The 46,365-nt window shown below is 37.7% G+C and carries 45 protein-coding genes and 5 pseudogenes; 43 read left to right on the top strand and 7 right to left on the bottom strand.

What is annotated here, in order from left to right; all coding sequences use genetic code 11:
- Positions 1-457: 457 nt before the first annotated feature.
- The 6 genes and pseudogenes from ACSU6B_RS25670 (at position 458) to ACSU6B_RS25645 (ending at position 3,226) form a co-directional block, all read left to right on the top strand.
- The gene (locus ACSU6B_RS25670) at positions 458-799 is read left to right on the top strand and encodes a PadR family transcriptional regulator (protein WP_410889169.1); all 342 of its coding nucleotides are present in this window, start codon (positions 458-460) and stop codon (positions 797-799) included.
- 1 nt (position 800) lies between these two features.
- Positions 801-1,142 carry a DUF1048 domain-containing protein gene (locus tag ACSU6B_RS25665; protein WP_394138921.1) on the top strand — a complete coding sequence of 114 codons (342 nt, stop codon included), beginning with the start codon at positions 801-803 and terminating at the stop codon, positions 1,140-1,142.
- A 52-nt stretch (positions 1,143-1,194) separates the two neighbouring features.
- Positions 1,195-1,334: pseudogene (locus tag ACSU6B_RS25660) on the top strand (DUF1048 domain-containing protein); the annotation flags it as partial.
- 145 nt (positions 1,335-1,479) lie between these two features.
- On the top strand, positions 1,480-2,241 hold the full coding sequence (locus ACSU6B_RS25655; RefSeq protein ID WP_410889168.1) for an ABC transporter ATP-binding protein: 762 nt from the start codon (positions 1,480-1,482) through the stop codon (positions 2,239-2,241).
- Positions 2,242-2,991, top strand: coding sequence for an ABC transporter permease (locus ACSU6B_RS25650; RefSeq protein ID WP_410889166.1), 750 nt, complete (start codon positions 2,242-2,244; stop codon positions 2,989-2,991).
- A 97-nt stretch (positions 2,992-3,088) separates the two neighbouring features.
- Entirely contained in the window at positions 3,089-3,226 is a 138-nt protein-coding gene (locus ACSU6B_RS25645) for a hypothetical protein (protein WP_410889165.1), read from the top strand.
- 543 nt (positions 3,227-3,769) lie between these two features.
- Here ACSU6B_RS25645 and ACSU6B_RS25640 read toward each other — a convergent pair.
- The 3 genes and pseudogenes from ACSU6B_RS25640 to ACSU6B_RS25630 all read right to left on the bottom strand — a co-directional run.
- Positions 3,770-4,180 (bottom strand): annotated as a pseudogene (locus ACSU6B_RS25640) (DUF3888 domain-containing protein); the annotation flags it as partial.
- A 483-nt stretch (positions 4,181-4,663) separates the two neighbouring features.
- Positions 4,664-6,116: pseudogene (locus ACSU6B_RS25635) on the bottom strand (IS1182 family transposase).
- Positions 6,117-6,305: 189 nt separating this feature from the next.
- Positions 6,306-7,448, bottom strand: coding sequence for a helix-turn-helix domain-containing protein (locus ACSU6B_RS25630; RefSeq protein WP_410889163.1), 1,143 nt, complete (start codon positions 7,446-7,448; stop codon positions 6,306-6,308).
- A gap of 182 nt (positions 7,449-7,630) precedes the next feature.
- Between ACSU6B_RS25630 and ACSU6B_RS25625 the strand changes: the two genes are divergently transcribed.
- From ACSU6B_RS25625 to ACSU6B_RS25610, 4 genes are all read left to right on the top strand, one after another.
- The gene (locus tag ACSU6B_RS25625; protein WP_410889161.1) at positions 7,631-8,572 is read left to right on the top strand and encodes a hypothetical protein; all 942 of its coding nucleotides are present in this window, start codon (positions 7,631-7,633) and stop codon (positions 8,570-8,572) included.
- A gap of 21 nt (positions 8,573-8,593) precedes the next feature.
- The gene (locus ACSU6B_RS25620; protein WP_410889160.1) at positions 8,594-9,136 is read left to right on the top strand and encodes a DUF6241 domain-containing protein; all 543 of its coding nucleotides are present in this window, start codon (positions 8,594-8,596) and stop codon (positions 9,134-9,136) included.
- An 894-nt stretch (positions 9,137-10,030) separates the two neighbouring features.
- Positions 10,031-10,300, top strand: coding sequence for a CD3324 family protein (locus ACSU6B_RS25615; RefSeq protein ID WP_214999404.1), 270 nt, complete (start codon positions 10,031-10,033; stop codon positions 10,298-10,300).
- A gap of 99 nt (positions 10,301-10,399) precedes the next feature.
- Positions 10,400-11,062, top strand: coding sequence for a FusB/FusC family EF-G-binding protein (locus ACSU6B_RS25610; protein WP_410889158.1), 663 nt, complete (start codon positions 10,400-10,402; stop codon positions 11,060-11,062).
- Positions 11,063-11,080: 18 nt separating this feature from the next.
- Here the strand turns inward: ACSU6B_RS25610 and ACSU6B_RS25605 are convergent, their stop codons facing one another.
- Positions 11,081-11,224 (bottom strand): hypothetical protein, encoded by a 144-nt coding sequence (locus ACSU6B_RS25605; RefSeq protein ID WP_410889156.1) that lies wholly within the window; start codon positions 11,222-11,224, stop codon positions 11,081-11,083.
- A 186-nt stretch (positions 11,225-11,410) separates the two neighbouring features.
- Here ACSU6B_RS25605 and ACSU6B_RS25600 point away from each other — a divergent pair, with 186 nt between their 5' ends.
- The 19 genes and pseudogenes from ACSU6B_RS25600 to ACSU6B_RS25510 all read left to right on the top strand — a co-directional run bounded on the left by ACSU6B_RS25600 (position 11,411) and on the right by ACSU6B_RS25510 (position 25,653).
- Positions 11,411-11,593 carry a hypothetical protein gene (locus ACSU6B_RS25600; protein ID WP_410889154.1) on the top strand — a complete coding sequence of 61 codons (183 nt, stop codon included), beginning with the start codon at positions 11,411-11,413 and terminating at the stop codon, positions 11,591-11,593.
- Between the two features lie 61 nt (positions 11,594-11,654).
- Positions 11,655-11,939, top strand: a complete 285-nt coding sequence (locus tag ACSU6B_RS25595) for a hypothetical protein (protein WP_410889152.1) — start codon at positions 11,655-11,657, stop codon at positions 11,937-11,939.
- A gap of 21 nt (positions 11,940-11,960) precedes the next feature.
- Positions 11,961-12,299, top strand: a complete 339-nt coding sequence (locus tag ACSU6B_RS25590) for a hypothetical protein (RefSeq protein ID WP_410889150.1) — start codon at positions 11,961-11,963, stop codon at positions 12,297-12,299.
- Positions 12,300-12,311: 12 nt separating this feature from the next.
- The gene (locus ACSU6B_RS25585) at positions 12,312-12,764 is read left to right on the top strand and encodes a DMT family transporter (RefSeq protein ID WP_410889148.1); all 453 of its coding nucleotides are present in this window, start codon (positions 12,312-12,314) and stop codon (positions 12,762-12,764) included.
- Between the two features lie 280 nt (positions 12,765-13,044).
- A complete protein-coding gene (locus ACSU6B_RS25580; protein WP_410889147.1) occupies positions 13,045-13,902 on the top strand; it encodes a DegV family protein in 858 nt (285 codons plus the stop codon).
- A gap of 1 nt (position 13,903) precedes the next feature.
- Positions 13,904-13,999: pseudogene (locus tag ACSU6B_RS25575) on the top strand (HAD-IB family hydrolase); the annotation flags it as partial.
- Between the two features lie 142 nt (positions 14,000-14,141).
- A complete protein-coding gene (gene nagZ, locus ACSU6B_RS25570) occupies positions 14,142-15,842 on the top strand; it encodes a beta-N-acetylhexosaminidase (protein WP_410889145.1) in 1,701 nt (566 codons plus the stop codon).
- 278 nt (positions 15,843-16,120) lie between these two features.
- Positions 16,121-16,390, top strand: coding sequence for a hypothetical protein (locus ACSU6B_RS25565; RefSeq protein WP_410889143.1), 270 nt, complete (start codon positions 16,121-16,123; stop codon positions 16,388-16,390).
- A 179-nt stretch (positions 16,391-16,569) separates the two neighbouring features.
- Positions 16,570-17,286 carry a GntR family transcriptional regulator gene (locus ACSU6B_RS25560; protein ID WP_410889142.1) on the top strand — a complete coding sequence of 239 codons (717 nt, stop codon included), beginning with the start codon at positions 16,570-16,572 and terminating at the stop codon, positions 17,284-17,286.
- A gap of 184 nt (positions 17,287-17,470) precedes the next feature.
- Entirely contained in the window at positions 17,471-18,559 is a 1,089-nt protein-coding gene (locus ACSU6B_RS25555; protein ID WP_410889140.1) for an ABC transporter substrate-binding protein, read from the top strand.
- A 15-nt stretch (positions 18,560-18,574) separates the two neighbouring features.
- A complete protein-coding gene (locus ACSU6B_RS25550) occupies positions 18,575-19,633 on the top strand; it encodes an ABC transporter ATP-binding protein (protein ID WP_410889171.1) in 1,059 nt (352 codons plus the stop codon).
- A 14-nt stretch (positions 19,634-19,647) separates the two neighbouring features.
- Positions 19,648-20,568: an ABC transporter permease gene (locus ACSU6B_RS25545; protein ID WP_410889139.1), complete on the top strand. Its 921-nt coding sequence runs from the start codon at positions 19,648-19,650 to the stop codon at positions 20,566-20,568.
- Complete coding sequence (locus ACSU6B_RS25540; protein WP_410889137.1) at positions 20,565-21,368, top strand: ABC transporter permease; 804 nt, start codon at positions 20,565-20,567, stop codon at positions 21,366-21,368. The genes ACSU6B_RS25545 and ACSU6B_RS25540 overlap by 4 nt, the downstream gene beginning before the upstream one ends.
- A 12-nt stretch (positions 21,369-21,380) precedes the next feature.
- Positions 21,381-21,704, top strand: a complete 324-nt coding sequence (locus ACSU6B_RS25535) for a (2Fe-2S)-binding protein (RefSeq protein WP_410889135.1) — start codon at positions 21,381-21,383, stop codon at positions 21,702-21,704.
- Positions 21,694-22,782 (top strand): NAD(P)/FAD-dependent oxidoreductase, encoded by a 1,089-nt coding sequence (locus ACSU6B_RS25530; protein WP_410889134.1) that lies wholly within the window; start codon positions 21,694-21,696, stop codon positions 22,780-22,782. Before ACSU6B_RS25535 ends, ACSU6B_RS25530 begins: the two co-directional genes overlap by 11 nt.
- Before the next feature lie 34 nt (positions 22,783-22,816).
- On the top strand, positions 22,817-23,146 hold the full coding sequence (locus ACSU6B_RS25525; RefSeq protein WP_410889133.1) for a (2Fe-2S)-binding protein: 330 nt from the start codon (positions 22,817-22,819) through the stop codon (positions 23,144-23,146).
- The gene (locus ACSU6B_RS25520; protein WP_410889131.1) at positions 23,147-24,232 is read left to right on the top strand and encodes an NAD(P)/FAD-dependent oxidoreductase; all 1,086 of its coding nucleotides are present in this window, start codon (positions 23,147-23,149) and stop codon (positions 24,230-24,232) included.
- A 69-nt stretch (positions 24,233-24,301) separates the two neighbouring features.
- Entirely contained in the window at positions 24,302-24,637 is a 336-nt protein-coding gene (locus tag ACSU6B_RS25515) for a DUF1904 family protein (RefSeq protein WP_410889129.1), read from the top strand.
- Between the two features lie 236 nt (positions 24,638-24,873).
- Positions 24,874-25,653: a fumarylacetoacetate hydrolase family protein gene (locus tag ACSU6B_RS25510; protein WP_410889127.1), complete on the top strand. Its 780-nt coding sequence runs from the start codon at positions 24,874-24,876 to the stop codon at positions 25,651-25,653.
- 116 nt (positions 25,654-25,769) lie between these two features.
- Here ACSU6B_RS25510 and ACSU6B_RS25505 read toward each other — a convergent pair whose 3' ends face one another.
- Positions 25,770-26,780 (bottom strand): DUF3231 family protein, encoded by a 1,011-nt coding sequence (locus ACSU6B_RS25505; protein ID WP_410889125.1) that lies wholly within the window; start codon positions 26,778-26,780, stop codon positions 25,770-25,772.
- A gap of 278 nt (positions 26,781-27,058) precedes the next feature.
- Here ACSU6B_RS25505 and gltB point away from each other — a divergent pair, with 278 nt between their 5' ends.
- From gltB to ACSU6B_RS25480, 5 genes are all read left to right on the top strand, one after another.
- The gene (gltB, locus tag ACSU6B_RS25500) at positions 27,059-31,648 is read left to right on the top strand and encodes a glutamate synthase large subunit (RefSeq protein ID WP_410889123.1); all 4,590 of its coding nucleotides are present in this window, start codon (positions 27,059-27,061) and stop codon (positions 31,646-31,648) included.
- Positions 31,649-31,651: 3 nt separating this feature from the next.
- Entirely contained in the window at positions 31,652-33,136 is a 1,485-nt protein-coding gene (locus ACSU6B_RS25495; RefSeq protein ID WP_410889122.1) for a glutamate synthase subunit beta, read from the top strand.
- Between the two features lie 753 nt (positions 33,137-33,889).
- Complete coding sequence (locus tag ACSU6B_RS25490) at positions 33,890-34,132, top strand: hypothetical protein (RefSeq protein ID WP_410889120.1); 243 nt, start codon at positions 33,890-33,892, stop codon at positions 34,130-34,132.
- A gap of 207 nt (positions 34,133-34,339) precedes the next feature.
- Positions 34,340-34,714, top strand: a complete 375-nt coding sequence (locus ACSU6B_RS25485) for a FixH family protein (RefSeq protein ID WP_410889119.1) — start codon at positions 34,340-34,342, stop codon at positions 34,712-34,714.
- 223 nt (positions 34,715-34,937) lie between these two features.
- A complete protein-coding gene (locus ACSU6B_RS25480) occupies positions 34,938-36,158 on the top strand; it encodes a Bcr/CflA family multidrug efflux MFS transporter (protein WP_410889118.1) in 1,221 nt (406 codons plus the stop codon).
- A 151-nt stretch (positions 36,159-36,309) separates the two neighbouring features.
- On the opposite strand, the gene ACSU6B_RS25475 is transcribed toward ACSU6B_RS25480, so the two are convergent.
- Entirely contained in the window at positions 36,310-36,483 is a 174-nt protein-coding gene (locus ACSU6B_RS25475) for a hypothetical protein (protein WP_214711564.1), read from the bottom strand.
- Positions 36,484-37,175: 692 nt separating this feature from the next.
- Between ACSU6B_RS25475 and ACSU6B_RS25470 the strand changes: the two genes are divergently transcribed.
- The 8 genes from ACSU6B_RS25470 to ACSU6B_RS25435 all read left to right on the top strand — a co-directional run bounded on the left by ACSU6B_RS25470 (position 37,176) and on the right by ACSU6B_RS25435 (position 43,853).
- Positions 37,176-37,532 carry a DUF7878 domain-containing protein gene (locus ACSU6B_RS25470; RefSeq protein ID WP_410889116.1) on the top strand — a complete coding sequence of 119 codons (357 nt, stop codon included), beginning with the start codon at positions 37,176-37,178 and terminating at the stop codon, positions 37,530-37,532.
- 31 nt (positions 37,533-37,563) lie between these two features.
- Entirely contained in the window at positions 37,564-38,394 is an 831-nt protein-coding gene (locus ACSU6B_RS25465) for an alpha/beta hydrolase (protein ID WP_410889114.1), read from the top strand.
- Between the two features lie 156 nt (positions 38,395-38,550).
- Positions 38,551-39,747 carry an ATP-grasp domain-containing protein gene (locus tag ACSU6B_RS25460; protein ID WP_410889112.1) on the top strand — a complete coding sequence of 399 codons (1,197 nt, stop codon included), beginning with the start codon at positions 38,551-38,553 and terminating at the stop codon, positions 39,745-39,747.
- Complete coding sequence (locus tag ACSU6B_RS25455) at positions 39,738-40,475, top strand: esterase family protein (protein ID WP_410889110.1); 738 nt, start codon at positions 39,738-39,740, stop codon at positions 40,473-40,475. Before ACSU6B_RS25460 ends, ACSU6B_RS25455 begins: the two co-directional genes overlap by 10 nt.
- Before the next feature lie 570 nt (positions 40,476-41,045).
- Complete coding sequence (locus tag ACSU6B_RS25450; protein ID WP_410889109.1) at positions 41,046-41,309, top strand: hypothetical protein; 264 nt, start codon at positions 41,046-41,048, stop codon at positions 41,307-41,309.
- 196 nt (positions 41,310-41,505) lie between these two features.
- The gene (locus tag ACSU6B_RS25445) at positions 41,506-42,702 is read left to right on the top strand and encodes an FAD-dependent monooxygenase (protein WP_410889107.1); all 1,197 of its coding nucleotides are present in this window, start codon (positions 41,506-41,508) and stop codon (positions 42,700-42,702) included.
- Between the two features lie 354 nt (positions 42,703-43,056).
- Complete coding sequence (locus ACSU6B_RS25440; protein ID WP_410889105.1) at positions 43,057-43,338, top strand: hypothetical protein; 282 nt, start codon at positions 43,057-43,059, stop codon at positions 43,336-43,338.
- Positions 43,339-43,502: 164 nt separating this feature from the next.
- Entirely contained in the window at positions 43,503-43,853 is a 351-nt protein-coding gene (locus ACSU6B_RS25435) for a VOC family protein (protein WP_410889104.1), read from the top strand.
- A gap of 249 nt (positions 43,854-44,102) precedes the next feature.
- On the opposite strand, the gene ACSU6B_RS25430 is transcribed toward ACSU6B_RS25435, so the two are convergent.
- A complete protein-coding gene (locus ACSU6B_RS25430; protein WP_410889103.1) occupies positions 44,103-44,789 on the bottom strand; it encodes a class I SAM-dependent methyltransferase in 687 nt (228 codons plus the stop codon).
- A 162-nt stretch (positions 44,790-44,951) separates the two neighbouring features.
- Between ACSU6B_RS25430 and ACSU6B_RS25425 the strand changes: the two are divergent.
- Positions 44,952-45,839 (top strand): annotated as a pseudogene (locus tag ACSU6B_RS25425) (LysR family transcriptional regulator).
- Positions 45,840-46,365: the final 526 nt, after the last annotated feature.

Here is a 46,365-nt window from a genome sequence, read left to right as displayed (position 1 = left end):
TACATTTCTTCACAAACTTATTGATAAGCCTATCCCTAAAATAACAAACGCATCAAATTAATTGACTCGATGCGTTTGTAACTGAATAGTCGTCTGCTTTTTTTGCGAAGTCGAGACCGTTTGTATTACTATTCATCATTTTGGTCACTTTAACATGTAAATCAGTCCACGAAAATGAGCGAGTTCTTGGTCATCAAACCCTTCACCAATTATTTTTAAATTATTTAGCTCTTCTTGAGAATAATCACGTGTCTGGCTAAAGTCTAAGCTGTCAAATTTGATAAAAACATCTTTGAAGTCGTAATTAGGGCTTTTTTGACGAAAAGTTTTATTGACAAGTGACGCTAATTAGTAATACTATATACCAGTAGTCAGTAATACTTAATATCAGTAACACAAAATACCCGTGTTACAGAGTACTGAAAAAATATAAGTAAAATATAAATGGAGGTAAAGAATGGAAAACATCACGGAAATGCTGAAAGGGGTGCTTGAAGGTTGTGTGCTTGAAATCATCAGCCGTGGCGAAACTTATGGCTATGAAATCACGCAACAGCTGCGAGAACTTGGCTTCACTGATGTGGTTGAAGGCACAGTTTATACGATTACCATGCGGCTTGAGAAAAACAATCTGGTGGACATCGAGAAAAAGCCATCCACTATGGGACCGCCGAGAAAATTTTACACACTCAACGCAGCAGGTCAAGTCCAGCGTGAGATTTTTTGGAAAAAATGGGATTTTATCTCAAGTAAAATTAACGAACTTAAGACTAAAATAAAATCAAAAGGAGAGAAGTAAAATGAATATTTTTGAAAAAATTATCGGAAGTCTGGATGACAAGCGGGAATGGAGGGAAATGGAGGCACGTGCGAAGGCACTTCCAAGTGAGTACCGCAATGCTTACAAAGCTATCCAAAAATATATGTGGACTGCTGGTGGTGGTCCCACCGACTGGAAGGACAGCAGCCGTATCTTTGTCGGCATTCTCGACCTCTTCGAGGAAGGAGCAGCGGAAGGCAAGAAAGTCACTGACCTTACGGGCGAGGACGTGGCTGCTTTCTGCGACGACTTGGTGAAGGATGAGCAAACTTGGAAGGACAAATATCGCAAGAAGTTGAATGATACGATTGGTCGTGGCTAACGGTGAATTCCAAGTGGAGTGTCACCTAGCATCGACATTAACCACGCAAACCGTCACTGGGGGCGACTTGGCTTCCTTTCCGAAGAACTAGTGGCTACCGCTAAAACCTATGTCGCCAAGTATCGTGAAGATTTGAATCAGCGTATCATGATGCGATGGAAAAAAGTAAATTCAATAGATAATTTCGACTGAATAGCTGGTTACGGAAATGTGTCACCTTCACTATTCAGTTATATTTTTAAACTGGTAGTAAGTAATACAGAATATCAGTCAGACAGATTAGTGAAGTATAGCCAATCTAGCGCATTGCTGCGCTTATTATAAGGAGGAAAAAAGTATGAGCAATGCAGCGATTTCTGTAAAAGGGTTAAAAAAATCCTTTAAAAATAAGGAAGTCTTAAAGGGGGTGGATTTTGAGGTGCGGCGTGGCGAAATTTTCGCCCTGCTGGGCTCAAATGGAGCGGGCAAGACGACGACGGTCAACATCCTCTCGACGCTGATGAAGCCCGATGGCGGCGAAGTCGGTATTTGCGGCTTTGACGTCCAGCGTCAACCGGATCATGTTCGCCAGAGCATCAGCCTGACAGGACAGTTCGCAGCTTTAGACGGTATGCTCACAGGAAGGGAAAACCTGATGATGATCGCCAAGTTGCGAGGAGTTTCCAATCCCGCTCAAGTCGCTGACAATCAGCTTGCAAGATTCAGCCTGACCGATGCGGCCAACCGCCGGGCGGATAAGTATTCCGGCGGGATGAAGCGCCGGCTTGACATCGCCATGAGCCTGATTGGGACGCCAGAAGTCATTTTTCTCGACGAACCGACGACAGGGCTTGACCCCGAAGCGCGGATTGAAGTCTGGGATACCGTCAAAGAGCTTGCCGGCGGAGGCACGACCATCTTGCTGACGACCCAGTATCTGGAGGAAGCCGAACAGCTGGCTGACCATATCGCCATCCTGCATGGCGGGAAAATCATCACAACCGGTACCCTTAAAGAACTCAAAGAGATGTTCCCGCCAACGAAAGTGGAGTATATCGAGAAGCAGCCAACATTGGAGGAAATTTTCCTCGCGATCATCGGCAAAAAGGAGGATATGTAAATGAAAAGCAAAACAGGGGTAATATTAGGACGATTAATGCGCAACATCATGCGCAGCCCGGATACGATTATTACGGTGGCGATTACACCGATTATGATGATGCTGCTGTTTGTCTACGTATTTGGCGGCGCCATAGAGACAGGTACGGACAACTACGTCAATTATTTATTGCCGGGAATCTTGCTGATGGCTATCGCTTCCGGCGTCGCTTACACTTCCTTGCGGCTGTTTAACGATGTAAAGAGCGGATTGATGGCGCGTTTCATTACCATGCCCATCAAGCGCTCATCGGTATTGTGGGCTCACGTGTTGACTTCGCTTGTTTCCAATGCGCTTACTGTCGTGGTAGTTATCCTCATCGCGCTCTTGATGGGCTTCCGTTCCAGTGCTGGTATCCTGGATTGGCTCGCAGTAGCTGGGATACTCGGGCTGTTTACGCTGGCGCTGACATGGCTGGCGGTCATTCCCGGATTGACAGCGGGGTCTATGGAAGGGGCGACAGCCTACTCGTATCCGCTGATTTTCCTGCCGTTTATCAGTTCGGCCTTTGTCCCTACCGAAACCATGCCTAAAATTGTCCGTGCGTTCGCTGAGAACCAGCCCGTGACTTCAATCGTGAATGCGATTCGAGCCCTCTTGTATGAAGGGTCTGTTGGCAACGATATCTGGATCGCGCTTGCCTGGTGCGTCGGTATCATGGTCATCGCTTACTTCATCGCCAGTAAAGCATTTAAACGACAGTTAGGGTAAGTACACCATTAAGGGATTAGCCCCTATCAATAGTCAGCCCCTACGATGAATGCATTTGCTACACATGGAAGGCTACTTAAATGCGGTGCAACCATCGATGAAATCATGGAAACCCTCAAAATATGGTGTGGTTGGAGGCGCATTGATCACTTATACAACTCGGGGTTGCCAGGATGCATTAGAAGAATTTACAGCGGGTAGTGCTCTTTCGCAGGAGGAGAAATTAAAAGAATAAAGCCCATAGATAAAATTGACAGTAAAGAGTAGATTCCGAAGCAAAATCGCTTTAGAAATCAACGTTATTAACTTAAGGAACTATGGATTACATTTCAGTTGGAATGTAATTCATAGTTTTTTCAATTGAAGGAAGAAATTTTAAGGTAACATGAAAAGAGAGAATTTTTCTCCCTTAAATCGGGTAATAAGTTGTTTTATTCCGTCTTATCCAATGAAATGATATCCTTGGCAAAAGGGTAGTTGGGAATGTAAATGAGTTATGAGAGAATATAAAAATCTCTGTTTCTAAATGAACAAACGGAACAGTATTTCTGAAATAAAAGTTAAGTATGTGAAGAAATGTATTAAAGTAACGGGTGCGATTGTTTAATAAGAACATTCGCTTTTCTTGTTCAGCAACGGGAGTTGAGTTGAAGAAGGAATAGACGAGTTTGCATCTTTTATTGGCAGTAACATTAACCTAAAAAGGTTTCTTAAGAACATATTTAAACAAATGTGGCAGCTTATTAAAATCAAACGATCCCTGTAAGTGCAAGTCAGGAGGAGGGTATTTATATGTCTTTAAGTGCGTGTGAGTTATTAACTTCACTTCAGGTCCATAAGAAATCCGATATGTCATTCGGTCCTTCCCTACTCGAACATGGTGTCCGCTATCGTCAGGCACGATTTCAAATGTAATCTCCAATATTAAGCCACGGAAGCCATTTACTCTTCTTGTTTCAATCACTTCAATTAACCATGGAGAGACTTGAGGTGAAAAATCCTTTAAAATCTTCGGATAATAATACTTATTCAAATCTTCTCTGATATAAGGAGTAAGCAAATTCATAAGCATATCCTGTAAACGAAGTTCTTCGGAATCTTGAGTTGGTTTATCTGCGGAAGCTGTTGTTGTTTGAAAAGAAGTAATAGTAAGAAAGGATAGTATAAAAGCGATTAGCATCTTTTTCATTCTTTTTAATACACCTCTTTTCAACTATTTAATTTATTATTACCTTTTTTGAATAGGGTATGTGCTTATTGAACGGGTACGTTACCTTAGAAACCAATCTGTTGCTTCGGCAGCCTTCTTTTGTTGTTCCATTAACGAGCAGGTTAGTTGAAGTGAAAGATGACTCCTTACGTTCCATTTGAACCAGATTCGTATTAAGAGAAAAAAAGACCTCTATACAGGAGGTCTCAGACTGTCGACAAATCCGAAAAACCTGGGTTTGCCGGCAGTCTTTTTTATGTCTTTATTAATTTGTTTGTTGATTTGCGCTCCAGGCGCTTCGCTTTCCGCGGGCGTAGCGGGGAGCCTCCTCGGCGCTTAAGCGGAGGCCACTGAAAAACTTGCGTTTTTTAAAATTTACAGGCTAGATTTGTATGAAAATAGGCAACTTCTGTTTAATTTAAACAAGAAGTTGCCTATTTCTTTGTCTATTCTTTACCCTTTTTAATTTAGAAGCGTGAGTATCCGCTTAAGGTTGACAACGAATATCGCTGTTGCCCCTTGGATTTGCATCCCAAATAGACCCGAGGATGAGGCCGTATCATACCCGTGTCTGTGTTTCAATTCACTATTTTTCGCTTCAATTTTATAGCGTGATTTGGCTAGTTCTTTAAATTCTTTAGTATTTTGAAATTCTTCTTGATCTGTATGTTCTGTTGATTTGACAGTCACAGAATATGTTTTACTTTTCGCTCCTTCTTTATAACATCCCTCACTTAAAGGACAAGCTTTACATTTTTCAATATCAAAATGGTACTTAATTCTAGGATTTTTATCTTGGCCTTTTCTTTCCTCATACTTTTTTCGGATGGCCATATGCCCTGCCTTACAGACATACATCCCTGCATCTTTATTAAATTCAAACTCTTCTTCTTTTGTCCGTCTACCATGTGTAATATGTGGATGTAATTTAGAAACAAGTGCAAGTTTATTTTCTTTAGTATAGACAATATTGTCTTTTTCAGAGTAAGCTGTGTCCCCAATGACGGTGTCAATTTCCATTCCTGTTTCTCGGCTTTTTTCAATTAAATCCCGCAGGTATTTTCCATCACTTTTTTCACCTGTTGTCACAACTGCCGCTGTAATAATTCGTTCATCATTCATAGCTAGATGTGTTTTAAATCCAAAGAAAGAAGAATCCGCTGATTTATGTCCGATACGCGCATCGGGATCAGTTGAATAGCTCAGCTGTTCCGTGTAATCCACAACTACTTCTTTTAGTACATTTAATTTTTCTTTGACGGCAGGAATAGCAGCGATTTGTGGTTCAGTTTCGACAACAGAAATGATTTGACGACAATAATCCAATTCATCCGTTACTTCGTTAGAAGTTGTTTTCGGTGGGAATTTTTCCTTTATAGATTCGTTTATTTGATAAACGGCTTTTCGCACATTTTTGGATTTTTTCCTGTAAAAATTCTTTCGGTGATTTTTGGTTATAACGCGCTTTTGTATGTGTGGCATCAACGATAATCGTTTTACTTTTAATGATTTCTTTTTCCAGAGCAATCTCAACTGTTTTTCCAATGAGCATATCTAATAAACCCACATCTTTAAGACGAAGCTTACGGAATTTCGTTAGGGAACTTGGATTAATCACGGAATCTTCTGGTGCCATATCCAGGAAATATTTAAAGGACATATCATATTTAGAACGTTCTTTCACATCTACATCTGATAAATCATAAATAGATTTAAGTAATAAATACTTGAACATTTGAATGGGAGATATGGCATTACGACCGTTATCGAGACAATATTTCGTTTTTAATTCTTCAAGAATGAATGAAAAGTCCACTAGTTCATTGATTTGGCGAAGCATATTATTTTTTGGCACAACGATATCATATATCGCCATGAATGGGCTGAGATTTAGCGTTTCTTGTTTTGAAATCATTTCGATACCACCTACATACATTAATAACTTAAGTATAAAACAAAAAGCGTTCAATATTTCGATTAAATCGAAATATTAAACGCTCTATTATAAAAATTGGGCTTTTTCAGTGGCCTCCTTTAATGCACGGGGGGACTTGCTAATTTTTGATAATCTTTTAGGATTTCTTATTAAACACTCACTTTACGTTCACTCAGTAATGGTTAATAGAGTCAAAACTTTTCCTAATCGAGGATTATAGACGGATTGTTCATAAACACTTTCATTTTCCTTGGCATCCTTAAACCAGCAAGATGCAGGCACTTCACCTTCTCTAATCTCCTCCACCACACTTGGGTTATTAAAAAAACTCGCTGCCTTACTCCGCTCGTCCACATTTTCAACTGAAATTAGATTACGGCTCCCTGGAAAACTTTTAATAATTTTAGAATGCTGCGACTGGACAACAGCATATTTTTCATCTGCAAAATCGACTAATCTATTTAAAAGTACGAACAAAGACACATTATACTTTTTATCAGCAAGTTCTTTTAATGTTTCAATTGTAGCATCTTTTTCAATAAAATCGGTTGTTAGTTCTTTGGTTGGCATTAGAATGTTGAAAGCAAATTGATTCGCTTCCATTCCTTCTACTTCTTCGACTAATAGGGTGGAGTGGCCAAACAGCAATTCGTCTCGATCCTTTTTCTTAACCTCTTCATGATCGTATTTTCTAGAAATATAGCTTGATTTTAAATGCCATGGGAGAATGTAATGTCCAATTAACGCGGCTAACGTAAATTTTTTTCTAGTCTCAATTGTAATTTTCCGATCCAATAGGATGATCGGGTGGTCCACTTGAATCAGAATTCCCTCACCCTCGTCTAAATTATCTTCAAATACCTTTATACCTAATCCTTTTGCGAAACCGTAGATATCTATAGGTAAACGATGATCTAATTTTTCTTCGAGATAATATTTAGCGTATTCTGAGGGTGTTTCAAAAAGAGTATCGATTTTTACTTTTCTGCCCGTTGCTAAAAAAGCAGCATACTCAACTAATTTTTCCTTATCCTGCTGCGACAGTGAATTCACAATTCGAAGGATCACTCGGTCAGAATGTTCAAGGGGCTCTTGAGTTTTTTCTTTGGTTAAACCAGAAAGTAAATATTCAGTGGATACCTTCAAGGCAAAGGATAATTTCCTCAAAACTTCAAAGGAAGGCCGCCTTGCACCAGACTCATATTGGCTAATTGCTGGCGGTTTAAGGCCAACTTGATCCGCCAGTTCAGCCTGGGACATATTTAATTCTTTTCTTCTATTTTTTATTCGTTCATTAATTGAGTTGGGCATTTCCTAGACCCTTTCTTAACCGTTTGTTATGTCAATAATAACATATAGAAATGTTTATTGACAACGTTGTTAACATGAGTTATCTTAAGGTTAACATATTGTTATTGTCGTTATCACACTTAGTAAAGTGGATAACCCACGCTAATAACTCTATACTGCTAAACTATTGAGGAGGAATAGAAATGTATTTTAAAAAATATGAGAATAGCCTGAGAAAGCTGCCATTAAAAGGGATCTACGAAAGAGGGGATTTACTTACGGATGAGTTTCTGTATGCGAAGGAAGGAAAAGTAGAAGTTTACTGGGCTCCTTTTGAATTTATAAACAAGGATGCGAAAGTCATCATTCTAGGAATTACTCCTGGTTGGACTCAAATGGAGCTGGCCTTTAATTACGTACGTCACCATATTGATGAAGAGGATTATGAACACCTAATTTCTAACGCTAAGAATCATGCTAGCTTTGGCGGGACCACCATGAGAAGAAACCTCATTGATATGCTCGATGGGATCGAGTTACATAAATTTTTAAATATTACTAGCTGTGAACAGCTATTTAATGACAAGGATTCTTTATTACATACTACTTCGGTCCTGAGATACCCTGTGTTTATTGATGGTGAAAATTATAGTGGCAGCAGCCCAAAGATTTTTAGTCAAGAAATTTTCTTGAAAATGATTGATGAATTATTAGTCCCAGAACTAAATCAAGTAAAAAATGCTGTTATAATCCCTACAGGTAAGGTAGTCTCTGATGTTCTTAGATATCTAGTTGACGAGGGGAAAATCTCCCATGAATTGATTCTTTTTAATTTCCCGCATCCGTCTGGGGCTAACGGTCATCGTAGAGAGCAGTATGAAAATAATAAAAATACCTTTAAAGAGATGTTAATAGCAGCTGGAAAAAGGGGCCAATTTCAGGAGACTATCAATCAGTTAAAACCATCCGAGGACCAAATGACTGAATTAATTAAGCACTTAAAAATAATTGGTGCTGAGTTAAAAAGAGGGAATGACCTAAAGGAAAGAGACTCCTATTATGAAAAAAGATTGTTACATCTTGCCGATGAGATTGAACCATACGATCACAAAATTGCCTTAGTAATTGAACATCTGTTGAAATAAGGACAGAAGGGAGAAGGTACCATGGGGAAATATAGAAGTTCAATCGTTATCGTTATTGCGACTATTGTCTTGGGGATTGGATACTATGTATCTACTAGTTTAGTAGGATCAAAGGAAGCGGTTAAACACGTTGAAAAAAACGAAGAAAAGGAGGTCATTGAAACATGGACCCCTACTGATGAAGCTTCGGAAGCGGATGAAGTAATTGAAACGCAAGTGGAAACAGAATTTCCAGAAGGTATCACTGAAGCTGAAGTTCAAGACGCTATCCATTCCATGAGTCATTCTAAGGTATATGCTTCGGAGAAATGGAGTGATCTAGAACCAACTCAAGAAAGAATTGATCAATTACTTGATGCGGTTAAACGAGATCAGAACGGTTTAGATCACAGTGATCTATACATAGGCATCTTAGAGAAATGGCATGTGGGTGATTTTAGTGAAGCTGTTTCAGACCATAATAAAATTTGGGAGCTTCAAGGAGGTTCAGTTGGAGAAGCAACCAGATTGCTTACTAAAGAAGAGGAGGCTGAGTATCGAAAAGAGCGCTTTAACGAGTTTTAAGATGTTTTAGACTTGGATATCACTTTGTTGTACCAAGCATTTCTCATTCAATTGAAATAAGACATTCACTTGTAAAATAAAAAAAGCTTGTAGAAACAGTCCAAATGGAAATGTTGATTTGAAATACTATAACTCATAACCGTTTTGGACTTTCAAAGGTCTCGCAAACTTAAATATTATGAGCGTTTTCGATAAGATGCTTTATATTTTGAAGCTGAAAAGCTCCATATATTCTATTTTTGGATGTAAGTTCATTTATAAAAAACTGTTGTAACTGCTCTTTATTCGTAATCCGTTTTACTATGCTGTTTATCCATGTTGTAATATCTTGATTTTGTAAATAATTTGATGGATGACGGCTGTCTGTTTAACCTGGCTCATTGGGTTTTCATAAGTCTGGTAAACCAGTAAAAGGTGCGAAGGTAAGCGCAGATTTGGATATGTAAGGGATGAGTCATGGAGGTATTTCTATGAAAATGCTAGAAACCGGGAATAGTGTGTATGTTGGACAAGATAAATTTGAAATGGAAGGGGATTAACTGCTACCATTAAAATAGATTACAACAGAGAAAAATGCAACGGAGAAAAAGATTTTCGATTGTTTACACTGCACAATAGTTTTCGTAAAATCATTAAATGTGGCAGGTTCTAACAATAAATTAACAAAAGTAATATTCATCACCCTGATTGCATTTGTTATAATAGTGTCAAGAAGGGGGTGCTTAACATTGGAGAATCCTTCGAGATTGTCTGGTACTTCTGCCACTCATGCAAAGCCTAATATGGAAAAGGCGATACTTTGCATGGGGCAAAACTAAATTAAATACTTATCGCCTATTTCATCTCTTGGCTTTGCACCTTATTTAATCATTAAAAAATAAGGGGCTGGCAGTCATGAAATATGTAAATGCAAGCAACATTTTACCTGAGAAACTTATTAGAGAAATTCAAAAATATGTACAGGGGGAAACTATTTATATCCCTAAGCCGGAAACGACTTATCGAAAATGGGGTAGCCTTAGCGGTGGAAGAAAGCTCCTTGATCAGCGCAATTCCAATATAAAAAGCGCCTTTACTAGCGGCACAAGTATTCAGGAATTAGCGCATGAATATTTCCTTTCAATAGAAACAATCAAAAAAATAGTGTATTCAAAGCACGGATGATTTCTCCGTGCTTTTTTATGTTAAGAACATTTCTAAGTTGAATTTTACATTTTCCCAGCTAGAGTTATTATTTAAAATAAATCTAAGGATGGTGAAAGTATGACCGAAAAATATATAAAGAACGCTGACTTTAATTTTATTCATAATCAGGTAGCCCTGATTAAAGATAGCTACAAAAAAAATGCGTCCCCAAATGTAATTCAGGCCGTTAAGGATATAGCAAACTTGAAAATAATGGCACTCTTTCAAAATGCAATGGATGAGCAAAAGGAAATGTTAGATCTTTCTACACTTAAAACCGACCAGGAATATAACAAATACATTCAGCAGCTTCATGTCTATTTGCTACCATTTCCAAAGATCTCTGAAGCACAAATGAAAAAGATGTTTCCCAAAAATAAAAAATTAAAACTCCCTGACTTAGACAAAATGAATCTACATCATCTTACATATTTAAGCTGGGTGGATATCAGCACTAATAAGAAGTTTATTGTGTTTGAATTAGAGGAGAAAATGGTTGGAATTGAATGCAAATATACATTGCTAAATAAGGATAATATCTGTTCCTTCTGTAATCGATTTGGCCAGGTTGCCTATATCTCCACTGTTACAAAAGAAAAAAAGGCTAAAAATCCTGATTACTATAAAGCGATTGGAAACTATATTTGCTTTGATAGCACAGAATGTAACAAGAACATTACCAATGTCGATTATTTAACCACTTTCCTTAAAGAATCGTTGGGAGAAAAAACTGTCCTGTAAGAAATATGGGACAGTTCTTTATTTTCCTTCATTTTTTAGTTTCTCGACAGCAGCTACTTCTGAAATCGTATCGACGAAACCAAGTACCTGAAAGTTATCATTCATTACGTCTGTTGGTGAAGTAGTAATACCTTCTGGAGTTATGATAATCCAATAATTCATTTTCCAACTCAACTCCTTTGAAATTTTATCCGGATCAGCTTTTACCAATTCATATGTATACATACTTGATTAATAAAAAAGATCTTAAACTAGTAATTTGTTCTATTACTAAAATTAAAGGAATAGGTATGGTTTTGTTGAATTTAATTAAAATGGTGTTTTAAATTCGGATAGGAGTTGATAAGATTGATTGATCAATTAGCTCATGCCCTAAGTTTGAGAGGGTTTTTAATTACAAAAATGGATGATCATATTTATTTTAGTAGAGGAAATCATGAAGAGGAACTAAGTGAATTAGGAAAGATATTTTTGGCAGGAAATACAAAAGCACCCGCAGACTGGTTCATCAAATGGATTATGCACAGATGAACAAATGGTTGAGAACTAAATATAAAAACTATATACATAGCCAGGTAGAGGTGAAAATCCATTGAATTTCTGGAAAGAAGCTGAGTGGTCTGAAATGCTATTTTCCTATTTAACCGCGGGCTGGTATGATTGGACCGTGTCTGAACATTTATATAAAAACAATACACACTGCTGGTCCGTAACCGCAGGATATTACTCTCATTATATTTTAACAGGTGCGTTGCTGCAGCTCTATTTAGCCGACGAAGAAGGTTATAGAGACACAGGCACAGTCAGGGATATTTCTGAGTCACATGCAAAGCTTTGCAATTTTTTACGCGGAAGACTCGAACCCGATCTAAGGTAAAAATTAGTAGAATTTCTCGAAATGGTTACTAGCCAGCAAACAACTTTCTATGATAAGAAATTGCTTCAAATCGGTGATGCCCTCTATAATGCAAAAAAAGCACGGGAATCTCATACGTACCATGTGCTGGTTGTTTCTCATCAAACTCTAGCAAAAGTAACTAGCAATAGAGGCCAAACGATTAATGGAAGTAAAACGGTAGAGGATATTAATGGATACATATTAGAACTATCCGTTATTATTAATAAATTTGTTTTAGATTTAGTCCTCAAAGTTGTAATGAATCTAGATGAGTCTGTTAAACACTACCATTTAAGAAATTTGGAAGACACCCTTAGCATTTTAAGTAGTGATCAATAAGGTGGTATAAAGATGTCAATGTTTATTTATTTACTATTAGCCATAATCGGCGGGTCTTTAATAGGAACACAAGCCGGAATAAATGGTGTGTTGGGAAAAAGGATTGGAGTTATCGAGGGTAGTTTTGTTTCGTTTTTTATCGGTACAATCATTCTCTTATTACTTGCTATTTTTCTAGGTAAAGGAGATTTATTAAAAGTAACAACCGTTCCGAAATGGCAACTAATAGGTGGAGCACTTGGAGTTGGATATGTAACGATTATGGTAGCCGTAGTACCTAAAATTGGAGTGGCTTCAGCGATTACAGCTGTAATTGTTGGACAGTTATTTATAAGTGTGGCACTTGATCACTTTGGGATCTTCATCAAACAACCGATACCAATTGATTGGTACCGCATCACAGGTTTAGTCTTATTACTCATCTCGTTGTTTTTGATATTTAAGGGGAATAGTAAATGGTTTTGAGATAGAGAATTAAAGCTCGGTGAAAGAAAAACATGGGAAATAAACCCCTGAATCCAATCGCGGTGACTCAGGGATTATTTATTTGTTAATTAAATTTAGTCGCTTTGAAAAAGTCATTTTTCAGTTTTCCGTAAATAGACGTTAAGCAGCACTTAACGTCTATTTTTATGTTAGTGTGTGAAGAATTACTTCCCTACTAGTGATAATCTTTGATGTATAGTAGAGTAGAACTTAAAATTGCAGAACGAATAGTAACCGCTTTTTATATAGGAGGACATTTATGAAAAGATTGATTTTGTCGACAGAGAGTGGTGCGGATTTACCAGAGGAATTAGCTGAAAAACATAATGTTCAAGTGGTCCCGATGCACGTGATCATGGATGGGCAGGATTATTTAGATGGTACGTTACCTGTTACGGATATTTATGAGTATTACGAGCGGACAAAAACAATACCCTCTACAACGTCCACAAACTCGCATGAATATCTTGAATTTTTCACGAAGATAAAAGATGATTTTCCTGATTGCATCATCATACATATTGGTTATACGTCAAAGGCATCTTCTTCTTTCCAAAATGCGATCATCGCAGCGGAAGAATTGAATGATATCTATTTAATTGATGCTTTGAACGTTACAGGTGGATTAACTGCGATTGTGATGTATGCGGTTAACTTGTTAGAGAATGAACCCTTGATTGACCCGGTTCGCTTAGTAGAGAAGATTGAATCAAAGATTCCTAAATCAAGACTGGCTTTCGTTCCCGGCAGCTTAGAATTTTTAAGAGCAGGAGGACGTGTAAGTAATCTAGCATATCTAGGAGGGGCTTTGTTAAAAATAAAGCCGCGTATTGAACTAATTGATGGAAAACTTGTTTCAACAAAAAAATATCGTGGGAAAATGGAAGCTGTTTCAGAAAAACTCATCCGAGATTATTTAAATCAATATGACATTGATAGAGGACAACTTTATCTTATTTACTCTATCGGACTCGATGAAACGATCAAGCAGAGGATGGATGAAATCGTAAAAGAATCTGGTTTCAAAAATGTAAAGTGGATTCAAGCCGGTGCAATGATCTCTACTCATGCTGGACCTGGCGGCATCGGAATTGCAGGCTTAGAAGTGTTGGGATAGTGGGGACAGTTACACGGATTTAAATGTTCTTGAATTAGTAGGAAATCCTGTTGCTGTTAACCCAGAACCTCGTCTTTTAGAAGTAGCTAATCATTAGAAATGGTAAATAATTAAGTAACGAATAATTGGTATAATAGTAGGTGGATTATTTATTTCAAAAATATGGAGATACGGTACAAAATAGTGTCTAAATCGAATAGAAAAACAATCATTAGATTTTTACTGGAAGGAGCAACACAATGAAAAAGTTGATGATGAAAATGCTGTTCATTTTGAGTACATTAACACTTATTAATGGTTGTTCACAGAATAATACAAATAATAATAGTAATAAAATGGATAAACAAAAAGATATTAATACTAGCCAAACTAAAGATAACCAAAAGACAACTTTACCACCTAAGATAGATCCCATTCAAGAGCAATTAAAAAAGATGACTTTAAATGAGAAAATCGGGCAAATGATAATCGCAGGTTTTGATGGTACAACTGTTAACACAAATACACAAACCCTTATTAATAAATACAAGCTGGGCGGGTTAATCCTATATCAAACGAATGTTAAGGATGCTCCTCAATTAGTAAACTTAACAAATAATATTAAAGCTACAAACAGCAAGAATAAGATTCCATTATTTATATCCGTCGACCAAGAAGGTGGAAGGGTAAACCGAATGCCATCATCAATCAAAAACACACCCAGTGCAAGAATCATTGGAAATAAAAATGATGAAAAATACGCATTTAATATCGGTAAGGTAATCGCAACTGAATTGCAAGCTTTTGGATTTAACACAGATTTCGCTCCCGTTCTAGATATCCAAAGTAATCCTAATAATGCTGTTATTGGGGACCGTTCATTTGGATCAAATTCCAGTGTTGTTTCAAAACTGGGGGTTAGCATGATGAAAGGTATCGGTTCTGGGAAAATCATTCCGGTTGTAAAACATTTCCCTGGACACGGAGACACTTCCGTTGATTCTCATTTGGAACTACCATTAGTAAAGAACGATCTTACAAGACTAAAAAAGGTTGAATTAGTTCCTTTTAACAATGCTTTCAAAAATCACGCTGATATGGTGATGGTTGCTCACATATTAGTTCAAAAAATTGATCCTAATTATCCGGCATCTATGTCCAAAACCATTATTACAAATCTATTGCGTAATCAATATGGATTTGGGGGGGTTGTCATTTCAGATGATATGACAATGGGTGCTATTGTAAAGCACTACAAGTTGAAAGATGCAGCTGTAAGGGCTGTAAATGCGGGGAGCGACATTATTTTAGTTGGTCATGGAATGGAAAATGTGGCTACTGTCTACAACAGTATTTATTCAGCAGTGACAAATCATACTATTTCAGAAGATACTATAAATAAGAGTGTATACAGGATTTTAACTTTGAAACATAAATATCATATTAATAATAATAAAGTTTCACCTGTAGATGTAAATAATCTAAATTATCAACTAACAACAACTATTTCAAATACTACTACTACAACGAATATAGCAAAGAGTAAATTACTTTTAAATATAGCAACTAAAGCAAAGGATGGTTCGATACTAAACTCTGATTTTCATCTAAAAAGCACCACAATTGATGAAGTGAGAAAGATCTGGGGAAAAGAAGATAAATGTGATTATGTTGATACAGCTAAAGGCACTTATTGCACATATAGCCAAAAAAATATTGTTGTGGCTTATAATAAAGGGCAGCAATTGTTTGAGATTCGATCTTATGATCCGAGTTTAAAAACCTTAACCAAAGAGGATATAAAGAAATATTTTGGTTCTCCGAAATCAGATGTTAAAACAAGTAACAAGGAAGAAATTATCAGCTATACAGTTGGAACCCATACCTTAAAGTTTGTTTTTTCTACTAGGACTCAAATCTTGTCTCTTGATCATTACTCTATATATAACAACCCTAGCTAAAAATAATATGGCAAGTTAAATTAAATGTAATAAAACATTTTTTTGAAGTAAGGTAATTTTAGAAAAATTTAAAAAGGCAGCCCAGCACGCCAATGAATCGGTTTAAGTAACTCAAACCGCTAAACTCTAATCCTATTTAAGTTTAGCGGTTTTTCTTTTGTTATAACAATTCGAAAAAGTACAAAGTTGTTCCTTTTTTTGAATCCAATTAATTTCTTTATGGCACTATAATATTTATAAATAAGAAATAAACTTATATTTTATTGGGGTGACCATAATTGGAAATTGAAAATACGCAAAAAGTCACATTTAAGTTGGAGAATGGCAAAGGGAAGCTTGAAGTAAAAGGGGAAATGATCGGGGAAAGCCGAATCCCATTTTTTGATGACTTAAAGTTTAAAGGGGTAATTGCTTTACTTAATTCCATCGATAAACAAAACTTTAATGAATCAGGGAACTCTCAACTATTTGATCATTTTATCAGGGAAATAGAAGAGACAATCGATGAAATGAAAAAATATGACCAATTTCAGGGGAAACTTAGCTGATCCAAGTATTTTTATAATCATCTTAAAATAGAGCGGGGAAACCATTCATAATTAAAATTTTAATGTACAAAATATTCAAAAAATATTGACAACGGAGGGAAATCACGGTAAATTATGTATTAATAGTAAATATACTATAAGGTTATAAAGTTATAATATTATAAATTAGGTGTGATTTTATGAAAATAGATAAACATAATCATGTTCCTCTCTATCGTCAAGTGGAACTGGTATTAGAGGAAAAAATTAAATCCAAGCAGTGGGATATAGGTTATCAGCTTCCAACTGAACAGGAATTAGCTGATCTGTTTGATGTGAGTACCATTACGGTCAAACGGGCGGTCATTGAATTGGTAAACAAAGGGTATCTTTACCGGCAAAGAGGGAAAGGTACTTTTGTAGCGGGTTCCACGAATGAACAAGATATTAATGTGTTCTTCTCCAAAACAACAGAAGAAGAGGAACATCCGCATGAATTACTCGGTTTTTCGATTGAAAATGCGGAAAACGAGGTGGCAGAAAAACTAGAATTGCAGCCTGAAGCAAAAATCATTAAGATCAAGCGTTTAAAAATTGAGAAGGATGTTCCAGTTGCACTTGAGTACTCGTATCTGCCCTATGATCAATGTCCTGGCCTGACGCCAAATGATATAAATAATGAACTTATCTACAATATTCTGAGAAATAAGTTTCATATTTTGTTAGGAAGGGCTAGGCTATTAATTAAGCCGTATATTGCTTTAGGTGAAATGGCAGAATGGCTTCAGGTTGAACCAGGTACGCCTGTGTTTGAATGGGAGAGGTTTACGTATACCAAGCAGGGAAAGGTAATTGAATACTCCAAATTTTATGTACGCCATGATCAAGTTACCTATTATACTGAGATTCATTTTTAGATAAGAATAAAAATATAATATTATAACTTAATAGATTATAATATTATATTTTTTTGAAAGCGCTTATCTGAAAATTTAAAACATTACATCAATGATTACTAAAATAATTTAAAAGGAAAGGGAGGAAAGTCGAGTAGCTAAAGTATTGCCGCATATAAGAGATATCTATATTTGAGGAGGAGTAATGATGAAAAAAAGAAACGTGTCGTTAGCTCTATTAATTATTCTTGTTCTGGGTATTATTTCTGCGTGCAGCAGCCAAACGGGCAATTCGTCTGAAAAATCAGCAGGTGAAGGCGGAAAAACATTAGTATTTGCTGCCTATGGTGGAAGCTATGAAAAAAAGATGAAAGAGACACTTATTCCAAAGTTTGAAAAGGAATACGGTGTGAAAGTGAAGTATATTACTGGAAGTTCTGTTGATACACTGTCAAAACTTCAGGCACAAAAGGATAAGCCGCAAATCGATGTCGCTTTCATGGATGATGGACCGCAGGCTCAGGCAAAATCTTTTGGTTTACTAGCACCATTAGATGAGAGTATTGTGACAAACCTGAAAGATGTCTATGATATTGCCAAAGATAAGGACAAGATCGGAGTTGGTTTTGGAATTATTACGACGGGATTAGCTTATAACAAAGATACCTTTAAACAAAATGGCTGGGAGCCGGTTAAATCCTGGAATGACTTAGCAGATCCTAAGTTTAAAGATAAATTAGTTCTGCCATCCATTGCCAATACGTACGGAGTGCATATGCTTCTCATGTCAGCTATAGCAAACGGCGGAAGCGCGCAGGATATTGAACCTGGATTTGAAAAAATGAAGGAAATTGCTAAAAACGCAGTGACATTTGATAAAACCGCTGATGTTTCTAACTACTTCTTACAAGGTCAAACAGTTGCAAGTGCGTGGGGAAGCAGCCGCGTGTACACCCTGCAAGATACAGGATTCCCAATTGAGTATGTAATACCAGAGGAGGGTGCCCCTGCCCTTATGGCAACGGTTAGTGTGGTAAAAGGCGCTCCAAATGAAGAGCTGGCCCAAAAGTTTGTTAATTTTATTTTAAGTGAAGATACCCAAGTGGAATTTGCAAACGCTTTATTTGACGGTCCTGTCAATAAAAACGTGAAACTAGATGGGGATATTACCAAGAAAATCGTTTACGGTGAAGATGAAATTGCAAAGCTTGTTAAAGTAGATTGGGAGTATGTCAATACAAAGAGAGCTGAATGGACAGAGAGAGCAAATAAAGAAATTGAAGTGACCCACTAATGAAGGGGTGAAATGATGAGCTATTTATGCCTTGAAAACGTAGTAAAAACCTTTAATAAAACAGAAGTTGTAAAAAAGATGAACCTTGAAATCAAGCAGGGTGAGCTTGTTTCTTTCCTTGGGCCATCAGGCTGCGGAAAAACAACTACCTTAAATATGATTGCTGGGTTTCTAGATGTAGACGGCGGAAGAATCGTGGTGGACGGGAAGCCTGTTCACCTGCTTCCTCCTAATAAAAGAGAAATGGGCATGGTTTTTCAAAACTATGCTCTCTTTCCCCACATGACCGTATTTGATAATGTTGCCTATGGTTTAAAGCTTCGCAAGGTTAGTAAAAGCGAGATTCATACCCGTGTTACAGAAGCGCTTGAGATGGTCCGGCTGGCAGGCTATGAAAAACGCTATCCAAAGGAGCTGTCCGGTGGTCAGCAGCAGCGTGTTTCACTAGCAAGAGCACTCGTGATTAAGCCGAAAGTTTTGCTTCTTGATGAACCATTAAGCAATTTGGACGCCAAACTCCGTCAAGAAATGCGTGAAGAAATCGTGGATATTCAAAAAAAGGTTGGGATTACCACCATTTTTGTAACCCATGATCAGGAAGAGGCACTTGCGATTTCAGACAGAATAGCGGTTATGTATGAAGGCAGAATTGAACAGGTCGATACTCCAGTGGCCATTTACAACCACCCTCAGACTGATTTCGTCTCTAGGTTTATTGGCGAAGTAAACCAGATTCAAGGTCAGGTGCTCGAGGCACTGAGTGATAATCAATGCTTAGTGTCTTTGGACGGCTATGAGCAGGTTCTATCGGTTCACCAGCCGAAGGATTCGGTGATTGACTTTTATATTCGACCTGAAAAAATACAAATTTCGATAGAAAATAGTGAGGGTCTTCAGGTTAACGTGGAAAGGAAAATGTTTTTGGGTGCGAAAACCCGGTACATTTTAGTAAACAAGGAGAAACAATTCATTGCTGATATTTCCAATGTTGCGTTAAATCCTGATCTGGTTCAAGAGGGGAAACATGTATGTATTAAATGGAATCCTGAGGATTTATTAGCTACCAAAAAGTGAGGTGACTTGATCCAATGCAGGCTGAAACAGCGTATCAGGAAAAGGAACTGCTAATCAGGGAGAAAAAAAAGAATCTAACGAAAAAAAAGCTTGATTATTTGCTTTTATTACTTCCGACCCTTGGAATCTTTATTTTCTTCTTTTTGCTTCCATTGTTCTTCCTTTTTATCACAAGCTTTAAGACTTTTGACGCAGCAAGCGGGATTGGCCATGACTGGACGTTCCAGAATTATCTTAAATTTATTTCAGATAAATTTTATCTTGGGGTTGTATGGCGGACAGTAAAAATAGCCTTGATTACTACTCTGGCTGCGATTGTTATTTCGTTCCCAGTAGCCTATCAAATTGCAAAAGCAAAGGGAAGGATCAAAAATTATTTAACCCTTTTAGTTTTGTCACCACTGTTAATCAGCATGGTGATCCGGTGTTATGGCTGGGTCATTTTGTTATCGAATAATGGAGTGGTCAATCATACGTTAATGAATCTTGGGTTGATTGATAAACCGTTAACCTTGCTCTATACGGAGTTTAGCGTGGTCATAGGAATGGTGCACGTGTTATTCCCTTATATGGTGTTAAGTATTATGGGTTCGCTTGAAAGAATTGACCCTTCTGTGATTCGAGCTTCACAAAATCTAGGGGCCAGCTCGATTCGAACTTTTTTTTCAATCATTTTGCCCTTAACGCTTCCTGGAATATTTGCTGGTTCCGTTATGGTGTTCAGTTTAGGAGTAAGTTCCTTTGTCACTCCTGCGATTTTAGGGGGACCTCAGGTAAAAGTGATGTCGTTCCTTACATATGAACAGGTTGCGGTGATGCTGAATTGGCCTTATGGGTCGGCCATTGGGTTCCTATTAATCTTTATTGCCACTATTACTATTATTATTTATAGCAAATTGCTTACTAGTTCCAAAAAAGGGGTGGCCATTCAATGAGGAAGGCATTACCAAAATTCGGCTTAAATTTCTTTTGTCTGCTCGTTTACATCTTTTTGTCTGCCCCGATTGTCGTTGTTTTATTGTCTTCCTTGACAACCACTGAGTTTATCGTGTTTCCTCCCAAAGGGATCACGTTCAGGTGGTATGTCGAATTAATCAATCATCCTGAATTTATGCAGTCCTTTATGCTCAGTATTAGCGTTGCCTTTGGTACGGCAATCCTATCAACGATTATCGGAACGATGGCTTCTATTGCGGTTGTCAGATATCAATTTAGAGGGAAAACAGCCATCATGCAATTAGTTGGTTCACCTCTCTTGATCCCTTCCGTTGTATTTGGGGTAGCACTTTTGCAGTTTTTTTCCTGGATTGGTTTGGCAGCGAGCCCGGCAGCTTTAATTATTGGTCATATTATTCTAACCATCCCCTTTGTCATGCGATTGGTTGTTGCCAGTTTAGTAGGCTTCGACCGCACGATCGAGCAAGCGGCTATGAATCTAGGGGCGGGAAGCCTCAGGGTATTTTTTCAAATTACACTTCCAATCATTAAATCGGGTGTGATTGCAGGAGCTATTTTTGCATTCATTACTTCTTTCGACGACTTAACCGTTGCCCTATTTATTGTCAGTACCGATGTGGTAACGCTGCCAGTTCGGATTTATACCTATATGCAATATCAGTATGATCCTATCATCACCTCTGTTTCTAGTATCATGATTCTTTTAACAGTCGTATTAATGGTCGTTATCGAAAGAGTATTAGGCGTAGGAAAAGTATTTGAGTCGAAAAATTCATAAGAAGGTGTTTTTATGCACATTAAACATCATCCCGTATTAGGGGAACAGCTTCAAAAACAAGTAACAATCTTCTTTAAAGATGAACCGCTTGATGCCTATGAACACCAATCCGTTGCTTCAGCCTTGTTGGCCAATGATATAAAAAAATTGGGCGTGAGCAGGAATTTAATTCAGCCAAGAGGTATGTTTTGCTCGAGGGGCAGATGCTGCAGCTGCTATATGACGGTAAATGGAGAGGATCATGTACGAACATGCATAACGAAGGTCGAAGAAGGCATGAAGATTTATCCGAATGATGGAGATCCAGACGTAAGGAGTGAATGCCGTGGAGACTGATGTTCTTATTATTGGTGCTGGTCCCGCAGGTCTTACCGCTGCTTTTGAAACAGCATCAAGAGGCTTAGAGGTAACCATAGTAGAAGAATCTTTTTCAATGGGCGGACAATTAATTCAACAGACCCAAGTCCTTCATTCACTGCCTTCTTCCTATCAGCCTATGCGCGGGTTTGAGTTGGCCGATCTTTTAACGAAACAAGTTGAAGATTACTCGGTTCGTTGTTTGCTAGGTCATCGTGTGATTGGCTTTTACAAGGATGGAAGTGTTGGTCTTTCGGATGAGGTCAATGTATTTCCTCTTAAAGCGAAAAAAATCATCGTGGCTACGGGTGCGGCTGAAAATGCCCTTGCTTTTCCGAAATGGACGCTTCCGGGAGTCATGACCATAGGTGCAGCCCAAACCTTAATGAATCGGGATTTTGTGATACCTGGTAAACATGCCGTTATCGTAGGATCCAGTGACTTTGCGATGGATGTTGCCCTCCAGCTTACTGAGATCGGTGTACAGATTAAGGGGATTGTCGAAAAAAATCCAACTTTTACGGCACAGGATGAAGAAAAAGTGGAAGAGGTTCGGAAAAAGGGCATTCCAGTTTATGTCAATTCCTCCATCAAGGAAGCCAGGGGAATTGGTAAGGTAGAGGAAATTGATATCGAGAACGGAGAACAGATCCTTACAGTAAGCGTTGATGTCGTCTGTATTGATGGCGGCCGCTCGCCGATTCTCGATGTTTTTTACCAGCTTGGCTGTTCATTCAGTTTTCAAAAAGAACTAGGAGGCTGGATCCCGCAATACAACAAATCTTTACAAACAGACCGGGAAGATATTTTTTTAGCAGGGAACGCTGCCGGAATCAGTTCCCAGGGAGCTTTACTAGTGATAGGTATGATCGCAGGGGTTAGTGTTTGTGAATCCTTAGGTGCTATCAGTAAGCAAGAGGCCGATGTCGAGACCATGTCTCTATGGAAAGAACTCGAGATCCTGGAGACGAAGCTTTATCAGGAGACATGGAAAGCAAGAAATCAGCATATTGAAAACTTTGAACATCCCGTCCTTAAGGATCAATTTATCTCTTAGTTCGAAAAGATTAAGAGACGAGAAGGTGAATAAATTGGATAAAACCACGATTATTTGTCGATGTGAAGAAATCAGTTACGAAGAAATCGAGGAAGTTATTTCGAATGGCGCCAAGAGATTTGATGATATTAAAAGAATGACACGCTGCGGCATGGGCCCCTGCCAGTCAAAAATATGCAATAGCCTAGTGGCCACTATAATTCATGAGAAAACAGGCATACCTATTCATGAGATTCCACTGCCGCGTATGAGGATGCCGATAAGTCCAATTAAGCTTGAAACCCTCGCAACGAATAGTACCTCATTTTCCGCGGTGAAATCTGTTTTAGATGAGGTGGAGCTAGAGGATGGGAAGGTGAGATAAATGGAAGCTAGTTATGAAACGATCATTATCGGGGGAGGGGTCGTCGGAAGCAGCATCGCTTACCACCTTTCGGAACGAAAAAAGGAAGGAATTCTGGTACTGGATCAAAAATTCCCTCTGTCGGGAACTTCAGGTTCCACACAAGCGTGGGTATGGGTTCATAATAAAACACCTTCTTGGTATGCAGAGTTTAATATGTACAGTGCCGAACTTTATCCTTATTTATCAAAAAAAATTGGCGATGTAGAATATAAACGGACTGGCGGACTTTCCCCATTTTTTAATGAAGCCGATCGTGAAAAAGCGTTACGGCTTGCAGAGGCCTACAAAAAAATTGGCATCAAAATTAAGGTTTTATCCCGTGAAGAGGCCTTAGAAAAGGAACCATCGCTCAATCCGGAGGTTGCAGGGGCTACGTATAGTTCCATTGATGGCAACGTCAATCCTTTTCGGTTAGTCGATATGTATATGAGGGCGGCCAAGAAAAATGGAGTTCACTACTCTACTTATAATAAAGTAGCGGAAATTCAAAAGCTTCCTGGGAAATTCATTGTTGTCTCACAAAAGGGAACGTTCGTTTGTAAGAATCTTATACTTGCTGGTGGCACCTGGTCAAGAGAATTAGGAAAATTAGTAGATATCAACATTCCGGTCAACCAGTTAAGAGGCCAGATTCTTGTTACCGAACCCCTAAAACCATTTTTACATTATACCATCAGCGGTTTGAGACAGGCCTATAATGGTGAGGTATTAATCGGTTATTCAATGGAAGAAGAAGGTTTTAACAGAGCAACCACATTGGATGTCATTCAAGAAACGGCTAATATGGCTGTCCACTATGTTCCGCAATTAAGAAAAGCAAAGGTTGTTCGCGCTTTTTCAGGAATTCGAGCCATGCCGGAAGATGGTTTTCCCATTCTGGGGAATATCCCGGGTATTGAAAACCTTTTTGTGGCAGCAACGCATAGCGGCGTAACTCTATCGCCGCTAATAGGGACTCTTATGACTGAGTTAATTCTGGATGGGGAAACTTCAATTCCAATTGATCGCTATTCCATCAGCAGATTTGATTTGGCCATTAGATAAATTAGTGTCATTATGAACTTTGTTTTTTATCTATTTAAAATTTATCATACGGTTAAAGGAGGGATTTGTATGCCGCATTTAATTATTAGAGGAGTTTCAGTGGATCAGGTTAAAACGATTAGTACTTCGTTAGTACATGATTTGGCAGATTTATGTGCATGTGGAACGGACAATTTCACCTTAGAAATTGTCCATTCTACCTATGTATATGATGGCAATGAAGTTCCTTGCCATCCATTAATTGAAGTTAAATGGTTTGATCGCGGACAGGAAATTCAAGACCAATTTGCCAAAATTGTAACCAAACATATTCAAGCACTAGAATTTCCAGAAGTAGAAGTCGCTTTCAGTACATTTCAGGAGTCCGCTTATTATCTGAACGGAAAAAGTTTTTCCTCATCGTGACATAAAAGATTTTTACTTATTAGAAATAACCTTTAGTAAAAAAATGGCGTTCCTAAACTAATATCAGTTTGGGCACGCCATTTTTATCAAATGATTGAAATCAATTGGATCATCATTATATTTTTTTAAAACATTAACACCGGGTTCTTTGACAGAACAGGTGAAGCTGCCATCAAAACGGAAGTGGCTCGAAAGAAGATTGAACTAGAATACATTGTTTGAGAGGGAGTATCGCAATGAAATTTACTAGATTTACTAAAGGTTCGTCCGTTTACACAGGTGTGATGTCTGAAAACACGATACAAGAAATTAATGGAGATATTTTTGGTGATAATTGGGAGTATACAGGACAAATATTTTCTATAACTGATGTAACACTGCTGGCCCCCATAAAGCCAAACCAAATTATTGGAATTGGAACAAACTATGTTTCTAAACTTGAAGACCGACCTTCAGAGCTTCCAGAAATTCCTGTATTCTTCTTTAAACCAATATCCTCCGTTATTGGGCCTGAGGAAGATATCATCATTCCGGAAGGGATCGAAAAGGTGAAGTTCGAATCAGAGTTAGCTATTGTCATTGGTAAGGAAGCTAAAAATGTTTCTGAATCAGAAGTGTTGGATTACGTGTTCGGATACACGGTTGGAAACGATGTAACAGCTCCTCAATTTTTTCATCAGGACGGGCATTGGACCATTGGTAAGTCCTTTGATACCTTCACACCACTAGGGCCCGTTATTGAGACAGAATTAGATCCATTTGCTGTGAAGGTGGAAGCAAGACTGAATGGTGTGGAGAAGCAAAATAGTCCAACCGAGCTAATGATTATTCCGATCAGAAGAATGGTATCCTATCTGTCAAAAGTGATGACACTTCAGCCGGGGGATGTCATCCTGACTGGCAGTCCCGTTGGAGCAGAGTTTGTCGGTGCTGGAGATACAATTGAATGTAAAATTAAAGAGATTGGGACATTAAGCAATTCATTTGTATTGGCAAAAGAGAAAGTTAAATTTTAATCATACTAAATAAGTGAATAAGCATTAACGTAAACATTTTATGCTGATCTTTTCTTTACTAGGTAATGAAATACTTCAAAGGATTTTCTCAATTCGTCCTTCCCTAGACATTGCATTCACTGCTTATTAGCTAACTGATCCCGATCTGGGGCTTGTGGCGGTTGCTCTAACCAACCGTTATCAATCATTATATTGGCTCCATCTTCTGCATATTGTACAATTTCCGCCATTAATCGAGAATAAAGAGCTCCTAAATCGCGTCTTGCACTTGTCCCAAGACTAGCCCCATAATGGCTAATTCCTATCGAAACTAACGCTGTTACATGAAACATCATCAGTTTATCGGAAAATGGGGCAACCGTTGAATCAGTTGCTTCAGCATCCCATTTACTAGCTGGAGGCAGGTGATCCTCACTTAATACAGAGCTGAAAATTTCAATATGTTTAGCGGAAATGTCTCTCCCTCTTACCATAAAATTACGAACCTCTTGAGACTTTGCTACTTGACTAAATCCCGTGACCAGTGCTTCTCCTAACATATTTCGTATCATACTAAAATAGATATTCGCTATTTCAATTGCATTAAGAGGTCTACGCTTGCCAAACCAACCTGTTAAATAACTTTGTTTTTGAACGTATTGAACCTGTTTTGGTTTTGGAATATGCGGAGATCTCGTATGGTTTCCCTTTGATAACAATACTTGTAATGCTTGGTTAAATAGTTGAGTGTATTCAGTTAGACAGTTGGTGAAATATTGACTTTGGTCTGTTCGAGAAGAATTAGCTAGAGCCATCCCATATGATTCAATTCCGATTTTGGCCATGTTGTGAATGTATGTAAGATAGAACGTATCCGTAAATAAAGGAGGGGCTTGTAAATTAAGATCCTCATTTTCGTTAAATCCATCCGGAATCGGAATTTGTTCTTCGTTAAATATAGTAGTTATTTGTAGAACATGTGATTGAGATAACTGTAACGCAAATTCTATAACGCTACGAATTTCTGTATCTTTAACGGTGGCTAGAGCATATTTAACAACACAAATGATCATCGTATCATTTAGGTAAGCCGTCCAAAGATTTGCCATTTCTGCAGATGTTAAATCAATATGATGTTTTGTTTCCATGAATTTGTTTCCTCCAACTATTTATTCGCTAGCAATAATATCTCCTGTGTTAAATTAATTATGTATATTTGAGCTGACCAAACCTTCGTAAATTTTATCTACGAGGGTTTTTTTATGCATCCTAAAGAGCACTTTGAATACGAATGACGAATAACTTGGGCTTTGACAGGCACGACTTTTATTGGAGATAGAATTAAATGGAAATGGAAAGTATACACTATTTTTATGTGAAAGGTATTAACGTTCCCATCATAATTTCAGTAAGAAGGGATGTTGTCATGAAAAAGCTTGGGTATCCGAGTGCACAAGGTTTATATCTGCCTGAATATGAACATGAAGCTTGTGGAATCGGAATGGTCGCTAATATAAATGGAAAAAAGTCACACGACATCGTGGAACATGCGATAACGATTTTATGTAATTTAGAACACAGGGGCGGACAATCTGCAGACATTAGCACGGGTGACGGCGCTGGTATTCTGACCCAAATTCCACATTCTTTTTTTGAGAAACAATGTGAAAAAGAAAATATTGAACTCCCTGAAGCAGGGAGGTATGGGATTGGTATGGTCTTTTTACCTCAGGACCCAGAGATTAGAAAAAGGGTCCAAAAATTAGTTAAAAACGTCATAGAAGAGGAAGGACAGACATTTCTAGGCTGGAGGACCGTACCAGTTAATGATTCTTATGTCGGTGACCTTGCCAAAAAATCAAAACCGTTTATACGTCAAATGTTTATCGCTCCTTCTGGCGACCTTAAAGATAGGAGTGATTTCGAAAGAAAATTATATGTGATCCGAAAACGATTAGAAAACGAAGTTTCCCCTTCTGATCTTGAACATCAAGAAGGTCTATACGTTTGTAGTTTATCATCAAGAACCATTGTGTATAAAGGCATGTTAATTCCAGAACAGCTTGATTCCTTTTATATTGACTTGAATCACCGTGACTTTAAGTCGGCATTAGCCCTTGTTCATTCGCGATTTAGTACCAATACATTTCCAAGTTGGGAAAGGTCCCATCCCAATCGATTTACCATCCATAATGGAGAATTTAATACCATTAAAGGAAACGTTAAATGGATGCAGGCTAGAGAAGCCCTCTGTGAATCTGAATTGTTTCGTGATAACGATTATCAAAAGCTGTTTCCGGTCATTGATACAGATGGCAGCGATTCTTCGATGTTTGATAATTGTTTTGAATTTCTGCATCTTTCTGGACGATCACTAGCTCATACGGCCATGATGATGATTCCTGAGCCATGGGCAAATGACGTAACAATGGATGATGAAAAGAAAGCATTCTATGAATTTCATAGCTGTTTAATGGAACCATGGGATGGGCCTGCGGCCATTGTATTTACAGATGGGAAACAAATAGGAGCATGTCTTGACCGAAATGGGCTGCGGCCTGCCCGGTATTATGTAACAAAAGACGGGATGATTGTTTTGGGGTCCGAAGTAGGTGCCTTAGATATTTTTGTTGATGATATTGAATATAAAGGCAGACTTCACCCTGGAAAAATGCTTCTTGTTGATTTAGAAAAGGGCAAAATTATTCCAGATGAAGAAATTAAAACGGAAATCGCGTCTGAACAACCATATAAAGATTGGTTGGCTAAGCATCTAGTTCGTATAGATGACCTGCCTGAAACGAGCCATCATAAAAAAGTTTTTACTATGGATGACCGAATGAAACAACAACTTGCCTTTGGGTATACAAACGAAGAGCTAAATAAAGTATTGAAGCCTATGGTAACGGACGGGAAAGATCCGGTTGGATCTATGGGGTATGATTCGCCGCTTGCGGTCTTATCTAAAAAACCACAACTCCTTTATAACTATTTCAAACAGCTGTTTGCGCAAGTAACAAATCCGCCAATTGATGCGATTCGAGAGGAAATTATTACTTCCGTAGTCACAACAATTGGACCAGAAAGAAACCTTATCAAACCTGAGCCTGAGAGCTGTAAACAAATTCAAATTCAAACCCCGATTTTGACGAATAGTCAGCTAGGCAAGCTGTATAAATCAAGTTTTAAGTGCGAAACTCTATCAATAAATTTTTCTGTTAAAGCTCCTCATTTTGAACAGATTTTAGACGATCTATTTTCGAAGGCTGACAACGCGATTGACAATGGGGCTTCCTTACTCGTTTTATCTGATCGCGGAGTCAATGCCGAATATGCAGCGTTGCCTGCCTTACTCGCCGTTTCTGGCTTGCATCATCACCTGATCCGAAAAGGGACTCGTTCCAAGGTAAGTATCATTCTTGAATCAGCAGAACCTAGAGAGGTCCATCATTTCGCAGCATTACTTGGTTTTGGGGCAGAAGCGATTCATCCGTATTTAGCATTTGAATCACTGCGAGGTTTGATTGAAATCGATGATATACGTGAAATGCAGGTTGAGGATGCGATTGATGTTTACATAAAGGCATCGACAGACGGAATCGTTAAAGTGCTATCGAAAATGGGGATTTCGACCATTCAGAGTTATCGTGGTGCACAAATCTTTGAGGCAATCGGAATTGACAAGGACGTTATTGATAAATACTTTACTCGAACTGCCACGCGAATAGGCGGAATCGGGTTAGATATTATTGCCGAAGAAGTGATGATGAGGCATAAAAGAGCCTTTGATGAGTCAAGAGGTGAGAAGAGGACATTGGAAACAGGTGATGATTTTCAGTGGCGCCACGACGGGGAAGATCATCAATACAATCCTCGGACGATTCACCTTTTGCAACAAGCTTGCCGAACAAATAATTACAAGCTGTTTAAAGATTATTCATCCTTACTGACAGATCCGAAGCATAATCTTCAATCGATTCGAGGCATGCTATCGTTTAAAAAACGAGAAGCGATACCGATTGAAGAAGTGGAGTCTATTGAAGAAATTTGTAAACGGTTTAAAACGGGAGCGATGTCTTACGGCTCCATCAGTAGTGAAGCCCACGAAGCGCTTGCCATTGCAATGAACAAAATTGGTGCCAAAAGTAACTCTGGAGAAGGGGGAGAAGACCCTAACAGATTTACCCCTGATCCAAATGGCGATCTGCGTCGTAGTGCGATTAAACAAGTTGCTTCTGGTCGATTCGGTGTGAATAGTCATTATCTTGTAAACGCCGATGAGATCCAAATTAAGGTGGCCCAAGGTGCTAAACCAGGAGAAGGGGGACATCTTCCGGGAAAAAAAGTATATCCATGGATTGCAGAGGTTAGAGGTTCTACACCAGGTGTAGATTTGATTTCACCACCACCGCACCATGATATTTATTCCATTGAAGATTTAGCTGAATTAATTCATAACTTAAAAAATGCAAATCCTTCTGCAAGAGTGAGTGTCAAGCTTGTATCAGAAGTTGGTGTAGGAACCATTGCTGCTGGTGTTGCTAAAGGGAGAGCAGATCTTGTTCTTATTAGCGGATATGACGGCGGAACTGGAGCAGCACCTAGAACAAGCTTGAAACATGCTGGGTTACCCTGGGAAATTGGGCTGGCAGAGACCCATCAAACCTTGCTCTTAAATCGTTTACGTGACCGTATCGTTGTGGAAACAGATGGAAAAATGATGACAGGCCGGGATGTTGTCATTGCTTCCTTACTTGGGGCGGAGGAATACGGATTTTCAACCGCACCGTTAGTCGTACTAGGATGTATTTTAATGCGAGTATGTCATCTTGATACATGTCCAGTAGGGGTAGCCACTCAAAACCCGGAACTGCGAAAAAAGTTTACGGGTGAACCTGAGCATGTTGCTAATTTTATGAGATTCATTGCAATGGAAGTGAGGGAACTCATGGCAGAACTTGGGTTCCGGACCATAAATGAAATGATCGGAAGGACAGATGTTTTAGAGACGAATAAAGCCATTACCCATTGGAAAACCAAAGGGATTGACTTATCGGCTCTTCTCTATCAGCCTGAAGTGCCTACACATGTTAGTCGTTATGCAACCGTTGAACAGGTTCACGGACTCGATAAAACATTAGACAAACAAGAATTAATCCCGTTATGTAAAGAAGCGCTTGAAAACCAAGAACCAATAGAGGCGACTTTATCGATACGGAACATTAACCGAGTGGCAGGAACCATGTTAGGCAGTGAAATTACGAAACGGTATGGTGCCAAAGGGTTACCTGAGGATACCATTCGCTTAACTTTTACAGGCTCTGCCGGGCAAAGCTTTGGTGCCTTTATTCCACCTGGATTAACCATGAGACTAGTGGGAGATGCCAATGATTTTATCGGAAAGGGATTATCAGGAGGAAAAATTATTGTTCGGCCTTCACGAAAGGCTACTTTTGTCTGGGAAAACAATATCATCGTCGGAAACGTATCATTTTACGGGGCAACTGCAGGCGAAGCCTATATCAGCGGAATTGCTGGAGAGCGCTTTTGTGTGAGGAACAGTGGTGCAAATGTGGTTGTAGAAGGTGTTGGTGACCATGGTTGTGAATACATGACAGGTGGAAAAGTCATTGTATTAGGAACAACCGGGAGAAACTTCGCAGCTGGTATGTCAGGTGGAGTTGCCTATGTATTGGATGTAACAAAGGATTTCCGAGTGAAATGTAATCAAGAGCAAGTATATCTTGATTCGATCCAAGATGGGACAGAACTCCAAACAGTCTATCAATTAATCGAAAACCATGTTCAGTATACACATAGTCCATATGGTAAAAAAGTGTTAGATAGATGGGCAGATATGAGTAAGAAATTTGTACGAGTGATTCCGAAAGATTATTTAGAGATGCAAGAGCGAATTAAAACCTTACGGGAAGGCGGGTTGAATGAACCTCAAGCAGCACTCCTGGCATTTGAAGAAAGCAAAAAAGCGGTGAATTCGATGAAAGATGGAGGGTGAACGATGGGAAAACCAACTGGTTTTATGGATTACGAACGACAACCAAGGCCCGAACGTGACCCTGTAACACGAACGGATGATTGGGACATTTATACGTTACCTCTTGAAGAAGAGGAATTAAAACAACAAGGTGCTCGTTGCATGGATTGTGGGATTCCCACTTGTCATACAGGAACGATCATAAACGGGATGACTTCTGGTTGTCCCGTCCATCACTTGATCCCAGAGTGGAATGATTTAGTTCTTCAAGGCCAATGGGAAGAAGCCCTAAAACGAGAACATAAAATGAATAACTTTCCTGAATTTACAGGATTGGCTTGTCCGGCTCCGTGCGAAGGAGCTTGCGTACTTGGAATTAATGAACCACCGGTTGCCATCCGGTCAATCGAGTTAGAAATTATTAGTAAAGGCTTTAAGGAAGGGTGGGTGAAACCGGAGCCACCAGAAACCCGAACGGATAAAAAGGTGGCCGTTGTTGGCTCTGGTCCAGCAGGTTTGGCTTGTGCTGCCCAGCTTAATAAAGCAGGACACCAAGTTACTGTTTTTGAACGTCATGATCGTGTTGGGGGCCTTTTAACGTATGGCATACCGGAAATGAAGCTTCCTTATTCTGTGGTTGAGCGGAGAGTCAATCTGCTTAAAGCAGAGGGGATTACGTTTATGACAAATACAGAGGTGGGCAAGGATTACCCAATTTCTGCGTTACAATCAGAATTTGATGCGATCGTTCTTTGTGGCGGTGCAACAAAGCACCGAGATATAAACGTAGAAGGGAGAGAGTTAAAAGGCATCCATTACGCAATGGATTTTCTTCATACGAATACAAAAAGTTTATTAGATTCTAACCTTGAGAACGGTGAATATATATCCGCCAAAGATAAAGATGTGGTTGTCATTGGCGGCGGGGATACAGGTGTAGATTGTTTGGCTACTGCTCTCAGACATAAATGCAAAAGCTTAACACAGTTTGACATTTATCAGAAAAAGGGTGAAGTTCGGGCTGATGATAATCCATGGCCGCAATGGCCGGTCATTCATCGGGTTGAATATGGTCAAAAAGAAGCGGTGGCTGTCTTTGGAGAGGATCCCCGCGCCTATGCCGTGATGACGAAAAAGTTTGTAGGCGATGAAAACGGTTATGTCAAAGAGGTTCACACCATTAACGTTGAAACGACAACCGATGAAAATGGTCAGCGAATTCGAAAAGAGATGCCAGGTACAGAAAAAATCTGGCCTGCTCAGTTAGTCTTACTAGCGATCGGATTTAGTGGTCCAGAGCCAAGCTTCCTTCAAAAAATGAATGTCGAAACAGATGAACGAACCAATGTAATGGCTGAGTATGGAAACTATAAAACAAATATCGAAGGAGTTTATGCAGCGGGTGATATGCGTCGAGGTCAAAGTCTAATTGTCTGGGCCATAAATGAAGGTAGAGAGGCTGCAAGGGAATGTGACAGATATTTAATGGGTGAAACTAATTTACCTTAGAACCATCCATTATATTAGATATAAAATGTCTGATAACAGTATCCAGGGAAGGGTAAAAAACAATCACATTTATTTTAAGTAACTACTGAGGATTGAACTCTGTATTGTACAGGGTTCAATCCTTTTCGTTCTAAAGTAAACATCCATGTATATTTACAGTTTAATCATTGTTCTTTTTACTTAAAGGTTAAACTAAGACCAACCGATATTGTTTTTTTTAGAAAACATGACTCTCCCAATCAGTATTAAGAAAGAAAATAGATTCATATTTTTATGCTTTTTCATAATGCATCCTCCTTATTTTGCAACGCCCGTTTGTTTTTCTAATTTGATCATAACACTGCACATTCATTTTTTTGCGTTTTATGTAAGGAGTTCTAACATGGTATTTTACATGTTATAGAATCAATCATTTTTAAAATTTTTTTTATTTTTTTAAACCTTTTTAAATCAATTGATAAAGCGTTTGCAACATGTTTGTAATGTGAGAGCAGTAAAAAAATTTGGAAATTAAGTATTTTATTTAACGTTTTCATGTGATAAAATTTGACGCAGATTAAAAAATAGAATTTTTTAATATTTTTGCGCAATTCAAAAATGTTGATTGTTTCAGTAACTTTCAATGAAGTTCACTGATTTTTCATTTAACCAAAACTTTGAGGGGGATTTTACTGAAAACAAGCGCAAGGAGTTAAACTCACGTATGGATGAAACATTGTCTATATAGAGATCCTTGGAAAGAGATTATTGAGAATGAAAAGACAACGAAGGAACTGTTTGAAACCGTGGGAATGTCTTAATTTTTTTAAAGGTATGCTTGGTGCGGATGTTAGTTTAACCGATTGGTGGTTTTGGAACCAAATTCCTGTATTAGTTGGCAACTTAGCAAGTGGATTTATCTTTACTGGACTAGCCATGTATTTAATTTATAAAAAAGATATTACAAAAGAAAAAGTATCTACATTTTCTAGTAATTTAAAGAGAGTTTCTTCCTAACTGTAGGTTTAAAATAAAAACAACCGATTATAAGAGGGTGCCCTAAAATTATTTTAGGCACTTTCTTTTTGTGAAACAAGAAAATTGCTAACGAGGCAGGTTAGTGAATTAAATATTTGTATCTGTCATGGTTTTGGATGATAATCTTAAATGGTGAGTACCTCATTTAATTTAAACAAGATAATACTAAAGAAAGGAAGGGGAGTAATGAACAAATATACGAGTTTAATTATTAGCCTCATTTTAATTCTGATAACTGGCTGCAGTTCAAATAATTTTGAGATCAAGTTAGTTACACCCAAATCATTTATACCAGATCAATCTACTCCCATACAAATTAAGATTTTAGATCGAGAAGGAAAACCAGTAAAAGGTGCGAAGGTTAGCGCAGATTTGGATATGCAAGGGATGAGTCATGGAGATATTTCTATGAAAATGCAGGAAACAGGAAATGGTGTATATGTTGGACAAGCTACATTTGAAATGGAAGGGGATTATACGGCTACCATTAAAATAGATGACAACGGAGAAAAATGGAAGGGGGAAAAAAGATTTTCGATTGTTTACAATCAAGCACAATAGTGTTGGTAACAGGATTTTTTATTGTATACAAAAAAGGGGGGACGGATCAGAAAAGCCGTCCCTCTGTTTCTTTTTCACCTATGCTCGAAAAATGAAATCGTTTCCATAAAATTTAATTGTTTACCCCTGAGCAAGGCTCAGGTTATAATAAAATTTATTATTTTGGTTTTCGAAATAAATGGAACGAGCAAAAAATACTTCTTTTATAGAAAGGCGATGGACATTGAATAAACCTAGTGGAAAAAAACGAATACAGCTTGCAATACTTCTTGGATCACTTGGATTGTTAGGACCCTTTACAATCGATACGTATTTACCGTCTTTTCCAACGATTGTAAAAGATTTTGATACGACGGCTTCACTTGTACAGATCAGTTTAACTTCCTGTTTATTAGGCTTGGGATTGGGGCAATTGGTTATTGGTCCTTTAAGTGATGTGAAAGGCCGCCGACAACCCTTGCTCATCTTTATTACCTTATACCTACTTGCTTCTATAACATGCGCGTTGGCGCCGAATATCTATTTCCTTATCATTGCTCGGTTAGTCCAGGGCTTTGCTGCTGCCGGAGGACTTGTGATTTCTAGAGCGATTGTTCGAGACCTCTTTAGTGGGAGGGAACTGACCAAGTTCTTTACGATGATGGTGTTAGTGGGGAACCTCGGGCCGATCGTTGCACCGATTGCTGGAGGGGGGATTCTGGCTTTTACCAATTGGCATGGTGTTTTTATTGCATTGGCTTGTGTAGGTGCGGTGCTGCTCTTCACGGTTGCTTTAAAATTAGAAGAAACGCTGCCAACAGAAAACCGTGTTCCAAGCAATTTACCACAAATAATGAACAACTTCGGTTCTTTATTCAGAGATCGAACGTTCATGGGGTACGCACTGACTCAAGGATTTACTGTTGCAGGAATCTTTGCCTATGTATCTGGGATTCCATTTGTCTATCAGAATATTTATGAAGTCACCCCGCAGCAATTTAGTTTATTATTTGGGACCAATGGATTAGCTTTAATTATTGGAAGTCAGTTGGTCGGCCGCTTGGCAGACACTATTTCGGAGCGGACTTTCTTAAAAATAGGTTTAGCCCTCGCTAATATAGCGGGTGCCGGTTTACTCATCGCTCTACTATTAAACGCACCACTTTTGGCAGTTGCGATTCCGATTTTCTTTTTTGTATCTTCCATCAGTATTATTGGAACCACTTCTTTTACTCTAGCGATTGAAAACCAAGGACATATTGCGGGTAGTGCCTCTGCATTATTAGGTTTATTGCCATTTGTACTTGGGTCATTAAGTGCTCCACTTGTGGGAATAGCAGGGGCGTATACAGGCGTTCCTATGGGCGTCATCATCTTTTGCTCAAGTTTTCTGGCTTTCCTTTCCTATTTTGTATTGGTACGAAAAGCAACGCTAGGGATACAACTATCCAATGACCAGTGCTAAGTAAAGAAACCCAGTATCTAAAAATATAAAATGAAAGGAGAACACATTTCGTTAACCTGCGAAAATTGTGTTCTCCTTTATTTATATACTATTAATCTTAATAAGAACATATAGTTTAGGATTTTTCCTTTCAATATATTTTTATTTAAGGTTAATCCGTATATCTTACACCTTTTAAGATCATATTGACCTTTAATTTAGTACCTTGGACAATATTTTTTCGAAATTCCTTTGCCTTTTTGAAGGCATCCATCATTCCTGATGCTAAAATCTTAATTTCTCTAGTACCCACCGGTTCTTCTAGAAGAAAAATATATTCTTTCATGCTGTTTCACCTCCCAAGTTGTAATTTTAATATAATTATATACGATTTTGTAAGCGATTACTAGATATTTTTGTGAACGTTTTCACTTGTTTAAAGCTGTTCTTATTGAACAAACGGGCAACTTTCCTATAATGAAGAAATTATCAGTCGCTTTTTCACTTTGTTCCCAAAATTATCCTTTAATGTACCATTATTCCAATCCTCAAATGAATATTAAATCAAACTACCACCTAATTTTAAGAAATTGAGAGATTTTCCTCTCTTTATAGAGGGAAGGTTGCATTAAGTTAATCGAAAAGAAACCAAAGATAGCGGATGTATAATTATTTAATGTGTTGAATAAATATTCATTATATGTTAATATAATAATAGTTTAAATTCTTCTGAGTTTAGACCTCCTAAAATGGACTTAGCCTAGACCACTAAGTTCAACTTTGACCTTTGATTTTATAAATCAAAGGTATTTTTTTGTTTGGATATAGTTGTAAATTGTCACTCATTCTACATAATTGTTGATTTAAATTGAATATAGTTGTGAAATTTTGTACTTAAACTAACGAAGCAGGTTAGTGGAAGAAGGAATCGTGATTTTAATGTAGAATATTTCTCTGAGGAGTGATTCTATGGATATAAGATTTTCGTTTGTTTTAGACACAGATGTACCAACTGGACCAGTATACTATGGATCTTAAATGAATGGTTATATAACAGGTAATTTAAATATTTATATAGATGAAAAATTATTTTTCGAAGAACCATTTACTAACCTAGCAGAACTAGGATGGAAACTGGGCAAATGGTTACAAAAGATTCGTAGTGGTGTTAGAGAGAATATGGACTTTGATACCATTGACCATGACGAGGCTATAATTAACTTTCTATATGAGGGTGAAGATTATTGGAGAATTTATTCAATTTGGCAAGAGTTTGAAACAGACAAATACAATTCCACAACTGTATTAGTAGAAGCTGTAACACATTATCTTCACGAATTGAATAAGGAACTTCACTCAATTGATTACTTTGTTACTCTGGATAAGTACCTTTAGTAAGTAATATCAAAGGAGTGAGGAAGGTAAAATGAATCAATCCTATTTTTATTTAAAACTAGAAACACATCAATTACATATGTCTTATAAAAATGAAAAACGTCGCGTGCGTGTTTTATTGCCGAAAAGTTATGATAAAGATGAGGCTAACAATTATCCAGTTGTCTATATGCATGATGGACAAAATGTTTTCTTCAGTAGTGAAGCTTATAGCGGGTATTCATGGAAAGTTATTCCGGCAATTAAACAAAACCCCGATTTTCCGAAGATGATTGTTGTTGGGATAGATAACGCTGAACAAGATCGAATTAATGAATATACGCCTTGGAAAATTACTGAAAGCCCACTTCCTGAAGATATTGAACTAGGCGGAAGAGGCGCGGAGTTTGCTGAGTTTGTCATGACAGTCGTGAAGCCGTTTATCGATAAGCATTACCGAACTAAATCAGATAAATATCATACAGCGATGATTGGCAGTTCACTTGGAGGAAATATTTCGGCTTTTATGGGTATTGAATATAAAGATCAAATTGGTGGTTTAGGCATTTTTTCTTTAGCCAATTGGATTACAAGTAAAGCCTTTGACAGTTATATTGCTAGAAAAGAGTTGGATCCTGAACAACGCGTGTACATTCAAGTTGGGACTCAGGAAGGCGATGATGCCGATCGACAATTGATGTATGGTAATATGAAGCAGGCATATATCGATTGCTCGCTTAAGTATTATAAACAACTGATAAAAGGCTCTGTTCCAATTGATAGCATTCGTTTAAATATTTTTGCGGATGAAGAACATAATGAAAAATCTTGGGCAAAACACTTGCCAGAATGTTTACGTTTCTTAAGTGAGAAGTGGTCTTGAATGAACTGAATAATTATATTTGACTGAATGTGATCTTGGGAGGAATCTATCACTTTTTTGAATATTTTTGGAAGTTTGTTTGATTATAAATTGAAATAATTGAACCTTAGTCGTGAAAATAATGAATTTTTTGATTCGGAGAAAGGAGCTTTTTTTATGAATTATATTTTGATATCACCATATTATCCAGGTAATTTTCAGTCATTTGCTCATCGTTTAAAAGACGCAGGTGTCAATGTTTTAGGAATTGGCGAAGAGCCATATGACCAATTAGGTTCCGAATTACAAAACTCTTTAACAGAATATTATCGTGTGAATAATTTAGAAGATGTAGATGAAGTGAAACGTGCTGTTGCATTTTTATTTTATAAACATGGTCCAATTGACCGCATTGAATCCAATAACGAATACTGGTTAGAACTTGATGCGCAGTTGCGTGAGCAATTTAACGTGTACGGCAATAAAACGAATGACTTGAAAAAAGTTAAGTATAAATCTGAAATGAAGAAGTTGTTTAAAAAAGCAGATGTGCCTGTTGTAGAAGGAAGAATCGTTAAAACTAAAAAGGAGTTATCTAATGCCATTGATGAATTAGGACTGCCAGTTATCGCTAAACCTGATAATGGAGTTGGATCAGCTGCAACCTTTAAATTAAGTTCAGAAGAGGCTGTACGTCATTTTGAAGAAGAATGGGGAGAAGCACAAGTGTACTTCTTAGAACCATATGTCGAAGGAGGCGTGCTTTGTACATTTGATGGTTTAGTGGATCAGAAAGGAGACATTGTTTTCCAAACAAGCTTTACATATAATGTGCCAACTTTGGAACTAGTTAATGGTCAGTTGGATTTAGCTTATGTGATTCAAAAAGAAATTGATCCAAAGCTCGAAACTTATGGAAAGGCGATTGTGAAAGCTTTTGGCATGAAAGAACGCTTTTTCCATATTGAGTTTTTTAAATTAGAAAATGGGGATTATGTTGCACTTGAATACAATAACCGCTTGGCTGGCGGCTACACGATTGATATGTACAATTTCGCGTACTCCATTGATTTATTTGCTCAGTATGCTTCTCTTGTGACAGGAGGAGAATTTAAGAAGTCCGATGCCAAAAACAAGTTTTGTGTCGGTGTAACACAGCGTGATGCGTATGAGTATAAACATGATACGAATGCTATTTATGAACGATTTGGCGACCGTGTGAAGTTTGAACAGCGCATGCCAGATGCGTTTGCGGAACTCCAAGGAAATCAATTTTATGCGATTAATGCAGATTCGCATGAAGAAGTGGATGACGTTATCCGTTTTGTACATGAACGAAAAAGTTTGGGAAAGGAGATTTTTCTATGCATATAGAACAGTTAAACCATTGGAGTGGCGAATTAGGACGTGAAATGCTGTTAAACAGATATGGACACAGTGGCATGCCAATCGTAGTTTTTCCTTCATCTGGAGGGACGCATTCTGAATACTATGATTTTGGAATGATTGATGTGTGTCATGACTTTATTGAATCCGGAAAAGTTCAATTTTTTACATTGGCTAGTATAGATAGCGAAAGTTGGATGCACGACTCAAAACCGGCGCATGACCGTGCATTAGCTCATGGAGCATATGACCGTTATGTGATTTCAGAAGCTATTCCATTTATTAAACATAAAACAGGTTGGTTTGATCCAATGATGACAACGGGGTGTAGTATGGGGGCATATCATGCGTTGAACTTTTTCTTGAGACATCCGGATGTCTTCCAAACCACCGTTGCACTAAGTGGTGTTTACGATGTGCGCTTCTTTTTTGGGGAATACGGAAATGATCCGCTTGTATACGAAAATTCACCGAGTGATTACATATGGAATCAAAATGACGGCTGGTTTATTGATCAATATCGTTCAGCAGATATCATTATTTGTACCGGGCTGGGTGATTGGGAACAGGATGGACTGCCTTCATACTATACATTAAAAGAAGCCTTTGAAGAAAAACAAATTCCAGCAGGGTTTGATGAGTGGGGCGAAGATGTTTCGCATGATTGGATTTGGTGGCGACGCCAAATGCCGTATTATTTAGGAAAATTACTTTAATAAAATGTCAAAAAAATATCAGTACGGTTGAGTCGCTGGTGTTTTTTGACAGGGATTTTTTGATTTTTAGGTAATAAATAATTGATGTCGTATTAAAAGTAGCAATAAAGTGGTAATAAACACTGAAATGTGGTGATAAAAGGCATTAAAATAACAATATACTGTCGTCGTTAAAAGAAACCCATATAATATATTATGGACAATATTCTCACAAAACATATAAACATTTAATATAAAAATAGACACCTTCGGTGTCTATTCTGGAGACAAAAACCCCACTATTCATAAGTTCTTCGCTTTATTAATTTGAGTAATCTCTAAAGTTTATGATGCTTACATATTTTTCTGTCTAAGATCAAATCTAGGGCAATTGGGCTTTGAGTTACATCCCAAAACTCTACAAGCATTAGCTCACTTAAATATTAGGTTTGAAGTCCATTTTCTATCTTATGGTGAAGAATTAAAATTAAATAAACCTTATTTTTCTTCTTCAAATAATTGGTGCTTGAGTTAAAGATCGCAGCTGCCATTGTGGCAGCTTTCTTGTTTAACTAAAGGGCAGGTGATATTGTGAGAAGATTTATTTTAATCTTATTGCTTTTGATTAATGTTTTTTACATAGCGAATTACCTTATCAATTTTGAAACTTTTGCATTAAACAATCTATGGATTGTCTTTTTTATTATAGGTTTTGGTTTATCCATTCTTTTTTTGTTTCGTTCAAGAAAGCAATCTGCCTATAATCCTTTATTATCAATTGCAGTTATAGTGGCAAGTATTAGTTCTTTAGGAGCTTTTGGTTTTCAATATTTTATTTCTAACCTTATGGGATAACAGATTTTCAAATAACCGGTGCGTTTCTACATTAAGTGGAGACGCTTTTTTACTAACCGGCAGGATAGATGAACATTAGTCTCAGCTTTTAAAAATTAAATTCCTATTATTTTGTTGTCCTAAATAAGTAGAATCGTCCGTAAATATACTGTGGATATGTTAAGACTTTAATTAGGATAGGAGTGAATAGGCAATTATGAAACAAACGATGCGCGTCCTTATTTTTGGTGCAAGCATTGCCGGTCCGGCACTCGCTTACTGGCTTCATCGTCATGGATTCGACGTAACTGTAATAGAACGTGCTCCTGCATTGCGCGCGGGTGGTTACGGGGTTGATATCCGTGGTGCAGCGATTTCCGTACTTAAGGGGATGGGTATACTCGATCAAGTTCGTGTAGCTGACACGAACATGACTGGTGTTTACTTTGTGAACAGCAAGTGTAAGATCCAAGGTCAAATAAGCGAAGCAAGTTTGGGGAACCAGCAGGGTCTGGACATCGAAGTCATGCGAGACGATCTAAGTAACATTTTGTACGATTTAACCAAGGATACTGTTGATTACATTTGGGGCGATTCGATTACCGCTATAAATGAGACTGAAACTGGTGCAGAAGTTCAATTTATTGATGACAAGCCACAGACATTTGACCTTGTCATCGGTGCAGACGGGCTTCATTCTAATATACGCACCTTAACTTTTGGAGATGAATCACAGTTTAAACGGACGCTTGGCTGTTATATCTCGATTTTCACTCTCGAGAATTACCTCAACCTGGACCACCGCCAACTGTTATATACGATACCAGGCAAAACTGTAGGTATGTGTAGCGCTCGTGACAATACCGAAGCAAGGGGTTTGTTCTTGTTCCAATCAGAGGCATTGAAGCACGACCGCAATGATACAGAATCTCAAAAGAAACTAGTAGAAAATGCCTTCTTAGGCGACTCAGGTTGGGAAACTTCGCATCTACTCAAAACCATGAAAGATGCGACAGACTTTTATTTTGACGAGGTTTGCCAGATTCACATGCCGACATGGTCAAAAGGGCGGATTACATTGGTAGGCGATGCGGCATATGGTCCATCTCCTCTATCAGGTCAAGGATCTAGCCTGGCGCTTGTCGGGGCTTATGTATTAGCTGGTGAACTTAAAGCTGCAGATGGCAATTTCGCCCGTGCATTTATTGCCTACGAACAAAAAATGAGAAAGTTTGTTGAGAAAAATCAAAAAATAGGACTAATAGCTGCCAGGAGTATGATTGAAAAATCAAACTTCAAAATCTTTCTACGCAATTTAATGTTGCACATTCCCCCGATTATGCTCGTACAATTTAAGATGATTTCAAAAATGATAGCCAAAGCTGCTAACGGGATCGAGCTGAAAGATTATTGATATGGATTTATTGGTTGGAGGGTTACTATCAACAAGTGACAAGATCAAAAAAGGCTGTCTATTTTCAGTAACCATATAAAATCCGAACAAATTTCTGTTTAGCCAGCTAAGCGCAAACATGCCCTTAAGCCCTTTAAAAATATTTTTAGTCTTCCGCAAGCTTGCGCGATTCTTTAGCAAGGATCGCTTTCTTTATTGATCTACCGTGGCAGTTTATTGTAGAGCAGTTGCTGATTAATTGGTAAAAAATCTATTGAGCAATTAATAGTTTGAACCTTATAAATTAATGAGGTATATTTATTACAAAATTTTCAGGTAATGGGAGTGGTCTATATGCTGAGATGTGCCTGGTGTATGAAAAAAATTAGTAATAACAAGGCAGTATTTGGGTTAAGTGTTAAGTTTGTAGAAGGTTTAGATTACACCGAAAGTGAAGGGGAAATAATACAAATAGGTCTCCGTACACGAAACACTAGTGTTCCTTTGATTGTAACAGCTAGAGAATCAGAAGCCAAATTACAAGGAACTGATGGTATATTTGCTTTATGTAGTGAGAATTGCGGAAAAAAAATGAAGGACACCTTAACTAAGGAAATAGCAATTTTTAAAGAATTTAAAGATATTGCTCTTCAATAATATTGAGAAGTTTAAACATAATTATTTCTGTTTAGATTGTGCGTTTCTATTAATAAAGGCGCTTTTTTATTAAGGGGGCTGGTTGAACAATAAGAAAAGGGAAAAAGAGACCTTACAACGAATTGATTCTTATAGTAAATTAATGTTATTTATTGGAGGTATTTATGCATCCTATATTAAATCAAATCGGTACAGTTTTTATTCCTGTAAGTAATATTGAAGAGGCTCGTAATTGGTATTGTGACATACTTGGTTTAGCAGCAGAAGGCGAAATATTATTTGGTCATTTGTTTATAGTACCTATGAATGGAACAGGGATTGTATTAGATAGCAAAATTTTTTCAGTTGAAAATATATTCAAAGCCCCACTATTTCATTTCAATACTAATAATATAGAAAATGCTTACTATTATATGAGGGAAAAGAAGGTAGAAATAACAACAGGAATAGAGCAAAACCAATGGTTTAATTTTAAAGACCCTGATGGCAATCATTTGATGGTGTGTATGTGTTAAAACCTTCTTAAGCTAACGGATGCTTATGTTAAAGATGGGATGGCTGCGGCGATCCGTTTTTTTATTTCACTAACGAAGCAGATTTGTTCAAGAATCGAGGGACTTTTTACATAAAAAACCCGCTAGAAAATAATTCTAGCGGGCATTTTTGTATAACGAAAAGTTCCACCGAATTGTTGTTATTTCTAAGAGTTATAAAAAAGTTTTTTAGGAAACAAAACACCAGTTGCCGCGATGATCGAACTTGTCTTAACTTTTTCTCCCAAAAAGGACAACAAAATTAAAGTATTTATAAATACAATCAACATCTTGAAATCCACTTTCTTTCAGCCAAGCAATTTGGTCCTCCAGCGTTGCCATTTTATCAAGTTCCATACGTTCGTTAGCAGCTTCAATTTCCTGCTTTGTTAATCCGCTCTTTTCAACTTTGTTTTTCCAATCATTTTTATATAGCGATTCTAACAATGGTGTAGAACCAAGGACTTGGTCAGCATTTATAAATACTCCATCTTGGTTTAATAAAGAAAACATTCTCTTGTACAACTTTCTTTTTTCTTCGTCAGATAGGTGGTGAATGGAAAGGGAAGAAATGATAAGGTCAAACTTTTCATTGAATTTATACTCTGTATAATCAGCAACCACATAATGAATATCATTATAATTTGCAAACCGCTTCCTTGAAACATCCATCATTTTTTCAGAAAGATCAATTAAGGTAATGTGGGCGTTTGGAAACTTTTCTTTAATGAAGGAAGAAAATAGTCCGGTGCCTGCACCAATATCCAGTACAGCTGGAGAATCATTTTTAGTTTCAATGATAGAAATGGGTATGGAGTAAAAATCATCAAAGCAAGTAATTAGTATCTTTCTTTGACGATCGTAAGCAGCTGCATTTTCATTGAATTTTTCTTTTATCCTTTGTTTGGTTGTGCTCATTCTGAAACCTCTCCTTTGATTAAGTAGATTGTAGAGCGATATATTCTATTTAGTAAATATTTAACTTAATATGAATTATAAGGAATTCGGTATATAATGAAAAATAACAAATTTAAGCACAATCAATAACAGTTAGTTATTAAAAAAAGGAATGTATTAGAAATGGATATAAAGTGGTTAAAAACATTTATCATCGCGGCTAGATATGAAAATTTTCGAAGAGCTTCTGAAAAGCTTTATTTAACACAACCGGCTGTTACTAAACACATAAAAAGGTTAGAACATCACCTTCACATTCAATTATTTGAACGGGTAGGCAAAAATGTTTCCCTTACCCCTGCCGGCTACAAGTTTCTTCCGGCAGCCATAGAGATTATTCAAAAATATGAAGAGGAGTTGGAGGAATTCGAAGGGTGGAAGCAAGGGTATAAACGTAAACTTATCATTGCTGTAGCTCCACAAATTGCAACCTCTTTACTTCCACCTTTTTTGCGTTTCTTTATTGATGAACATCCAGATATTGAGGTAATTATAAATGTTGTACGATCTTTTGAGATAGGTGAAGAAATTAGCCTTGGCAAAGCAGACATCGGCTTAACAAGAATGAAGCCTGTCCAATCGGATCTGTCCTGTAAGATCATTCATCGGGATCCAGTTGTATTGGTTGCACCGTTTCCTGAAGAAAGAGAGCAACATAAAACGTCTATCAATTAGAGGGAAATGCTTGAACAATACCGGCTTTTAACCAATAATCATCCTTCATATTGGAATCAACTATTATCCGAGATTAAAAAATACTATCCACGGATTCGTACAATTCCCGTTACACAAATGGAAATTACAAAACGGTTTATTGAAACGGGATTAGGTATTTCATATTTACCACTATCCATTGTACAGGAAGAATTAAAGAGTAGGAGGATGGTTGAAATAAAACCTGATAAAATTGTACCTCCTGCTTCCTTTACTTATATGATTACAAAAATAGAAACACCGGAAGCAAAGGAATTTATCACTTCCATAGCATCAGTCTTCGCTGAAAAAAGATAAATGAATTATTAAGCTATATAACCTCAAAATTCTATATTAATATCTTCATTACAAACATTATCTTGTTCCTTGTTTCACTACCATGAAAATTAACTTCTGTAATTCACAGAAAAAGGCAATACTAAAGAGGACGCAGCTCAATCATTTTTTAAAAAAGGGGAGAGCGCCAGATTCATTGATCTATGGTTTAGAAAGTAACTGGATTAAGAGGCTTTAGGTTCTTCTAACGTAACGGTGTATCCTAAACTTTCGAGTCGTCTCAGTGAATGCCGAACGATAGATTGTTGTCTCTGCTTATCAAAGTAGTCTTCGCCTAAGTCTACATACATTTCTTTTCGGGTTAAGAGATAATAAGAGATACGTAACATTGCGTGAGCGACTACAATCACAGCACGTTTCTTACCTTTTCGGGATGCTGTACGTCTATACAGTGCTTCGAGCTAGTTTTTGGATCCTCTTACCGAATGAGCTGCTTCTGTTAACGCCGATCTTAAATACTTATTTCCTTTTTTAGTTTTGGCTGATT

Origin of the sequence: Neobacillus sp. C211 (assembly GCF_051842875.1) — a bacterium.
In the GTDB taxonomy this organism is placed as follows: domain Bacteria; phylum Bacillota; class Bacilli; order Bacillales; family Cytobacillaceae; genus Neobacillus.
Note: the sequence above shows the minus strand (reverse complement) of the source record. Positions and strands in the feature narration are given on the sequence as shown.

Bases quoted from the DNA above. Each gene is read 5' to 3' on its own strand.
- ACSU6B_RS25670 (WP_410889169.1), top strand. From the start codon at position 458: ATGGAAAACATCACGGAAATGCTGAAAGGGGTGCTTGAAGGTTGTGTG.
- ACSU6B_RS25665 (WP_394138921.1), top strand. From the start codon at position 801: ATGAATATTTTTGAAAAAATTATCGGAAGTCTGGATGACAAGCGGGAA.
- ACSU6B_RS25655 (WP_410889168.1), top strand. From the start codon at position 1,480: ATGAGCAATGCAGCGATTTCTGTAAAAGGGTTAAAAAAATCCTTTAAA.
- ACSU6B_RS25650 (WP_410889166.1), top strand. From the start codon at position 2,242: ATGAAAAGCAAAACAGGGGTAATATTAGGACGATTAATGCGCAACATC.
- ACSU6B_RS25645 (WP_410889165.1), top strand. From the start codon at position 3,089: ATGAAATCATGGAAACCCTCAAAATATGGTGTGGTTGGAGGCGCATTG.
- ACSU6B_RS25630 (WP_410889163.1), bottom strand. From the start codon at position 7,448: ATGCCCAACTCAATTAATGAACGAATAAAAAATAGAAGAAAAGAATTA.
- ACSU6B_RS25625 (WP_410889161.1), top strand. From the start codon at position 7,631: ATGTATTTTAAAAAATATGAGAATAGCCTGAGAAAGCTGCCATTAAAA.
- ACSU6B_RS25620 (WP_410889160.1), top strand. From the start codon at position 8,594: ATGGGGAAATATAGAAGTTCAATCGTTATCGTTATTGCGACTATTGTC.
- ACSU6B_RS25615 (WP_214999404.1), top strand. From the start codon at position 10,031: ATGAAATATGTAAATGCAAGCAACATTTTACCTGAGAAACTTATTAGA.
- ACSU6B_RS25610 (WP_410889158.1), top strand. From the start codon at position 10,400: ATGACCGAAAAATATATAAAGAACGCTGACTTTAATTTTATTCATAAT.
- ACSU6B_RS25605 (WP_410889156.1), bottom strand. From the start codon at position 11,224: ATGAATTATTGGATTATCATAACTCCAGAAGGTATTACTACTTCACCA.
- ACSU6B_RS25590 (WP_410889150.1), top strand. From the start codon at position 11,961: ATGGTTACTAGCCAGCAAACAACTTTCTATGATAAGAAATTGCTTCAA.
- ACSU6B_RS25585 (WP_410889148.1), top strand. From the start codon at position 12,312: ATGTCAATGTTTATTTATTTACTATTAGCCATAATCGGCGGGTCTTTA.
- ACSU6B_RS25580 (WP_410889147.1), top strand. From the start codon at position 13,045: ATGAAAAGATTGATTTTGTCGACAGAGAGTGGTGCGGATTTACCAGAG.
- nagZ (WP_410889145.1), top strand. From the start codon at position 14,142: ATGAAAAAGTTGATGATGAAAATGCTGTTCATTTTGAGTACATTAACA.
- ACSU6B_RS25560 (WP_410889142.1), top strand. From the start codon at position 16,570: ATGAAAATAGATAAACATAATCATGTTCCTCTCTATCGTCAAGTGGAA.
- ACSU6B_RS25555 (WP_410889140.1), top strand. From the start codon at position 17,471: ATGATGAAAAAAAGAAACGTGTCGTTAGCTCTATTAATTATTCTTGTT.
- ACSU6B_RS25550 (WP_410889171.1), top strand. From the start codon at position 18,575: ATGAGCTATTTATGCCTTGAAAACGTAGTAAAAACCTTTAATAAAACA.
- ACSU6B_RS25545 (WP_410889139.1), top strand. From the start codon at position 19,648: ATGCAGGCTGAAACAGCGTATCAGGAAAAGGAACTGCTAATCAGGGAG.
- ACSU6B_RS25540 (WP_410889137.1), top strand. From the start codon at position 20,565: ATGAGGAAGGCATTACCAAAATTCGGCTTAAATTTCTTTTGTCTGCTC.
- ACSU6B_RS25535 (WP_410889135.1), top strand. From the start codon at position 21,381: ATGCACATTAAACATCATCCCGTATTAGGGGAACAGCTTCAAAAACAA.
- ACSU6B_RS25520 (WP_410889131.1), top strand. From the start codon at position 23,147: ATGGAAGCTAGTTATGAAACGATCATTATCGGGGGAGGGGTCGTCGGA.
- ACSU6B_RS25515 (WP_410889129.1), top strand. From the start codon at position 24,302: ATGCCGCATTTAATTATTAGAGGAGTTTCAGTGGATCAGGTTAAAACG.
- ACSU6B_RS25510 (WP_410889127.1), top strand. From the start codon at position 24,874: ATGAAATTTACTAGATTTACTAAAGGTTCGTCCGTTTACACAGGTGTG.
- ACSU6B_RS25505 (WP_410889125.1), bottom strand. From the start codon at position 26,780: ATGGAAACAAAACATCATATTGATTTAACATCTGCAGAAATGGCAAAT.
- gltB (WP_410889123.1), top strand. From the start codon at position 27,059: ATGAAAAAGCTTGGGTATCCGAGTGCACAAGGTTTATATCTGCCTGAA.
- ACSU6B_RS25495 (WP_410889122.1), top strand. From the start codon at position 31,652: ATGGGAAAACCAACTGGTTTTATGGATTACGAACGACAACCAAGGCCC.
- ACSU6B_RS25490 (WP_410889120.1), top strand. From the start codon at position 33,890: ATGAAAAGACAACGAAGGAACTGTTTGAAACCGTGGGAATGTCTTAAT.
- ACSU6B_RS25485 (WP_410889119.1), top strand. From the start codon at position 34,340: ATGAACAAATATACGAGTTTAATTATTAGCCTCATTTTAATTCTGATA.
- ACSU6B_RS25475 (WP_214711564.1), bottom strand. From the start codon at position 36,483: ATGAAAGAATATATTTTTCTTCTAGAAGAACCGGTGGGTACTAGAGAA.
- ACSU6B_RS25470 (WP_410889116.1), top strand. From the start codon at position 37,176: ATGAATGGTTATATAACAGGTAATTTAAATATTTATATAGATGAAAAA.
- ACSU6B_RS25465 (WP_410889114.1), top strand. From the start codon at position 37,564: ATGAATCAATCCTATTTTTATTTAAAACTAGAAACACATCAATTACAT.
- ACSU6B_RS25460 (WP_410889112.1), top strand. From the start codon at position 38,551: ATGAATTATATTTTGATATCACCATATTATCCAGGTAATTTTCAGTCA.
- ACSU6B_RS25455 (WP_410889110.1), top strand. From the start codon at position 39,738: ATGCATATAGAACAGTTAAACCATTGGAGTGGCGAATTAGGACGTGAA.
- ACSU6B_RS25445 (WP_410889107.1), top strand. From the start codon at position 41,506: ATGAAACAAACGATGCGCGTCCTTATTTTTGGTGCAAGCATTGCCGGT.
- ACSU6B_RS25440 (WP_410889105.1), top strand. From the start codon at position 43,057: ATGAAAAAAATTAGTAATAACAAGGCAGTATTTGGGTTAAGTGTTAAG.
- ACSU6B_RS25435 (WP_410889104.1), top strand. From the start codon at position 43,503: ATGCATCCTATATTAAATCAAATCGGTACAGTTTTTATTCCTGTAAGT.
- ACSU6B_RS25430 (WP_410889103.1), bottom strand. From the start codon at position 44,789: ATGAGCACAACCAAACAAAGGATAAAAGAAAAATTCAATGAAAATGCA.